This is a genomic window from Paenibacillus taichungensis (assembly GCF_013359905.1).
In the GTDB taxonomy this organism is placed as follows: Bacteria; Bacillota; Bacilli; order Paenibacillales; family Paenibacillaceae; genus Paenibacillus; species Paenibacillus taichungensis.
In genome coordinates this window covers 1-57,671 of sequence record NZ_JABMCC010000113.1, presented here as the reverse complement: position 1 = coordinate 57,671, position 57,671 = coordinate 1, and the positions used below count along the sequence as shown (strand labels likewise).

Genomic DNA, 57,671 nt, shown 5'->3' with positions numbered 1-57,671 from the left:
GAAGAGCTACGCAGAGCGGTCAGATGATGCCGGTAAACTATATTTAGTAGGAACACCAATCGGTAATCTGGACGATATGACATTTCGAGCAATTAAAACATTGCAGAGCTGTGACATCATTGCAGCGGAAGACACACGTCAGACCCGAAAGCTGCTTACCCATTTTGAGATTACACCATCGATGTTGTTCAGTTACCATGAGCATAATAAGGGAGCCAGTGGGCCTGAACTAATACGCTATATAATAGAAGGAAAAAATTTGGCACTCGTCAGTGATGCCGGTCTGCCGGCCATTTCGGACCCTGGTTCCGATCTTGTAAAACTTGCGCTTGAAGCTGGAATTACGGTCATTCCCATCCCTGGAGCGAATGCCGCGTTATCAGCTCTGATCGTATCCGGTTTACCGACGGAGCGTTTCACATTCGGCGGTTTTTTGCCGCGGGAGAAAAAAGACATGCGAAAAGTGATGGAAGCTTTTAATGAGTCCAACGGTACGTTGTTATTTTATGAGTCCCCTCACCGTATTCGCAAAACGTTGGCCTATCTCGAAGAGATTTTGGGTGATCGCTCGATCGTACTGGCACGTGAGCTGACGAAACGTCATGAGGAGTTCGCAAGAGGCAGTATCCAAGAATGCATAGAATGGCTTGAGGAACATCCGCCCCTTGGAGAATATTGTTTGCTTGTAGAAGGTATCAGGGAAGAGGAGCGTAAGGCGGAGCGGGAAGCCTGGTGGCAGCTGCTGTCTTTGGAGGATCATGTGAGCCATTATGAGAATGAAGGACTTAGTCGAAAAGATGCGATGAAGAAAACGGCAACAGATCGGGGTTTGACTAAACGAGATGTATATAACGCGTTAATCTAATAACGAATCAATAAATAGAGAACATACACTTAAAGGAACCTTAGGTCCAACCTTAATGGAATATGAAAACGAGTAGAGCGGAGAAAAAATATATTACGAACGTCACCGCTCTTCTTTTTGGAGTTGTATAGACTCGTAGCTCTATTTTTGGGGTAATGAAAACCAATAATAAAGCAAAAAAATACCTTCCAGCGGTGGGGTTCACACCGGGAAGGCGATCAAGGAATATAAAAAGGTTAGAAATAACAATTTAATAAGACTATTATAGCGGATATTTCTTATTTTGTCACAGGTGCAGGGATTTCGGAAATACATTCGTTACAAACAATTTTACCTTTGAAATAAGTAACGTTCTCTGCATTGCCACAGAAGATACAAGCTGGTTCGTATTTTTTCAACATGATGCGCTCGCCGTCAACATAGATCTCAAGAGCATCTTTTTCACCAATACCGAGCGTACGGCGCAATTCGATTGGAATAACTACCCGTCCCAGTTCATCCACTTTTCTTACAATACCTGTTGATTTCATCATTATAATCAGTGCTCCTCTCAGCTAACGATCATTGTCATTATTCGACATTATTTTATGTTTTATGATACTCATCATACCAACGATTCCCAAAACAGTCAACCTTAAAATTAGCTTAAAATAAAGGCTGTTTTTGATAAGATTACGAGTGGTAAGGGATTGGAAGCCATTTTTCGTATTTAAACATCAATGTCAGCTTTGTCGATTTGGAAAACGACAAAACTACCTTATTCGACAAGATTCGTCAAAGCGTGTCGAATCCTTGGTGGTATTATACTGAAAAGCGACAAATACAAACGATACTTAAAGGAGTGAATAGACATGGAACAGCGTTTAACGGAAGAAAAAGTGTTTAAAGATCCGGTACATAATTATATCCATGTGCAAGATCCGATTATATGGCAGTTGATTAACACGCCCGAGTTTCAACGTTTACGCCGAATCCGTCAGTTGGGAACATCGTTTCTTACTTTCCATGGTGCAGAGCACAGCCGCTTCTCACATTCCTTGGGCGTTTACGAAATTACGCGTAAGATTATTTCCCAATTCGAAAGAAGTCACTATTCAGATTGGCCAAAGGAGGAAAAGACGGTAGCCCTTTGCGCAGCATTGCTCCATGATCTTGGACATGGGCCATTCTCTCACTCTATAGAAGAAGCTTTCAATATGAATCATGAGGATTGGACTTGTCGGATCATTACAGGTGATACCGAAGTAGGGGCGATCTTAAGACGGTATGCTCCTGATTTTCCCGAGAAGGTGGCTTCTGTTATTCAAAAAACGTATGAGCAACCTATTGTTGTTAATTTGGTTACCAGTCCGCTCGATGCGGACCGCATGGATTACTTGCTTCGGGATGCCTACTTTACAGGTGTAAATTATGGGACGATTGACCTTGACCGTATCCTGCGTATGCTTCGTCCATATCACGGACGAATTGTGGTCAAGGAGTCTGGCATGCACGCCGTGGAGGATTACTTGATGTCCAGGTACCAGATGTACTGGCAAATTTACTTTCATCCGGTTACCCGGAGTTCGGAAATTATATTGCGGCAAATATTTAAGCGGGCAAAAAGTCTCATACAGCAAGGTTTTCAATTCCGCTTCATGATTGATCCACTGCCCCAGTTATTCAATGGAGATTTATCAGTGGAAGAATATTTGCAACTGGACGAAGCTTTGATTCAGACGGCATTTATGCAGTGGCGCAAAGAGGACGATACTGTTCTAAGTGAGTTATGCGAACGATTTATAGATCGCAAATTATATAAGTATGTAGAGATTGAACAGATCGACGTAAACATGATTGAAGAGATTCGGGAAGCCTTCACTGTAGCCGGTCTCAATCCCGAGTATGATCTAGAAATTGATTTTCCAACGGATAATCCGTATGATGTGTTTCGTCCGGATGAATCCACGGACAAGCAGATTTTACTGCTTGATCGGCAAGACAAGTTACATGAGTTGTCAGAGGTGTCCGACATTGTCCGTTCAATCAGTGGTCTTCATCGCGGAAAACATCATTTGTATTATCCGCAGAATAAGGTGGATGCGATTGTTCATGAATTACCGTCCCATATTCGCCCCTATTTCTCACATTAAATGATGTGCAATGCTGTTCAAGAATCATGATGTAAAAAAGCTTTCGAAAAGAGCTATTTTTCATGATACAGTAATCTGCTTTAATGGAGAGTACATGTAGATCGACATAATTTTGTAATCTGAGCAATTAGAATACAACCCGAGTTGCTAAAAATAAGCACATATAGATATGAAGGAACTTGTTTGTTCTACATGTTGTGTTCAATAAACTAATGGAATGAAATATAAAAAAACATGAACCAATTTAGTAATATTTATGTTCTGGTTAAGATGTACAGGATGCATTAAAAAGAGATAGTCGTTTATTCGACATGAAGGGAGAAATACAGCATGATGTTGTTCGACACACACACACACCTGGATGCACCACAATTCGACGAGGACCGCGAGGAAATGATTCAGCGTGCCGTGGATGCAGGCGTTGGTCGCATGATTAACGTGGGCTTTAATCGGGAAACCATTCCGTCCACGATGAAGCTGGCTGAAACCTATGATTTTATCTATGCTGCGGTAGGTTGGCACCCAGTGGATGCAATCACGATGCAGGAGGGTGATCTGGAATGGATTGCATCTTTATGCAAGCATGAAAAAGTGGTAGCCATTGGTGAAATTGGTCTAGACTATTACTGGGACACTTCACCGAAAGAGGTTCAACATCGCGTATTACGACAACAGATTGGTCTTGCCCGTGAGTTAAATATGCCAATTGTCATTCACAACCGGGATGCGCATGAGGATATTGTAAAGATTCTGCGTGAAGAGAAGGCGGGGGAAGTAGGCGGTGTTATGCATTCCTTCTCTGGCAGCTGGGAAACAGCGAAAATGTGCCTGGATTTGGGCTTTCATCTTTCCTTCGGAGGGCCAATCACGTTCAAAAATGCGAAGCAGCCCAAAGAGGTTCTTGAGAAGGTTCCTATGGACCGATTTTTCATCGAAACGGACGCCCCTTATTTGACACCGCACCCTTATCGTGGAAAACGAAATGAGACAGCGCATGTACGTCTGGTTGCAGAAGCAGCTGCGGAAATTAAAGGCATTTCGGTAGAGGAAATCGCAGCAATAACGACCAAAAATGCCATGGAACGATTTGGGATTCGTTAAAATATCGAGCAAAACAGGTGAAAAAGTGAGTTAGGCGGAGTTAATTTGCTTTTTGATCCAAATAAATCAAGAATATTACAATATTTTAACCAAATATTTAGAAAAACGTACTTGAACAACGCTTTACAACATGCATAGAAACAGGATATCATCTTTTCAGTGAATTGTTGTGCGGAAAATTGGACAGATGTTCGGGGGATGAACAAAGGGACACTTTCCGATGAAACAACATTACTTTCATGAATCAGTCTCGCTGAGTCTCCGTTAACGGAGAGCGGGGGAACCAATAGGGCTTAAACATCGGTGTTTGCAGCCGATGCGCAACATGCGCTGACCCAAAAGCAGCGTATGAATCTGCGAAGCCGTATTTGATTTCTTCTTTGGGTCTCGGGGTGAATTCAAGGGCGTCCGCCATGAGCGGATGACCGGAGATAGGGCGGCTCTCTTTCGCCCGAACCCGACAGCTAACCTCGCAAGCGGAAAAAGAGAGGCAACCTCGTGCATGAATTTCCGATATTCAGAATCATTCGGAAGCCACGAAAGAGTTCCTCTTAAACTCTTTCTTTGGCTTTTTTGTTTTTGAATAAAAGAAATACTGTCATCATACGGTAAGTATTCAGGAGGATGACATCATGTTGCGAAGATTGATTCATGGTGCAGAACCGGATTATGTTGGTCCGATCTGTGTTCTGTAGAAAATTTGGTATAGTCGCGTCAAAGACATCATGCATTACTTTAGACGGCGAGGCTATGAAGGAGGACGGAGAAGTGGGCACATTCCAACCAGAAGAGACCCATGAGTCACGATCATCCAGTAAGTCTTTCGCGTTGCGGTGGAAGCATGAGAACATGCGTCAAATGGCATTGATCGCGATTTTCTCAATTGCGCTTACAATCATGATCTTGTTAGTCGTTTACGGTCAGGCCGGGAAACAAATTTCACTGGTTATTGATGGCAAGGCTCAAGCGGTAGAGACTCGTACAGGAATGCTTCAGGAAATGCTGGAGGAGCAGTCAATCACAGTCAGCCCTCACGATCAGGTATCCATGCCCTTGAATGGGGCGATTACAGATGGAGACCGCATCGTTATTGAGCGGGCCGTTCCAGTTAAGATTACGGCAGACGGAGACACCAAGACTCTGTATACAACCGATTCATCGGTAAAAGATGCGATTAAAAAATCAGGTATTCAGATTGCAAGTGAAGACAAAGTGTATCCGGCGCTTGGAACCACTATCGAAGCGGATATGAAAATTCGTGTAGTGCGGGTAACAAAGCGTACGGTGGAAGTGGAACAGCCGATTGCTTATAAAGTGATCAAAACGGCTGACCCTACCTTGTACAAAGGCGACAATCGTGTCATTGTGAGCGGTAAAGAAGGCACGCTTGTACAGCATATTGAAAAGGTGTTCCAGGATGGAGAATTGGTCTCCAAAAAAATGGTGGGTAAATCGGTCGCAACGAATCGCGTTGATAAAGTGATTGCCGTTGGTACCAAAGCCAAACCTGTTGTGAAAGAGCCAGTGATTCAGACGGTATCAGCGCAGACTTCCACGACAAAAACAGCAACAACCACGAACTCGAAGAAAACCGCTGCCTCGGGCAGCAAAGTAATTACCGTCTCAGGAAGTTCTTTTAAATATTCTAAAGTGTTAAAAAATGTATCCATGACGGCTTACTCTTCTGAAGAGCCCGGTATCGGCACAAAAACAGCATCAGGTACTCGGGTAACCGAGGGACGTACCATTGCAGTTGATCCCAAAGTCATTCCAATTGGCTGGTGGGTGTATATCGAGGGCCTTGGCTTCCGTCGTGCGGAAGACACAGGTGGTGCCATTAAAGGCAACAAAATTGATGTGTATTATGATAGTGTGAAGCATGCCCTGAACTTCGGACGGAAGAAAGGCAAGACGGTATATGTGATTGGTCCGGTGAAGCCGGAAGCGAACTAAAATCGTTTTACTTTGAAATGGGAATGCTATAAAATATAAGCATGAATGATTCATGCGGAATATGCGGCGGAGGGGTCTGAATTCAGTCTCCCCCGCCGTTTGGCAGAGAAGAGGATATTCCTCTTCTTTTTGCGTTAGAAAGGAAGAAATGGAACATGATAAAAGAAGTGATCGTGGTAGAAGGTCGTGATGACACCGTAGCCATTCGACGTGCGGTTCAGGCAGATACGATCGAGACTGGTGGATCTGCCATCAACCAGCGCATTCTAAAGCGTATTGCACTTGCTCAAGAGAGACGTGGTGTCATTGTACTGACAGATCCGGATCATGCTGGTGAACGTATTCGTAAAATCATCGCCAATAAGGTACCTGGTTGCAAGCATGCTTTCATTCCGGAGGCAGATGCTACGCGCAAGGGCGATATCGGAGTGGAGAACGCATCACCGGAGGCGATTCGTCATGCACTGGCTCGTGTACACACGTCATATGAAGGCGCCCCAAGTCTGATCGATTGGGAAGATCTGATTGCGGCGGGACTGATTGTGCACCCACAGGCTGCTGCACGTCGTATGGAGATGGGCAATCTGCTGGGTATAGGTTATTGCAACGGCAAGCAGTTCCACAAGCGGTTGAGTGTATTCCAGATTACCCGGGAAGAATTCTCCGAAGCATTATCGCAAATTGAACGTGAAGGATTGTGAGCGTATGAAAGGCATGGAAGAAACCGTAGAGATTGCAACACCCAAACGAACCAAAGAAATTATTCAAAGACACGGATTTTCATTCAAGAAGAGCCTGGGTCAGAACTTTCTGATCGATCAAAATATATTAAACAAAATTGTAAATGCAGCTGATCTGGACGAGTCTAAGGGCGCACTTGAGATCGGACCAGGTATTGGCGCACTCACAGAACGTCTGGCTCGTGTAGCTGGTCCTGTAACGGCTGTAGAGATTGATCAGAGATTGATTCCGATTCTGGGTGAAGTGATGCAGCCTTATCCGAACGTTCGTGTGCATCACGGGGATGTGCTGAAGCTAGATCTAGCCGAGTTGTTCCGCACCGATTTTGGAACGGTAGATAAAGTGAGTGTTGTGGCCAATCTGCCTTACTATGTAACGACACCAATCATGATGAAGCTGCTCGAAGAGAAGCTGCCTGTAGACAGTATTGTAGTCATGATCCAGAAGGAAGTGGCTGAACGTATGGCTGCTGCACCGGGATCAAAGGACTATGGCAGTCTGAGCATTGCGGTTCAGTACTACAGTATGCCGGAATTGGTCTGTATTGTTCCGCCCACGGTTTTCATTCCGCAGCCTAATGTGGAATCGGCAGTAATCAAGTTAAAGGTGCGTAAGCAACCACCGGTTGAAGTTCCCGACGAAGCACATTTCTTCGAAGTGGTACAGGCTTCCTTCGCGCAGCGTAGAAAAACAATCTCAAATAATTTGAAAGCTCGTTTCTTCACAAAGGAGAACAGAGAACAGGCTGATCAGCTGTTGGAGCAGGCCGGTATTCAACCTTCAAGACGGGGAGAAACATTGAGCCTGCAGGAGTATGCAACACTCTGTACCGTAATGTGGGAAGCTGGAGTACGTGCAGCTCTGTAAAATTCGGATGAACCAATCCGGGTTTTTGCCCATACGATGGGGTAGAGGTGATTATGTTGATGAATATCGGAGACTTGGTCGTTCGAAAGTCATACGGTGGAGATGTGACTTTTCGGGTGCAAGGCCTCCAGTCGGACGGTGCCATCATTAAAGGGACCGAGTTCCGGCTGTTAGCCGATTCCCCTGTGGACGATTTGATACAGGTTCCTTATGAACCGCAGAGTGCGAAGACGAGGCAGGCTCACGTGAAGGCACATCAGACGCTCTCACGCCTGCAGCAGAATCGAATGGAACAGGCTGAGCGCAATCGTGAAGGAATAGTTCAGGAATGGTCTGTGCAACAAGAACCGGCTTATTTCGAGATGCCTGGCAAAGTGCTGCACTTGGATGGTGACCCCAATTATCTAAAAAAAAGCATGAACCTTTATGAGCAGCTTCGTGTTCCCGCAGAGGGCCAATATGTACATGAGTCTGCCATGGCTGACACGTTATATCGTCTGCTGCCGAAAGTGCGTCCGGATATTGTTGTGATTACTGGCCATGACGGCGTACTCAAGACTCGTCAGCCCTACGACTTATATAGTCTGGGCAGCTACAAGAATTCGCAGAACTTCGTGTCCGCTATTCAAGTGGCTAGGCAGTATGAACGTCATCTCGATGCGCTCACGATTGTAGCTGGCGCGTGTCAGTCCCACTTTGAGGCCTTGCTGCGGGCTGGAGCGAACTTTGCCAGTTCACCAGGCCGAATTCTCATTCATGCTCTGGATCCAGTCTATGTGGCAGCCAAGGCAGCCTTCACGTCGGTGCGGGAAACCGTGAACATGAATGACATTTTGCATAACACGATTAGTGGTAGCCAGGGTGTGGGCGGCGTAGAGACAAGGGGAAGTTATCGCGTAGGTCTGCCCGGATTGAATGATTTATCCACGTTAAAAGTGAATCCATCAGCCGTCTGAAGATGGCAGAAGAAAGTCCCATTTAGGGGCTTTTTTTGTTTGCAAAAAAATTCATTGACAACAACTTTTTGATACTGATATAATAATTAGTTTTGATTTGACAATGACTGTAAAATCCGGTATAATGGACAAGAAAAGAGGTGGTCGTCGACAATGGCTAAAAATACGCTATTGGATATCAAACGCAATCTCGATGCACATATCGGTCAGAAAATTATGCTGCGGGCTAATGGTGGCCGCCGTAAGACCATTGAGCGTACGGGTGTATTGGAAGAAACGTACCCTTCTGTTTTTATTGTCAAGCTTGATGAGGAGCAAGAAACTTTCAAGCGAGTATCCTACAGTTATGCTGATATACTTACGGAATCGGTGGAAGTCATGGTATTTGATCCAGGCAGCCAGACGCATAGCTCCTACATGGAGACGTAAGTATCGATTTACGGCGATTCTGCCCCCTTGGGCAGGTCGCTTTTTTTATTTTTGCAATAAGCCCGCTCGATTCATCGGAGAGGCATAGTTGATCAGGAATGAGTCTGGAGAAGAAGCGGCATACTATTTGGACAGGTTCAAGGCATTTTTCTTGGCCTGAGGGCAAATAGTCCCGGATACGAATGGACTTATTATGAATGAACTATTTCGAGGAGGATGACCCATGAGCCGGAGAAGAAGAAGTGTAATGTCGGATGAACTCAAGAATGAACTGGCAAAAGACCTAGGGTTCTATGATACCGTCCAGCAGGAAGGTTGGGGCGGGATCAAAGCGAAGGATGCGGGCAATATGGTGAAACGGGCCATTCAACTTGCGGAAGAAGCGGCACGCAAATCGTAATCCGGTTCAATCGGTTTGGAGAGCGGGGCAATCCGGCAGGAATGACCTCGCTTTTTCCCCATGGATGCGGAATAGAAATGACTTGACAGCCCCATTTTGATATAATATGTTAAGTTGTCTTAGGGAAAAGGTGAGGACGGGTGAACGCCTTGAAAATTTACGAAAAAGCGCCTGCTAAAATCAATTTGATGCTAGACGTTCTACATAAAAGAAGAGATGGATTTCACGAAGTTGAGATGATTATGACGATGGTGGATCTTGCCGATCGACTGGAAATGTCTGAGCTTCCTCGTGACACGATCTTTATCTCCAGTCAGGCGGGATATATCCCCCTGGATGAGAAGAACCTGGCATTTCAGGCAGCCAGGCTTATCAAAGAGCGTTATGATGTGAAAACTGGAGTTCATATTCATCTAGACAAAAAAATACCGGTGGCCGCCGGACTTGCTGGTGGCAGCAGTGATGCAGCAGCAACGCTGCGTGGATTGAATCGCCTCTGGCGTCTCAACATTCCGGATCAAGAGCTTCAGGAGCTCGGAGCCGAACTGGGGTCTGATGTGCCTTTCTGCATTACAGGTGGAACAGCACTCGCTACAGGCCGTGGTGAGAAGTTGACACCGATGCCGAATCCCCCGCAATGTTGGGTGATCTTGGCCAAGCCGCCGATTAATGTGTCCACAGCCGACGTCTATGGACGTTTCCGCAGCGACAAGATTGTTCGTCATCCAAGTGCTGCCAAAATGGAGCAGGCCATTCGCAATCAATCCTTTGCCGAAGTGTGCGGGCAGATGGGGAATGTGCTTGAGGACGTAACGTTGAAGCTGTATCCGGAAGTTCAGCATCTGAAAGATGCCATGATTCGGCTTGGAGCAGACGGAGTATTAATGTCAGGCAGTGGTCCAACCGTGTTTGGGCTTGTCTCCAAAGAGTCCAAGGTTGCCCGAGTCTACAATGGACTGCGAGGCTTCTGTAAAGAAGTGTATGCCGTACGTATGCTAACTTAATATTCGCTTTTATAATGTACAAACACGTATAAAGGTGGTATATTTTTAAATAATTATTCGGATTTGGATGTTTTCCGTGATCGTGAGGATGGATCTCTGTGAAGAAATTAAAACGAAGCGCAAGGCTGGTTGAAATGACGCAGTACTTATTGTCTAGACCGCATACGGTTATTCCGTTGACCACATTTGCCGAACGCTATGGAGCTGCGAAGTCGTCGATCAGTGAAGATTTGGCGATTATCAAGGAAGTGTTCGAAGAAGGTGGTTCGGGAGAACTGCATACACTGGCTGGAGCAGCCGGGGGAGTAAAGTGGATTCCAAAGGTGTCCAGAGAACTGGCACTGGCTTTTGCAGAACGACTTTCTACCCAGCTCGCGCAGCCGGATCGGATACTCCCTGGTGAATATCTGTACATGTCCGACCTGCTTGGACAGCCCGCATTGATGAATGAAGCCGGCAAGATTTTTGCAACGGCCTTTGGCAACATGGATATTGATGTGGTGATGACGGTCGAGACTAAAGGGATTCCGCTAGCTTATGCTACCGGGGCCCAGCTCAATCTGCCTGTAGTGCTCGTGCGCAGGGACCATCAGGCTACGGAAGGATCGGCCGTAAGTATCAATTATGTATCCGGGTCCCATAAAAGCCTACATACCATGTCCCTATCTCGCAGGGCAATGCGTGAGCACTCCAGAGTGCTCATTGTAGATGATTTTATGAAAGCCGGGGGAACCGTCCAAGGGATGATCGACCTATTGGCCGAGTTTAATGCCACGGTAGCCGGGGTAGGCGTATTAGTAGAATCTGGATCGGTTGATTCAGAAGAACGACTGCTGACGGACTACATATCTCTGGCGAAGCTGACGGCGGTTGATGCGAAGAGCAGACACATTTCCGTTAAGCCTGGCAACTATTTTGACCTGTAGAATCATGACGAATTACATGTCGGGAAAGGTTCTTTTCCATCGACCTGGCACTAACATTGTCGAATTGTGTATTAAATAAAAAAATTCCTGAAATTAGGACATTTTTGTGGTTATAAAAAGAAGGAGTTCGCATGTGCTGTGTGGAATTATACACCAAGTTCTGATGGAAAAAGGTGGTGAACACACACATGCAAATTACGGATGTCAGACTCCGCCGTGTTAACTCTGAGGGGAGAATGAAGGCTATCGCATCCATTACCATCGATAACGAATTCGTCGTTCATGACATTCGCGTCATCGATGGCAATAACGGAATGTTTGTTGCTATGCCGAGCAAGCGGACTCCTGACGGAGAATTCCGTGATATCGCCCACCCGATCTCTTCCGGTACTCGCGAGAAGATTCAAGCAGCTGTTTTGACTGAGTATGATCGCGCAGCAACTGAGGAAGAAGTCATTGAAGAAGGTGCCTGAGAACATTATTGGGGTTCGAAGGAAAAGAGAGCCATGTCTTATGGCTCTCTTTTCTTTTTGACCGGAATAAGATATATTCAGTATTGAGTTTATTCACAGAAGAGCATTTTCGCAGCTTAAATGTTGCAAAATGTTGAAAGAACAAAAAGCGCAGCGTGCGCTTGGTAACAGGGCGGCATCTTAGGAATCATGGGAATCGGTTAAGCTCGCAGGTACACGGCGTATACATATAGGTCACGATTTGTTGGTGTCCGCGTTGTTACGCGTGATTACAGAGACAGCAGGCGATGAACAAGACCGGCGCAGGGCCGGCTGAACGTTACTCATCGGATATATACAGGTAAGGTCAAACGATGGGTTTTTCAGAACAGGAGGTCGTAAATTTTGAAAAGAATGGCAATCGTTCTTGCGGCAGGGCAAGGAAAACGGATGAAATCGAAATTGTACAAGGTACTGCATCCCGTATGCGGTAAACCGATGGTGGGTCACGTGCTGGATGCAGCTCTTCGCGCAGGCGTTGAACGCAGCGTCGTTGTGGTCGGTCATGGTGCCGAAGCGGTGCAGTCATTTTTGGGTTCCAGAGCAGAGTACGTGCTTCAGGCTGAACAATTGGGAACAGGACATGCGGTGAAACAGGTTAAATCTCTGCTCGGTAGTGAAGCAGGGTCAACCATTGTTGTCTGTGGAGACACACCACTTGTGACCAGCGAGACGCTGGAAGGACTAATGAAGCTCCATGAGAGCCGTGGAGCAGCAGCAACGGTTCTCACAGCTGAACTGGACAATCCTAAAGGGTACGGCCGCGTTATTCGCGGAGAAGATGGTTCTGTACAACGTATTGTGGAGCAGAAAGATTGCACGGAGCAGGAAGATGCTGTGAACGAAATCAACACAGGCACGTACTGCTTCGATAATGCCAAGTTGTTTGCTGCGTTGGAGAAAGTGACGAACCAGAATGCTCAGGGAGAGTATTATCTCACTGACGTGGTTGGCATATTCCGTAATGATGGAGAAGTGGTAGAAGCTTACATGTCAGATGACATCGCGGAATCCATCGGAGTTAATGATCGACTTGCCCTTTCACAAGCAGAAGCGTTCATGCGTGAACGTTTGGCGGTAAAACATATGTTGAACGGTGTTACGATCATCGATCCGGCATCGACATATATCGGGGCGGATGTTACCATTGGATCAGATACAGTATTGTATCCGGGTACCATACTCAAAGGTACAACTACCATTGGCGAAGCATGCCATATTGGTCCTCAGGCAGATGTGGAAGACAGTATCATTCAGGATGGGGTTACAATCAAGCATTCTGTATTGTCACAAGCCGAGGTTGGATCAGAAGCAACTGTAGGTCCATTTGCTTATTTGCGTCCAGGCACCAAACTGGGCCGCAAAGTAAAAATTGGTGACTTTGTTGAAGTGAAAAATGCTACAATTGATGAAGGCTCCAAAGTATCTCATCTCAGTTATATTGGGGATGCTAAAGTAGGGAAAAACGTAAATGTTGGATGTGGGGCAATAACGGTGAATTATGATGGATATAATAAAGCTGTAACGACGATTGAAGATGATGCGTTCGTAGGCAGCAATGTCAATCTGATTGCACCTGTCACGGTAGGAAAAGGCGCATATGTTGTTGCGGGCTCTACCGTTACCCATTCTGTTCCCGAAAACGATCTTGCGATTGCCCGCCCACGCCAGGAGAACAAACCTGGATATGCGGAGAAAATTCGTGGTCGTGCCAAAGCTAAGAAACAAAATGCCAAACCCGAATAAGGGGTATTGATATTAAGAATTGCCTCCCGAACATCGGGGGGTGCCGACATGTCGCAGACGCTTATAGATTCCAATGAACCAGCACGGAGGGTTTTTATTTTATGACTTATTTTGATTCGAAATTAAAAATATTTACTTGCAATTCTAACCCCAAGCTTGCCCATCAAATTGCTGATTATATCGGAATTCCTATGGGTGAATCTCACACAACCAGCTTCAGTGATGGTGAGATCCAAGTGAAACTCTCTGAGAGTGTTCGGGGCTGCCACGTTTATATTGTGCAGTCTACTTGCTTGCCGGTTAATGACAACCTGATGGAAATGCTCGTTATGATTGATGCACTTAAACGGGCATCTGCCAAGACGATTAACGTCGTTATTCCGTACTATGGCTATGCTAGACAGGACCGTAAGGCCCGTTCGCGTGACCCGATTACAGCCAAACTGGTTGCCAATCTGATCGAAAAAGCGGGTGCAACCCGTGTAATTGCGATGGACTTGCATGCAATGCAGATTCAAGGATTCTTCGATATTCCGGTCGATCATCTACTCGGCGTGCCGATTTTGGCTCAATATTTCCGCTCGAAACAGATCGAAAATCCGGTTGTTGTATCGCCTGACCACGGCGGCGTAGTGCGCGCTCGGAAACTGGCGGACTTCCTGAATGCACCTCTCGCAATTATCGACAAACGTCGTCCAGAGCCGAACGTCAGCGAAGTGATGAACATTATCGGTAACATCGAAGGTAAAACAGCAATTCTGATCGATGACATCATTGATACAGCGGGAACGATTGTACTGGGAGCGAATGCTCTGATGGAAGGTGGCGTGAAGGAAGTATACGCTTGCTGTACTCATCCAGTATTGTCCGGACCTGCGATGGAACGCTTGGAGAATGCACCACTGAAGGAAGTCATCGTAACGGATACCATTCCGATTACGCATGCTAACCCGACAAGCAAACTTAAAGTGTTGTCTGTAGCACCTTTGCTCGGAGAAGCCATTATCCGGGTTCATGAGGAATTGTCAATCAGCAAGCTGTTTGAAATTGAATAAGGATGTCTGCATAAAGTAGTAGAGGGGTTACGTTTTCCGGATCAATGGAAAATGTAACCCCTGTCGGCGTGCCGTTATATTGGAAGTGAAACAGTGCCTGCCGAATTTCTAGTATCCGGGGCGGGAGATAAAACGGAACCGGCGCCGATGAAAAAGAGTGTCGGCAATTTCGACAAATTGATTATCGAAACGAGTGATTAGTCCGATCTCAATATGGGTGTCGCGGTCATATACCTGTACAGGTACGTGATATTCCAGATGATAGATAAAATCGCTATGTTGAGTCAGTTGTCCGTTGTCTTCGCGCAAAACCCGCTCACCTTCCTGGGTTGATGAAATAATAAATGTAAACACTATATAAGATCAACTAAACATTTACACGATAACGGAGAGGACAGAAATAACTTGAAGAAGCGAAGCGTGCGCCTGAAAGCTTTCTGCAAGAAAGCTACATCGGAAGCATAAGCTATCCCCGGATTTTCACCTTTTCATAAAGAAATCAAAAAAATCTGGGGATAACAGCGATCGGAAAGTTGTTCTGTCATCGGAGTGCCAGTGTAAATACTCTTTAGTTCAAATTATATAACCAATTCGAATCTCACTTTGTTGATATTATATGAAATATAACATTCGAAGTCTATGCTTCACCTTAGGCTGATCCGAAGGAGGGAACAAGATGAAGTGGATTGTCGGCCTCGGAAATCCAGGCCCGAACTACGCTAAAACCCGTCATAATATCGGTTTTATGGCACTTGATCGACTTGCAGAGCGGCATAATATCTCCATAACGCAGAGTAAATGCAAGGCGCTGATTGGAGAAGGTGTAATTGGTGGCGTCAAAACGGTGCTGATTAAACCAATGACGTTTATGAACCTGTCCGGTGAGTCGGTAAGGGCTTATATGGATTTTTATAAAGTTAGTCTGGAGGACCTGATTGTCGTCTATGACGACATGGACACGGAAACAGGCAAAGTCAGATTGCGTTACCAGGGCAGTGCAGGTGGTCACAATGGAATCAAATCCATTATCCAGCATACCGGTACACAGCAGTTTAACCGGGTGCGGATGGGAATATCCCGACCAGAACCGGGACATGCCATTGTAGACTACGTACTGTCCAAGTTTATGAAGAACGAAAAGGAAGCACTCGATCAAACGATCGAACAGACCTGTGATGCATTGGAGTATAGTCTGGATCATACGTTTGAGCAGACAATGGCCAAGTTCAACGGGTGAACCGCTGCAACTGACACTGGAAAAATGATCAAGATTCGGGTTCGATTCAGTCTTAATGGGCATACTGGACGTATAAACCATGTTCAGGAGGCATAAACATGTCAGTGAATTATGTGTGTAGGCATTGCCGTACTTTTATTGGACGAATCGATTCTGCCCGGATAACGGAAGCGCAATTGGGCTTTCATTTCTTGACCCCCGACGAGCGGAGGGATATAATAGCGTATAATTCCGGTGGCGATATAACCGTTCGGATTACATGTGATTATTGCAAAGAAGCTCTGGAGTTCAATCCTGAGCTGAGCCTGCTTGCGAGTCCGCTTCAGTAATTAACTCGCCCGCAGCTAGAACTTATGACAGATGATGGTGGCTGAGGAATACCGCTCCACCTTTATAGCCTTGGCAGCCTGCTGAGGCTTCTTTTCAGTTGGGATGAAACCAGACTATATGTGAAATTACCCTTCAGTTACATCAAACGGATGTGGCAAAGAAGCGACTTATCCTTTATGATGAAACAGGACAAAAAGGAATTTGTATCCAATTTCTAATGTGGTGAACCTGCGCGCAGGCGTGAGATACTCAAGTAAGTTATAAGAGAGGTGCCCCTTTTGTTACAAGCACTTATACAGGCTTTTTCCAAAGATCCGGACTTCGGGTCCATTACGGCCGGGATTACATCCGGTATGAAGGAGCAATTGGTTTCGGGCTTATCCGGTTCGGCACGTCAGATTATGCTGGCTGCCTTACATCAGGAAATGAACAGACCCCTGCTCGTTGTGACACACAATATGTTTTCCGCTCAAAAAATCGCAGAAGATTTACAGGAAGCGCTTTCACCGGATCAGGTGCTGCTCTATCCTGCCAACGAACTTGTTGCCGCTGAAGCTGCTGTTTCCAGTCCGGAAACATTGGGTCAGCGTATTGACGTGTTGGTCCGTTGCGCCCAGGGATTCAGGGGCGTTGTTGTTATCCCGTTTTCCGGGGTACGGCGCTATGTTCCACTTCCAGAAGTGATGGCTAATGCTCAGATTACAATTAAACAAGGTAATACACTGGAGCTGGATTCATTCCTGTTGGAGATGGTGAAGCTCGGATATGAACGTGTAGAGCGCGTAGAATCACGCGGCGAGATGAGCGTGCGTGGTGGAATTATTGACTTCTATCCAGTCACATCGTCCATTGCGTATCGTGTGGAATTATTCGATGATGAGATCGATTCCATTCGTACATTTGATCCTGCAGACCAGCGTTCCATTGAACGAATTGATGAAGTGACGGTTCTGCCGTGCAAAGAGTTAATTGCAGATCGCGAACGTATGGAGAAGGCTGCCGATGCAGCTGTTATTTTGCTTGACCAACAGTTGGAAAAAATGACGGACCGGCAGGCGAAGCTGCGTCTGCGAGAAGAAATTCATCGCGAGATCGAACTTCTGCGGGAGCATGTGTATTTCTCCGAAATGTATAAATATATTTCACCGCTCTATCCGGAGAACAAGACGATCTACGACTACATGCCAGAAGATACGTTGCTTGTACTCGACGAGCCAGCAAGGCTCGCGGAGACGTCGAAACAGCTTGACCGAGATGAGTCGGAGTGGAATCTGCATTTGATGCAAAACGGGAAGACCCTTCCAGACCTGCATCTGTCGGCCGATGGGGATGATCTGATATATGAACGTCCATTCCAGACGCTGTTTATGTCCATCTTTTTGCGTCAGGTTCCTCATACCCAGCCGCAAAACATCCTTAACTTTATCAGCCGTGGAATGCAGGACTTCCATGGACAGATGAACGTGCTCAAAGCAGAGATGGAGCGCTGGCAGAAAGCCGGAGTTCAGGTGCTCATGCTGGCTAACGGTGAGGAAAGACTCGATCGCATGCGCCGGGTACTCATGGATTATGATATCCCTGAGCCGGAGATGCTTATTGGCAACTTGCAAACCGGATTTGAAATGCCTTCTATTCATCTGGCTGTCGTTACCGAAGGTGAGATGTTCTCACAGAAGCAGCGCAAAGTGCGCAAACCGATTCGCAATGTGGACAACGCTGAACGCATTAAATCCTATAGTGAGCTGAAAGTGGGCGATTATGTCGTTCACCAGAATCACGGGATTGGTAAGTATCTCGGGATCGGCACACTTGAGGTTGGCGGTATTCACAAGGATTACATGCATATTCTATATGCAGGTGGAGACAAACTGTCTGTACCGATTGAGCAGATTGATCTGATTCAGAAATATGTCGGTTCGGAAGAGAAAGAGCCGAAAATATATAAGCTGGGCGGTAATGAGTGGACACGGGTTAAAAACAAAGTCCGCACATCTGTACAGGATATTGCTGATGATCTAATCAAGCTTTATGCGGAACGCCAGACGTCAAAAGGCTTCGGCTTCGACAAAGACTCTGCGGAACAGCAGGAGTTCGAAGACATGTTCCCTTATGATGAGACACGTGATCAGGTGCGTGCAATTGAAGAAATCAAGAAGGATATGGAACAAAATCGTCCGATGGACCGTTTATTGTGTGGGGATGTCGGTTACGGCAAAACCGAGGTTGCGATCCGTGCTGCATTTAAGGCTGCCATTGAGGGGAAACAAGTTGCTGTATTAGTACCTACAACCATTTTGGCACAGCAGCATTATGAAACGTTCCGTGAGCGTTTCTCGGGTTATCCATTCAACATTCATGTACTTAGTCGATTCCGTTCACGTAAAGAACAGAATGAGACGGCCAAAGGCATCAAGGCAGGCACCGTCGATATCGTCATTGGTACTCATCGGTTATTGTCACAGGATCTAGTCTTCAAGGATCTTGGCCTGTTAATTGTAGATGAAGAGCAGCGCTTTGGTGTAACTCACAAGGAAAAACTGAAAAAGCTGAAAACAAACGTGGACGTGCTGACACTGACAGCGACGCCGATTCCGCGTACCCTTCACATGTCCATGCTGGGCGTTCGGGATCTGTCGGTTATCGAGACACCGCCGGAAAACCGTTTTCCGGTACAGACATATGTCGTTGAACACAGTCAGGCGCTTGTTCGTGAAGCGATTGAACGTGAGTTAGCTCGTGGTGGTCAGGTCTACTACTTGTATAACCGTGTGCAGGGAATTCAGGAGATGGCTGCCGAAATTTCCGAATTGGTCCCTGAAGCCAAGGTGGGTGTGGGGCATGGCCAGATGTCGGAAACGGAGCTGGAGAAAACTATTCTGGACTTCCTGGATGGTGAATATGACGTGCTCGTCAGCACAAGCATCATTGAGACCGGGGTGGATATTCCTAACGTAAATACGCTGATCGTGCATGACGCGGACAAAATGGGTCTCTCACAGCTTTACCAGCTGCGTGGACGGGTGGGACGTTCCAATCGGATTGCGTATGCCTATTTCACGTACCAACGGGACAAAGTGCTGACCGAAGTTGCTGAGAAACGTCTGCAATCGATCAAGGAATTCACCGAACTGGGTTCGGGATTCAAGATCGCGATGCGTGATTTGTCGATCCGCGGCGCGGGTAATCTGCTCGGAGCTGAACAGCACGGCTTTATTGCGTCTGTCGGATTCGATCTGTATTCTCAGATGCTTGCAGAGGAAATTAACAAACGCAAAGTTACGATGCTTGGCGAAGAGCCGGTGCCATCCGATCAGTGGAACACAACGCTGGATCTCAGTATCGATGCGTACTTGCCGTCGGATTATATTTATGACAGTATTCAGAAGATTGAAATTTATAAAAAAGTGGCGGTTATTGCCTCCTTCGACGATGCAATGGAACTGGAAGACGAATTGGTTGACCGATTCGGAGATCTGCCGGAAGCCGTGATCAATCTGCTGGCGGTGGCCAGAATGAAAGTCTATGGCAAGATCTACGGTATTGAATCCATCTCCCAACGCGGAGATGATCTTACAGTGAAGTTCTATGAAGGCCGAGAACATGCATTTGAGCTCTCAAAAATCGCACACATTGGAAATCAGTTCGAAAGACGTGTACAATTTGAACAAGGACCCCATATGCTTATTCATGTCAAGGGCAAAGGGCTTGGGGACAAGCAACTGATGGAGCTGGTAGAGAAATTTCTGGAGTCCATGAAAAGTGCTTTTAAATCAAAGGGGGAACTAAAGGATGTTAGCAAAGTATAAAAAAGTAGGGAAAGTACTGTCTGTGAGTATGGTAGCAGTACTGTCCCTATCACTGCTTGCTGCTTGTGGCAAGAAGGAAGAAGCGACAACGGAACCAAAGGATACAAGTGCTGTAGTCGCTACGTATGAAGGTGGTACAATTACAGCCAATGAATTTGACATGGAGCAACGGGTCATGAAATTCCTCTATCCGGAATATGCACAAATGATGGATATGGATGATTTCAAGGAGTACCTGGTAAAACAGGAAGTTGCATATGAATATTTGAGTGGAAAAGCAAGTGATGCAGCCAAAACCGAAGGTGAAAAAACAGCGACAGAGCAATTCGACAAAATGAAAGCTTCTGTTCAAGCTGACCAATGGACTGAGATGCTGAAAGCTCAGAATCTGACAGACCAGAACATTAAGGATTACATGACTCGCATTATGACGGTAATTAAGGACAAAGAAACGGGCGTTACTGAAGATGCGATTAAAGCTGAATTTGAGAAAAATAAAGATCAGTTCACAACGGCGTCTGTTCGTCATGTACTGATTAACTTTACTGATCCAAAAACGCAAAAAGAGCGTAAAAAGGAAGATGCTCTGAAACTTGCAAAAGAAGTGAAAGCCAAATTGGACGGCGGAGCAGACTTTGCTGAAATTGCGAAGAAATACTCTGAAGACACAGGTTCTGCAGAAAAAGGCGGATTGTATGAAGATACACCTGTAGCTAGCTGGGTAGATGCGTTCAAGGAAGCAGCAAAAACGCTGCCATTGAACAAAATCAGTGATCCTGTAGAGACTGAATATGGTTATCACATCATGAAAGTAGAAAAACGTACAGAAGCGGACTACGCGAAATTGACTGCTGAACAAAAAGAAACACTCAAAAGCCAATTGGCCGCTGCTGAGATCGATACATTCATGACCAGCGAACTGGACAAAATCGTAAAAGAAGTAAAACTGCCGAAAACAGACAAGGCTGAAGAAGGTACGACTGAAGGTACAACTGAAGGCACAACCGGTACAGGAACTGGTACTGAGGGTGAAAAAACCGATGCGGGTACCGATACCAAAACGGATCAAGGAACAACTGAAACCGACAAGGATACAAAAACAGATGAAAGTACAGATACAAGCGGTAAGTAAGATAGCGAATGCGTACATCCAGCTAGTACGTTTGTCTGGGTGATACACTGAACGCTTCAAATATGGACAATCATACAGAAAAGCAAGAGGGGGACTTAAGGCCTCCCTCTTGCTTTTCCTTGTATCTATGGAGCAAAGTGGGTACATGGTCGCCTTCTGTGGAAGTTTACACAACTATATTCTCCAAAGTATGTATAAGGAAATGGGAACAGATGAATACTATGGTCAAGATATCACACTAAACGTTCTGGGACTTTCCTCTACCCATTAAGGAACAGTAGTTGAAAAATCTTCTCGAGAAAGTGGGGCAACATGTGAAATGAAAGCTACTGGTATTGTCCGCCGTATAGATGACCTCGGTCGAGTGGTCATTCCGAAAGAAATCCGCCGTACGTTACGTATCCGTGAAGGCGATCCACTTGAGATTTTTGTGGACCGCGATGGAGAAGTTATTCTTAAAAAATACTCGCCGATTGGCGAACTTGGTGATTTTGCCAAAGAATATGCAGAATCGCTGTATGAAAGTACAGGCCATGTAACGATGATCTCTGACCGCGATACGATTATTACGGTCGCAGGCGGTTCCAAGAAAGAGTATCTGGACAAGCAGGTAGGTCAACTGGTGGAGAGTTGTATGGAAAACCGGAAGACGATTTTGGAGACCAACAATGGTTCTTATGAGCTTAGCAAAGATCATGACGAGACGTTATCGTCTTTTGTTATCGCCCCAATCATTTCGGGTGGTGACCCCATCGGAACGGTTATCCTTTTCAACAAGGATGAGTCGGTGAAGATGTCTCAGATGGAAATCAAAATGTCTGAAACGGCTGCCGGATTCCTTGGCAAACAGATGGAGCAATAAAAAAAGCAGATTAACTCCTGGTGCCCTGAGGGCAACCAGGAGTTTTTGCATTTTAGGGAAGCTGTAGACCGTGTGGATGATGTCCTGAAGGACAGAATACCTGGAAGGGTTAGTCTGTGCGCCTTTGGACAGGTATAATAACTAGGTATACTTTGGAGAAAGAACGCATGGACATACGCAGGAGGGACATATGAAACAGTTGTCTACAGGCTCAAGATTGCTTCAGGGCGCATTTGTACTTGGGCTTGCCGCCATTATATCCAAAATCATTGGTGCTTTTCAGAAGATTCCGCTACAGAATCTGGGGGGAGACGGTGTTTTTGGCATCTACAACACGGTGTACCCGTTCTATATGCTCATCATTACCATTGCTGCTGCAGGGCTGCCTGTGGCTGTATCCAAATTCGTAGCCGAGCAGAATGCACTTGGTCGACCGGAAGAAGGCAGGAGGGTTATACGCTTGTCCTCGATGCTGCTCGGTGGAATTGGACTGGCGCTGGCTTTGTTAATGTATATCGGTGCACCGCTTATTGGAAACCTGATTGGTAACGGAAGTGTCGTACCGTCCATTCGGGCAGCTTCGATGGCATTGTTGTTTGTACCGGTGATGACAGGCTTGCGCGGATATTTCCAAGGGTTGCAGCAAATGGTGCCTACAGCGGTATCCCAGGTGGTAGAGCAGACTGTACGGGTCACGGTGATGATTGTTCTGTTGTTGTGGCTCATGGGACGGGACGCTTCATTGGAGACTATAGCAGCTGGAGCTATGATTGGCTCAGTGGCAGGAGGGCTTGCCGGATTAGTTACGATGCTTGGATATGTGTACCATCATCGACGGAAAAATGGGGAAAGGCTCGCTGTTATGAAAAGTACTGAGGCAGCTGGGCAAATGGAGAAAAACAAAGAACACCGAAGCGTGGGGAGCAGCCTTCTGCCTGAGGAGCGGCGATCCAACGGTGAGTGGATGCGGACGCTACTGATCTATGCCATTCCGGTCTGTCTTGGATCATTGGCTGTGCCATTGATGAATCTGGTGGATACCTTTACGGTACCCCGCTTGTTAAGACGAGAAGGGCTGGATGAGCTTCAATCCATGGTGTCCTTCGGAATTTACAACCGGGGATTTCCGCTGGTTCAGTTAGTCACGATGCTTGCCACGTCACTGTCTGTGCTCTTTATTCCGGCGATGGCCGAAGCCCGACTGAAAGGCGGGCCAGAAGCCGTGAGGCAGCAAGCAGGCCTTGCGCTGCGTTGGTTCTGGTTAATTGGCCTGGCGGCATGCGCAGGTTTGGCGGTGCTGGCAGAGCCGATTAACCGCATGCTGTACGGGGATGCCGCAGGCACCGAAGCCCTGCGGTACATGGCGCTGACGGCTGCGGGCAGCACCGTCAGCATTATCGCGGCGGCGCTGCTGCAAGGTCTTGGCGCCGTGCGCGCTCCTGCGTTCAGCATGCTGGCCGCCGCAGGCGTCAAGGCGCTGCTGAACGTCATGCTTGTGCCGGCGCTGGGCATCAGCGGCGCGGCCCTGGCAGGCGCAGTCGCCTACATGCTGGCGGCTGGCCTGAATGTGGCGCTGCTGGCGCGACTTGTCGCCCTGCGCCCCGCTCCCGGCGCCGTCTTGGCGAAGCCGGCGCTGGTTATCGCCGCCATGAGCGTGGCGGCGGCAGGCACGGCCTGGGCCGCCGAAGCTCTGCTCGGCGGCATCGGTATCGCGGCCGACCGCAGGCTAGCCGCGATGGGCGTGAGCCTGCTTGGCATAGCTGCAGGCTCGGCCGTGTTCTTGCTGGTAGCGGCCCGAACGGGACTGCTGACCGCCGCAGAGCTGGCGGCCGTGCCCAAGCTGGGGCCGCTGCTAGCCAAGCTGCTGCGCAGACTGCGTGTGCTGCGCTAACCCTCACGTTGCGCTGCTACACGTAGCGCCACGCCGTCCATTCACCCCGGCTCTCGCATTCTAAAGCGGAGCACCGGAGGTTGAATGAGTCACACCGTGTCATATGCAAATGCAATTATAGGATAACGTCTAATTCTGGTATAATACGTGTAATTATAGAGCCCTGTCCTGTACTATTATGACGCATCCTCGAGTTGGTTTTGATCAAGGATGGAAAGTCGGGACAGGATAGTTCGGATGGAGGCTTATAAAGATGAGTGCAGCTTTGACAGTAGTCGGTCTTGGATCTGGAGATGCAGATCAGCTGACGGTAGGAATCATCAAAAAAATGAAGCATGCAGCGATGCTGTATGTACGCACACTGGATCATCCCGTATTGAATGATCTCAAGCAGGAAGGATTGGAGATGACATCCTTTGATGCCATCTATGAGGCGAAGGATTCTTTTCCGGAAGTGTACGACGAAATTGCAGACCGGCTGATTGAGGCCGCACGTAAGGGCGAGCCGGGTACCGAGATCGTTTATGCCGTGCCAGGGCATCCCATGGTCGCTGAAGCGAGTGTACGCCTGTTGAAGGAGCGCTGCCCACAAATGGGCATTTCGCTGCGCGTTATGGGCGGGGAAAGCTTTCTGGATGAGGCGTTTATTCGTCTTGGATTCGATCCTATTGAAGGGTTTCAGCTTCTCGATGCCAGCAGTCTGAATACGGAACTGGTGCAGCCGCAGCTTCATACCTTGATTGGACAAGTATATGATGTGTTTACCGCTTCCGACGTTAAACTGTGCCTGATGGACGTTTATCCTGACGATTATCCGGTATTTGTCGGACATGCCTTGGGTGTACAGGGACAGGAAATCATACACAAGGTACCGCTGCATGATCTGGACCGGATTGAAGGGTACGGTAATCTCTCATTGATATATGTGCCCAAAAATACGGATGACGCGCTTCGTCGGCGCTCCTTCGCACGACTTCATGAAATCGTGAATATTCTTCGCAGTCCAGGCGGCTGTCCATGGGATCAGGAGCAGACCCACCAGTCGATCCGCAAAAACCTGATTGAGGAAACCTATGAAGTTATTGAAACGATTGATGAAGATGATCCTGATCACATGAAGGAAGAGCTAGGTGATCTCCTGTTGCAGATTTTGCTGCACTCCCAGATGGAAGAAGAGGTTGGCACGTTTAACGTGTACGATGTTATTGAAGGATTGAACGACAAGCTAATTTTCCGTCATCCGCACGTATTCGGTGAACAACAGGCAGGGAATGCGAATGAAGCGTTGCAAAACTGGGAACAGATGAAGGCAGAGGAGAAAAAGCGCAAGGGACAGGATCTACAGCAGACTTCTGTGCTGGACGGCATTCCCCGTGACTTGCCCGCCTTGATGAAAGGGTACAAATTACAGAAAAAAGCGGCCAAAGTTGGCTTCGATTGGGATGACGTGGAAGGTGTCTTTGCCAAGATCGAGGAAGAACTGGCAGAGCTAAAAGAAGCGGTACAGCATAACCAATCTGCTGAAGAGCGGAAGTTGGAACTGGGCGATTTATTGTTTGCAGCGGCCAATGTTGCGAGATTTATTGATACAGATCCGGAGGAGGCGCTTGCCGCCACCAATCGGAAATTCATTCAGCGTTTCCAGTATATCGAGGAGCGTCTACGTGAACAGGGAAGAACTCCTTCAGACAGCAATGTCGATGAAATGGAGAAATACTGGCAGGCAGCGAAAAAGGCTGGATTGTAAAGGGTTCTGGCATTTTGGGCGCTGATCCGATATCATTAGTTGCATCATGCGTATCGTTGTCGAAGCATCTCGAGCGAATTGCACAAGAAAGCGTGTGATTAACGGAGAGGTGTTTCGGGTACTGGACTTAGACTGTTCTTGGGCAGGACCGACAAAAAGTGAAAAAAAGTCGAAGACCGAGGCAGGATTTCAGATGCCAAGCCAGAATACATGTGTAGTAACCTTGCGCGGAGCCAGCAGCAGCAGATCTGTTGTCACGGATTCGCAGATACTTTTTTTTCAATTTGGGAGGCTTTTAAAAATGAACAAAACAGATCTGATTAACAACATTTCCACCAAAAGCGGTTTGACTAAAAAAGACGTTGAGTCCGTATTGAACGGCTTTTTGGGAGAAATTACAGATGCACTTGCCAGCGGAGACAAAGTACAACTGATCGGCTTTGGCACTTTTGAGACCCGCAAACGTTCCGGTCGTACCGGACGTAACCCACAAACAGGGAATGAAATCGTGATTCCTGAGTCCACCGTTCCTGCGTTCAAAGCAGGCAACAAACTTAAAGAAGCCGTAAAATAATGCGTCTTGATAAATTCCTGAAGGTCTCTCGGCTGATCAAACGCCGCACCGTAGCCAAGGACGTTTCCGAACAGGGACGTGTGCTGGTGAACGGACGTGAAGCGAAGCCAAGCGCCGCTGTCAAAGTGGGCGATGAGCTTACGGTTCAGTTCGGTCAAAAGCTGGTCACCGTGAAGGTGGAGCGTCTTGCAGAGAGTACCAAGAAGGATGAGGCGAGCAGCCTCTACACCTTGGTTAAGGAAGAGCCGATCGCCAAGGATAACGGTCTGAACTGGTAACAGGGATGCCTGATATACTTTTCTACAACATTCATTGCAAAATGAAGAGAAACGCCTTTCCCGTGCAGGGAAGGGCGTTTTTGTGTTCCACTGTTATCCGGACAATTGCTTTCATCCAACCTTGGTTCTATTCTGCACTTCTGATCCATAAGCTAGGGTTAAGAAGGAGGGGTACATGCCATGGTTGAGCAAAGTAAGACGAAACAGCATCATCTGAGCATGCAGAATCGGAAACTGCTGGATCTGACGGGTGTCTCCAATGTGGAGAGCTTCGACAGTGAGGAATTTTTGCTGCAAACTGAACTTGGGCATCTGACCATCCGGGGGCACAATTTACATATCAAAAACCTGAGCCTGGAGGACGGTTTGTTATCCATCGAGGGCACTGTCAGTTCTCTTCAATATCTGGACCCCGGTTCTCAGTCCAAAAACGGTAAAGGCCTGTTCGGCAAGATGTTCCGATGAGTCCGGATACTCAATGGATCACATTGATGTGGATGCTGATGTCGGGAGCCGTGATGGGGATGGCCTACGACAGTTACCGGGTACTGTCCGGTCAGCTGCGGTTCCCGAGATGGAGCGTCCACACGCTAGATCTGTTGTATTGGGTCGCTTCCGCGCTGTTTGTCTTCCGGATGCTGTACGCCGGGAACCACGGACAGCTGCGGTTTTATGTCTTTTTGGGGCTGATTATAGGGGTTTGCTTCTATTTTTGGCTTTTAAGTGTTACAACCCAGCGTTTTGTGGTAATGTTAATTAAACTCGCAAGAACGCTGATTCATTGGTGTGGACATATCCTTAACATCCTGATCGTTATGCCCGCTAAAGGACTATACAAGCTAGTGCGCGTATTATTTGGTTTTGTACTCGCCATACTGTTATTCCTGGGTAAGCTGGTGCTGCAATGTTTGGTACCTTTCGGCAAGTTGTTCCGCTGGATGTTTAGGCCAATCCTGAAACATTGGGTTACGCCACGCTTCCTGATCCGTGCGGGTTCAAGTATCGCAGCGATGTGGAAACGCTGGTTTTAAGGAGGTCCGATAATGGGTAAAACACCTATGAACAAATCAAAAGCTCCAGCAGGCCAAGGAAAATCTGCAGGTGCCAAAAGGCGTCTCATGCTATGGATGACCTTTATGGTTGTGTTTATCATTTGGGCAGGATATACGTTCCTTGTGCAGACTGCGCAAATTTCGGACAAGAGTTCTCATCTGGCTGCCCAGCAATCTTCAAAGGAAGAGACGTTGAAGAAGCTGGCTCAATTGAAGTACGAAGTCAGTCGGTTGAAGGATCCCGAATACATAGGACAGCTGGCTCGGAAAAAAGGATACTATCTGCCTGAGGAAACACCAATTCAGGTTGAAGAGTCAGGGAACTGATGTAATTTGGCTCATTATTGAGCAAGGATTGTTATCTATATGTCTGAAGCCGTTATACCGGAAAAAATAGGCTACCTTAAGGGGTAGTGCTCAGTTGACCTTGGTTTGCGGCATAAGGTATAATTAAATTAGCACAGCATTGATTTTGGCATTCAAAAAATCGGGTTGTATATTTTTAAGGGAGGATCATTTTATTCTATGGCAATTGAAGTGGGCACCAAGTTAGAGGGCAAGGTGACAGGCATCACGCATTTTGGAGCATTTGTGGATCTGTCAGGAGGTGTCACGGGTCTCGTTCACATCTCGGAAATCGCCGACAATTATGTCAAAGATGTCAACGACCACCTGAAGCTTAATGACCTCGTTACCGTTAAGGTCATCAACGTTGACAAGGATGGCAAGATTGGGCTTTCCATTAAGCAAGCTGTTGACAAACCGGTTGAGCAACAAACACAGTCCAGACCCCCGAGAGCTCCTAGACCGGAACGCAGTGGAGGAGATCGCGAACGATTCAGCGGCGGAGGCCCAAGTGGTGGCCAAGGTCGTGGTGGCGGCGGTGGATTTAACCGTGGTGACCGCGGAGGCCGTTCTTTCAAGCCCGCAGCAGGCAAACCTTCATTTGAGGATAAAATGTCACGCTTCCTGAAAGATAGTGAAGAGCGGATCTCTTCGCTGAAAAAGAACACAGAAGGCAAACGTGGTGGCCGTGGAGCCAAACGCGTGTAATCTGGTTCAACCTGATTTAAAATATAAGAAAAACCGTTAGCCTTGGGGCTGACGGTTTTTTTGCGTTTGTTTTTAATGTTGGGGTTTAACCGTTCAGATATAGACATTTAACCGGATTCATAGCCGTTTTTGTAAAGTGAAGCTCCATATCCCCAGTTTTTCTGCGCAGGAAAAAAAGTACATAAGAACATTTGTCGTCTACCATTTTTTACCGACAGGTTTCCGTGGCATTCCACAGGTATCCTGCTCAAATCGTGGCGATGACGAACCGCGTCCGGTTCAAAATCAGACAAGTGCCTTGTCGGCAAGGGTCTGGGCAAATGGATGAAACCACAATAAGGCCGGGGGTTTCGCACCACCGCGCCGCGTCTGTTTCTTTTGTCGTAAAGTTTTTGGACCCTACCCACCAATTGTGACAAACTACGTCTTCTATTCTATCTATAATCAGAACCATCGAGAACGAAACACGAAAATTAAATTAATCGAATGGGGTGCCTTGAGGATGATGGAAAAGTGGAATGTCATTCAATTTCCGGGAATGAAAGCTGGTAAAGGAGGTACAGAAGCTCGGGAGGAGCTTTCGGTACGCCTAAAACAGTGGATTAGCTCCCGCAAGGCCGTCCAGATCGTTGCTGCACGTAAATGGGTGCTGCTTCTTACCTTTATGGGATTTTTGCTGGGCAAGGCCATGATTCTGAATGAATTATCGCCCTTTGCGATTGCTTACTTTGCGGTTATCGCCTTCATGCGTAGGGATTACATTATTCCGGTAGGGGCTGCGTTGCTGGCAGGAAGTCTCTTCGCTCCGTTTCCGGTACCTCTGATTGTTGCTTCGGAGCTCGCCATCTTCTATCTGTTGTTCAGAGGACTGGAGTCTTATGACCGCGCTGAATTATCTTATGCGCCAACGATGGTGTTTACGACTACTTTTATGGTCAAGTTATTCGCCGTCGTTATTGGGCCGTCTTTCAGCTGGTACGCCATGCTAATGCTCACGATGGATTCCGTACTCAGCTTTGTGCTTACCCTGGTTTTCATACAGGCCATACCGATCTTCACGTATCGCAAAAAAAAATTCAACCTAAAGAACGAGGAGATCCTCTGTCTGATCATCTTGCTGGCTTCCGTGATGACAGGGGCGGTGGGCTGGACGATCCAGTCCCTGTCTGTAGAGCATATGCTCTCCCGGTATCTCATTCTGATCTTCGCGCTGGTGGGCGGAGCCCCCCTCGGAGCCTCGGTTGGGGTTATTACTGGCCTCATTCTGAGTTTGGCCGATATGTCGGCGGTATATCAGATGAGTCTGCTTGCTTTTGCTGGCATGCTGGCAGGTATGCTCCGGGAAGGAAAACGTGCGGCTGTTGCTCTGGGCATGCTGCTGGGTTCCTCTATTCTATCCATATATCTGGGTGGACCGGGAGATGTCATGAATTCTTTATGGGAGACATGTGCAGCCATTGTTTTGTTTATGTTAACGCCAAAAAGTATGCTGACGGCCATATCCAAATATGTTCCTGGCACGCAGGATCATACGAAGTCGCAGCATGAATATGCGAAGAGAATACGTGATGTCACCGCAGAACGGGTTACCCGCTTCTCGCAGGTATTCCGTCAGTTGTCACGCAGCTTCGATCAGATGTCTGGCGCGGGGGAGCCGGTACAGAACGAAGGCGGGATGGAGCACTTCATGAATGCCGTAGCCGAAGGCACATGTTCGGGTTGCTTTAAGAAGGCCCAATGCTGGGATGCGAAGTTTATTCAGACCTATAAATATATGACAGATGTGATGAGTTCCATTGAAGCCAACCCGGAGATGTCAGGCAAGCAAATTCCGGTGGAATGGAACAGGGTATGTGCGAAACCGGAGGAGGTACTTGAAGTGATGCGCGCCCAGTATGGTCTGCATCAACATAACATGCAATGGAAACGTCAGATTATAGATAGTCGACAGCTGGTTGCAGAGCAATTATCAGGGGTATCCCAGGTAATGGAGGACCTGGCGAAAGAAATTCAACGGGAAAGTGAGGAGATGGTACAACAAGAGGAGCAGATTCGAGATGCGCTTGAATCGTTAGGTCTGTCCATACATTCTATTGAAATTATTAATCTGGAAGCGGGGAATGTGGAAATTGAGATTGTTCATGCCTATACACGCGGATTTGACGAGTGCCGGAAAATGATCGCTCCGCTGATCTCAGATGTACTGGACGAGCATATTGCCGTCTTGAATGAGACGATGCTTGACCCTCGCCAAGGGCTGGCGACAGTTACCTTTGGCTCTGCCAAAACTTTTGAGATAACAACGGGTGTTGCCGCCGCCGCCAAAGGGGGAGATGTGATGTCCGGGGACAGTTTCAGTACAGTTGAACTGGGTAACGGGACCTTTGCAGTTGCGCTTAGCGATGGCATGGGCAATGGGGAACGGGCACGCATGGAGAGCAGTGCTGCACTAAATATACTGGAGCAGTTGTTACAGTCGGGCATGGATGAGAAGTTGGCGATCAAATCGGTGAATTCCGTTCTGATGCTGCGTTCTCCTGAAGAAATGTATGCAACGGTGGATATGGCTCTGATCGATGAATATACGGCAGAGACCACGTTTATGAAAATCGGATCGACTCCAAGTTTTATTAAACGAGGGCAGGAGGTTATTCAGGTTTCGGCAAGCAATCTGCCGATTGGTATTATCAAAGATATTGAGGTGGATCTGGTAACCGTACAGCTTCAGCCAGGGGACGTTTTAATTATGATGACAGATGGTATCTATGATGCGCCGGGGTATGCCGTCAACAAAGAACTATGGATGAAGCGGCTCATTCAGGAAATTGATAGTGACGATCCTCAGGAATTAGCAGACTGTCTGCTTGAAAGTGTTATTCGTTATCAGCAACATGAGATCTATGATGACATGACTGTAATTGTAGGCAAAATAGAACATTATCGCCCGGAGTGGGCGACATTAAGAGTCCCCGGAATAAGCCGGATGGAACGTCCACGTACCGTTAGTTAATTGGATATTCCTCTGTTTGAAGTCTCTTCATTCTGGCAATGCTAGTCATAGAGTTGGAGAGTAACCCAAAACGGAGGGATATCGGATGAAACAAATCTTGTTGATCACCGACGGTTGTTCCAATGTAGGTGCAAGCCCGGTGCTGGCTGCGGCGGAAGCGCGGGAAGAGGGAATTACGGTCAACGTGGTCGGTGTTATTGATTATGGAACCATTGGTGAGTTAGGTAGTCGAGAGATCGAGGATATTGCCAAAGCCGGGGGTGGAATCAGTCAGATCGTAGGTACCAGGCAGCTTGCCCATACGATGCAGATGATGACAAGAAAAACAGTGGTTCAGACCATTCAACAGGCGGTTAATAGAGAGTTAACACAAATTCTGGGAGAGCACGAGCCCAAAACGGTAACCGACCTTGAACCGGCTAAACGTGCACAGGTGGTTGAAGTGATGGAGGATATGGCGGAGACAACACCGCTTCAAGTCGTTCTTCTCATTGATGTAAGTGCCAGTATGAAGCCGAAGCTTGCTGCTGTGGAGGAAGGGATTCGGGATTTAATGCTTAGCTTGCAGGCACGTATGGGTCAGAGCCATCTTTCCGTCTTTCATTTTCCTGGACGACATAGCGGAGAAGAAGCTGTCATGGACATCGACTGGACAGTTGACCCGAGCCGTGTTCGTTCGCTGTTTGGACGTTTGCAAATGAAGGGAGCGACGCCGACAGGTCCTGCGATTCAAAGGGTGATTGATTTTTACCGTTATGGTACACTGGAGGGACAGCAGGAAATAGAAGGGAACTATCGCATTGAAAGAGAAGGGATGCTCGGTGACAACGTTGTCTGACGCCTCTTTCCCGCCAGGAACAGTCATCACAGGGAAATGGAATCGCAGCCGCTATACGATTCGGAAGCTGCTGGGCAAAGGAGCCAACGGCATCGTTTTTCTTGTCCAGCGGGGTGAGAATGGCAAACATTATGCGCTTAAAATGGGATTTGACCCAGTAGATCTGCAATCGGAAATTAATGTGCTCAAATCTTTTCAATTACAGCGTAATCATGAGGCCCTTCGACAGAGTGGCATTCCTTCTTATCTGAAAGATGTGGATGACTACGCCATTCGTGGTCGTGATATTCCCTTTTATGTGATGCGTTACGTTCGGGGGGAATCTCTGCACCACTTCATTCGGCGTCAGGGAACGGATTGGACACTTCTGGTTGGACTCAGACTATTGCAGAAGCTGGCTCAATTGCATCAGGCTGGATGGGTGTTTGGCGATCTCAAACCCCAAAATGTACTGGTATCGGATTATGGGCAGGTAGAACTTATCGACTATGGCGGAGTGACTTCTATCGGCCGGAGCGTCAAGCAGTTTACTGAATGGTATGATCGCGGATTCTGGAATGCGGGTAGCCGAACAGCAGATGGTACCTATGATGTGTTTGCTTTTGCGCTATTATTGATTCATGTACTTGAAGCTGATGCACTCAAAGCGCTGGCTGCAGAAGGATTACCCCAACTGCGAAGTGTAAACCAGCTTACAGCCCTTGTGGAGCGCAGCGAACGTCTTCGCCCCTTTCGAAACTGGACTATTCAGGCATTACGAGGTCAGTTTCAGGATGCCGGACACGCGGCTAAGGTCTGGAAAGAGATGATGGCACGCCCTTCTCCTCTTCGCCGACGTTCCAAAAGTACAACACCGCGTTGGCTCAAAAATGCATTTGCTGTATCCGTTATATTACTTATCGGGGTACTCATCTATGCACTGCGATTCTGACCTGTGAGAGTGCATATACATAACGTAAGGAATGAGGAACAGGTATGGAGGCTTTACGCTGGAACAAGCTGGTGAATAACGTGCTGGATGCAGCGGAAGAGCATCAGTTATGGGTTCCCGGGGATCGGATTGTCGTCGCAATATCGGGCGGATCGGACTCGGTAGCTTTTTTGCATATCATGCATGAGATCAGTACCAGGCATGTCCCGCTGGAGTTGATCTGCGCCCATGTACATCATGGTTTTCGGATTGAATCCGATCATGAAGCCGAGATGATGAAAGAACTTGCGCACCGGCTTGGCATAGCATTTGAATGGGTAAAGGCCGATGTACCTTCTTATATGAAGCTTACCGGTCAAGGTCCTCAGGAGGCCGCGCGCAACAAACGATATGAATTTCTGCATGAAGTGGCTGCCAAATACGATGCGGCGAGCATTGCACTGGCCCATCATGCCGATGATCAAGCAGAGACGGTTATGCTTCATTTGCTGCGTGGGAGTGGTCTTTCCGGACTCGCAGGAATGAAGTTTAAAAGACGAGAAAAAAATGTGGAACTTATTCGTCCATGCCTTCGTATAAACAAGACAGACCTTGTAGAAGCTTGTAATACCCAGGGTTTTCTGTATTTTAATGATGAAAGCAATTCCCTGCGTAAATATCGGCGTAATGCCATTCGCTTGGATGTGCTCCCATTTTTGGGGCAATATAATGGACAGTTGACGCCGTCTTTGAATCGACTTGCCGAAATCGTGGGCGATGAAGACGATTTCATGGAACAAGGTGCATATGACGCATACAGGTGTCTAGTGCAGGCGAACGGCGGAAGGCAAACCTTTGAGGTGCCTTCCTTTTTGAAGTTACATGTCGCTTTACAACGAAGGTTGATTAAACTAATATTGAATTATCTGCCTTTGGACAGTGATTTTGTCGACTTTACCCGTATTGAGACCATTCGCCGCAAGGTTATTCAGCCTGAAGCGACGACCTGGAGCCTGGATATAGGACAGACACTCGCCTGCACCCGGGAGTATGATCTGATCTCTTTCGGCGTACGGACTGACGTACAGGGTCAATCTTACGAATATCGTCTTGCTCAATCGAGCGGAACCTATGAGCTTTCTCTCACGGAAATCGACCGGCATGTTCGGATCGTTCCGATGAGTCCCGAGGACTATCATGTACCAGAATCGGCGGATCATGCCGCATTTGATGCAGATCAACTGCTTATGCCGCTGGTTGTGCGTTCACGGTTACCTGGAGATACCATGAAAGTGATGGGATTAAACGGAAGCAAAAAGGTGAAAAATATTTTCATCGATGAGAAAATCCCCCCTTCTGTCCGTTCACGGGTTCCCGTGGTATGTGATGGAGCAGGCAATATCATCTGGTTACCGGGTGTTCGCCGGTCTAGTGTAGCTCCTGTCAGGGAGGATACTTCCGCAATCCTGTACATGACTGTAGGCGATTCAGCGATTCAGGGGTAGTGGTTATGGTTCAGGTAAGGCTTTCATATGTATAACTTAGGAGGTTCGCACAGTTGCAGAACGACATTCAGGAAGTATTGATCAGTGAAGAAGAGATTCAGAGTAAAATCAAGGAATTAGGCGCAACAATAAGTGCCGAATATGCAAATCGCAATCCTTTGGTCATTTGTGTGCTTAAGGGTGCGTTTATATTTATGGCTGATTTGGTTAAGAACATTACGGTACCTGTTGAGATGGATTTCATGGCAGTATCGAGTTATGGCGCTTCCACCAAATCATCCGGCGTGGTTAAAATCATTAAGGATCTGGATGAATCCGTTGAGGGACGCGAGGTTCTGATTGTAGAGGACATTATTGATAGTGGACTCACGCTCAGTTATCTGATCGAACTCTTGCAGAACCGCGGTGCTGAATCCGTCCGCGTGGTTACGCTATTTGACAAGCCTTCAGGTCGCAAAGTCGAACTTGAAGCCCATTACACTGGCTTTGACATTCCGGACGCATTCATCGTTGGCTATGGCCTGGATTATGCCGAGAAGTACCGGAACCTCCCTTACATCGGGATTCTGAAACCGGAAGTTTACAGCAACTAATGCTTAAGCTAGTTCCAAGCCCATATCTGTTGGTGGCTTCTGTTGAGAAGCCATGTTGGGCTATGTTAAAATAATTAAAGTGTCTCGAGAGGAGGTAGGGGATGAATCGGTTCATCCGGAATTCTGCTTTTTATTTGATTCTTTTTTTAGTTGTGGTGGGGATAGTCCAGTTCGTCAGCAATGGCGGCGAAGCCACCGATAATCCTAGATATGATCAGTTGCGCGCGGCGATCAAGACCAATAATGTCTCTGAATTGACGGTTCAATTCAACGGTCAGACGTACCTCGTGACCGGTCAATACAGGAAGACGCCTGACGGAGCCAAATCAGAAAATTTCTCAACGTATATTCCTCCTACGGATGAGGCAATTAGTGAGCTTGTAGCTGCAAGCGAAACGAACAATTTCGAATATCATCAGGAACCTATGAAAGGTGACAGCATCTGGTTGACGTTGCTGACTTCCTTTATTCCTTTGATCATTATGTTCCTGCTGTTCTTCTTCCTGTTTAATCAGGCTCAAGGCGGCGGCGGTAAAGTAATGAACTTTGGTAAAAGCCGTGCTCGTCTCTATAACGAAGAGAAGAAACGGGTTACGTTTGAAGATGTTGCGGGTGCTGACGAAGAGAAACAGGAGCTTGTTGAAGTCGTGGACTTCCTCAAAGACCCTCGTAAATTCGCAGCAGTAGGTGCACGGATTCCTAAAGGCGTACTGCTTGTAGGTCCTCCGGGTACAGGTAAAACCTTGCTCGCTCGTGCTGTTGCCGGTGAAGCGGGTGTGCCATTCTTCAGTATTTCCGGTTCTGACTTCGTTGAGATGTTCGTCGGTGTCGGTGCATCTCGTGTACGTGACTTGTTTGAAAATGCGAAGAAAAACGCCCCATGTATCATCTTTATCGATGAGATTGATGCTGTAGGACGTCAGCGTGGTGCTGGTCTTGGTGGTGGTCACGACGAACGTGAACAAACACTCAACCAGTTGCTCGTTGAAATGGACGGATTCGGAGCCAATGAAGGTATTATCATCGTTGCTGCAACGAACCGTGCTGATATTCTGGACCCTGCCTTGCTGCGTCCAGGACGTTTTGACCGTCAAATCACGGTTGATCGCCCTGACGTGAGAGGTCGTGAAGCGGTTCTGAAAGTACACTCACGCAACAAACCACTCACCAAAGATGTGAAGCTGGACATTATTGCGAAGCGTACTACCGGATTCTCTGGTGCAGATTTGGAAAATCTCTTGAATGAAGCGGCATTGCTTGCGGCACGTCGTAATCGCAGAGATATCTCCATGCGTGAAGTAGACGAAGCGATTGACCGTGTCATTGTTGGTACGGAGAAGAAAAGCCGTGTTATCAGTGACCGTGAAAAACGTATTGTTGCTTATCACGAAGCAGGTCATACCATTGTAGGCTACTTCCTGGAACATGCCGATATGGTACATAAAGTTACCATTATTCCGCGCGGACGTGCGGGTGGATATGTAATCATGTTGCCAAAAGAAGATCGTATGCTTGTTACTAAGCAAGAATTGCTGGACAAAATTACTGGACTCCTTGGTGGCCGCGTTTCCGAAGAACTGTTTATCGGTGAAATCGGTACGGGTGCATACAGTGACTTCCAACAAGCGACGGGTATCGTCCGTAGCATGGTTATGGAGTACGGTATGAGTGAGAAGCTGGGACCTATGCAGTTCGGTAGTTCGCAGGGACAGGTATTCCTGGGTCGTGATATCGGTCACGAACAGAATTACTCAGATTCCATTGCTTACGAGATCGATCAGGAGATGCAACGCTTCATCAACGAATGCTATGAGAAGTGTAAAGACTTACTCGTTAAACATTCTAAAGAAGTGCATCTGATCGCGAACACGTTGCTGGAAGTGGAGACATTGGAAATGGATCAGATCAAGCAATTGATCGAGACAGGTGCCCTGACTCCAAAAGATGAGAACAGCAACGATGGAGAAGGCACGCCTAGCGAAGGCGGAGAAGCGATCATCGACAACATCGGTGATGTACGCGTCCGTATCCAAGGCAAAGATGAAACGCCTGAACCACCAGCGGGAGATATTCCTAACGAAGCTCCGAATCTGGACAAAGGAAATAGCAATGACCCGGATGATGGTGGAACGAAGCCAACGTCTTAATTTATAACACCATCTGTCTATAGTGGCAGATGACAAGGAGAGCCTTCGGGCTCTCTTTTTTTATGTATTCCTTCAAATTGTATAGATAATGATAACCGGGAGCTATAGGGCGAACTACGTAGGAAATGGGTGGTTATGCCCTTGTTCTGGGGCGATTTCATTTATTGACAGAGTCGTGAACGTTGTGTACATTAGGTGTTAAACCGCTTGTGATTCGTTTCTCAAGCGAAAATAACGACTTGGATTTGCCATATGAAACAGCGTATAAGGCTGTCCCGATAAGGAGAGGATCACAGGTGGAAGCTCTGGCTTTAGAGCGCAAGGCTGAGATGAACCGGGAGCTGCGCGAGCGGCTGATGGAGTTGAAGAAGGAACGGAATGCCATTATTCTTGCCCATTATTATCAACGTGACGAGGTACAGGAAGTCGCTGATTTCCGGGGAGATTCGTTTTTGCTGGCTCAGAAGGCGGCACAAACCGATGCGGATGTTATCGTTTTCTGCGGGGTTCATTTTATGGGTGAAAGCGCTAAAATTCTTGCCCCTAACAAAACGGTTATCATCCCCGACGAGCGTGCAGGCTGCCCAATGGCGGACATGGTGAACGTTGAAGGCTTACGTAAATTGAAAGCACAGCACCCGAATGCCAAAGTTGTAACGTACATCAATTCCTCAGCTGAGATCAAGGCAGAGACCGACATCTGTTGTACATCGGCCAATGCTGTCAGAGTCATTCAATCTGTTGATTCCGATGAAATCATCTGGGTACCGGATAAAAATCTGGGACATTATGTGCAACAACATACAGACAAGAAAATGATTATCTGGGAAGGTTACTGCAATACCCATGATATGCTGACTGTCAAAGACGTGGTAGAGATGAGAGCGAAGCATCCAAATGCCGAGTTCGTTGTTCACCCGGAATGTCGTCCTGAGGTTGTAGAGATGGGTGATTTCGTAGGTAGCACAACCGCCATTCTGGAATATTGTAAGAATTCGTCCGCTAAAGAATTTATCGTAGGTACCGAGGACGGTACAGGATACCAACTGCGTCTCGATAGCCCGGACAAACAATTCCACTTTGCTACCAAGTTCCTCGTATGTCCGAACATGAAAGTCAATAACTTGAAAAAGCTGGTTAAATGCTTGGAAACGATGAAGCCGCAAATTTACGTGCCTCCAGCCGTTGCCGACAAAGCCAGAGAATCACTAGAGCGCATGTTACTGGTGAAGTAGCATGCGTTACTCTTGCTCCAAGACAGGTGAAATAACATGATACCGCAATATTTAGTGGATTTTGATCTGTCCGCGCTGCCGATGGTGGAGACGGATGTGCTGGTTATTGGTTCGGGCATTGCTGGTTTGTTTACTGCGATCAAGGCGAGTGAACAACGCAGTGTGTTGATGATCACGAAGAAGTCGTTACTGGAAAGTAACACCCGGTATGCGCAGGGGGGAATCGCTGCGGTTATCGCTGAGGATGATTCACCTGCCTACCATTTGCAGGATACACTTGTTGCAGGAGCGGGATTATGCCGCTCCGAAGCAGTAGAAGCATTGGTGAACGAGGGCCCGGATGGAGTAAAAGAACTGATTCGACTGGGTACTTTGTTTGATCTGGAGAACGGCGAGTTGGCGTTGACGCAGGAAGGTGCGCACAGCCACCGCCGTATTTTGCATGCCAATGGGGATGCAACGGGATATGAGATTGTGCGTGCACTGGCTGTACAGGCGAATGAACATCCGGGGATTAAAGTGTGGGATGAGCATTTTGTCATTGACCTGATTACAGAGCAGGGAGAATGTGTAGGTGCGCTAGTACAGAAGGCTGACGGTTCGCAAGTATTTGTGAAGGCAGAGGCAACCGTTCTCTGCTCTGGTGGGGCTGGACAGTTGTATCGATATACGACCAATCCGGAAGTGGCTACAGCAGATGGCGTGGCGATGGCCTATCGTGCCGGAGCAGTTGTCCGGGACATGGAGTTTATCCAATTCCACCCGACCTCCCTTTGTTATCCGGGAGCACCACGTTTCCTGGTGTCCGAGGCTGTACGTGGCGAAGGAGCTTATTTGCGCAATGTGAAAGGCGAGCGCTTCATGGAACGGTATCATGCACAACTTGAACTGGCACCACGGGATATCGTTGCGCGGGCCATTGTCAGTGAGATGGAATCGACAAACAGTACCTTTGTATATTTGGATATCACTCATGAACCAGCAGAGATGATTAAACATCGGTTTCCTACCATTTATGAGACCTGTATGCGATACGGACTGGATATGACCACAGACTGGATTCCAGTTGCTCCTGCTGCACATTACATGATGGGCGGAGTGAAGACGGATCTCAGTGGGGAGAGCAGCATTAGCCGGTTATTTGCCTGTGGTGAGGTATCTTCTACTGGAGTACACGGAGCCAATCGTCTGGCGAGCAACTCTCTGTCTGAAGCAATCGTATTTGGCCGGAGAATCGTGGATCGAATTCAATCCCTTCCTCCGCTTGCTTCAATCCAGACAAAGGTTCCCACATTAACAAGTATTCGCAGGATCATAAAGGAAGAGCAGAAGCCGGTGTCCGAAAGACGTTTGCGTCTGCAAAAAATGATGGTGCGTCAAGTGGGGCTGCGCCGGAATGGCGCTAACCTGCAAGCAGCAATAGAGAAACTGCAACATGAACTGCAATTTTTTGATCAGAAGTTTACTCACAAAGAAGAGATGGAATATGCCAACCTTTTGACCTGTGCCTGGTTGGTTACCACTGGAGCATTACACCGCGAGGAAAGTCGGGGAGCACACTACCGTGAGGATTTCCCGCAGCGTGACGATGCCGTATGGCAGAAGCATAGTCTGCAGCAGCGAGAACAAGCGATTGTGGAGGAATTGATGTCATGATACTGAACGGATATAATGAAGGACTCATCGAATCAATTAAAAACTGGCTTCGTGAGGATGTTGGTGCAGGGGATGTCACAACAACTGTGACGATTCCCGCCGGCAGTCAGTCCAAGGCCGTGATACATGCCAAAGACAATGGAATCATTGCAGGAATTACGGTAGCAGAACTCGTCTTTCAGGTAGTGGATCCTGGCCTTGCGTTCACACCGATGGTAAAAGACGGTGATGCAGTTACGCATGGTACGATTCTGGCTGAGGTAGAAGGAAGCACACATAGCTTGCTGACAGGAGAGCGTCTGGCCCTTAACCTGCTTCAGCGCATGTCTGGTATCGCTACCCTCACACGTACTTATGTTGATGCGTTGGAAGGCCTTTCTACACGTCTGGTCGATACTCGTAAAACAACACCGGGACACCGCTTGCTTGAAAAATATGCAGTGCGGGTTGGTGGCGGAGCAAATCATCGGTTCGGCCTCTATGATGCCGTCATGATTAAGGATAACCACATCAAGGGCGCAGGCGGGATTACTGAAGCTGTACAGCGTGCGCGATCTGTCATTCCGCATACAATGACCATTGAAGTAGAGACCGAAAACATGGAACAGGTCAGAGAAGCCTTGCAGGCTGGGGCAGATATCATTATGCTGGATAACATGCACCCAGACCGGATGCGTGAGGCCGTTGCTCTTATTCGTGAGCAGGCTCCGCATGTGAAAGTTGAGGCATCGGGCAACGTCTCGCTAAATACCATTCGTGGTATTGCAGAGAGCGGAGTGGATGTAATTTCAGTTGGCAGGTTAACCTACTCTTTTGAGAGCCTGGATATTAGCCTGGATTTAAACGAAAAGAAAGAGGGGTGAACCTCTTTGATTCTTGTGGTAGACGTGGGCAACAGTAATATCGTACTCGGCGTGTATCAAGGCCGGGAGTTGCTCCACCATTTTCGCCTGAGTACATCCCGGCAGTCGACAGTGGATGAATACGGCGTATTGATTTATAATTTATTTCATATGTCGGGTATTTCAACACGCGACATTGAAGGTGTGATCATCTCATCCGTGGTTCCACCGCTGGTGAATGTGATTGAAGCCATGTGTGAGAAATACGTAGGCAAAAAACCGTTACTTGTTGGGCCTGGTATCCGAACCGGCCTGAACCTGCGGTATGAGAATCCTCGTGAAGTTGGCGCGGATCGCATTGTTAATGCAGTAGCAGCCGTTGAGAAGTATGGCGGCCCTCTCGTTGTGGTCGATTTCGGTACAGCGACTACATTTGACTGTATTGACGAGAAAGGAAATTATCTGGGCGGGGCTATCGTACCCGGCATCCATATTGCAACCGAAGCACTCTATGAACGAGCGTCCAAGCTACCTCGTATTGAATTGGAGAAGCCCAAGAAAGTCATTGGTCGCAACACCATTCATGCGATGCAGGCCGGCATTATTTATGGTTATGCAGGACAGGTGGACGGTATCGTGGAGCGTATTCGGGAGGAAATGGGAGCCAAGCCTAGAGTTATTGCAACCGGAGGCCTTGCCAAGCTGATTGCAGAAGAAACACGCAGCATCGATGAAGTGGATCCGCTGCTTACGCTTGAAGGGCTGCGTATCGTTTATGAGCGGAACCGGGAAAGGTAAGAACAGAGACGGCAAACAGCGGGCTGAGATTACAGTCTTATATGTTATGCCGTTTTTTCTATAACTGGCGATTACGCCAAAGGAGGCTGAATGACTTGGAAAACAACAACAAACAAGACCGGTTAATTCGCGGTACAGCAATGAACGGACGGGTTAGGGCCTTTGCTGTTCAAACGACAGAACTGGTTGAGGAACTGCGCAGAAGACATGATACGTTTCCCACGGCTACAGCAGCTATGGGGCGTACGGTTACAGCAGCATCCATTATGGGTGCTATGCTTAAAGGAGAAGAGAAGCTCACAATTCAAGTCAAAGGTGACGGTCCGATTGGACAGATTGTTGCCGATGCTAATGCGAAGGGTGAAGTTCGTGGTTATGTAAGCAATCCGCATGTACATCTGCCGAGCAACAGTATGGGTAAACTGGACGTTGCTGGCGCAGTTGGAACCGAAGGATTCGTGAACGTAACGAAGGATTTGGGGCTGAAAGAGCCTTACCGCGGCAGTGTGCCAATTATTTCAGGAGAACTTGGTGAAGACTTTACGTACTATTTTGCTAAATCGGAGCAGACGCCTTCTGCTGTAGGCGTTGGTGTACTGGTGGATACCGATAATTCGGTTATTGTAGCCGGTGGATTCATTGTACAGTTGCTTCCAGGTTTGACGGATGATGAAATTACTGTGATTGAAAATGCCATTGGTACAATGCCGCCAGTGACATCACTGCTGGCTGAGGGGCTTGAACTAGAAGCGCTGCTTCGTCGTGTACTGCCTGATGTACAGGTCATGGACGAAATGGATATTCATTTCCACTGTGAGTGTTCACGTGAGCGGGTAGAGAAAACGTTGATCAGTCTGGGTCAATCCGAAATGGAACAATTGATTGAGGAAGAAGGCCAGGCTGAAGTGGTCTGCCAATTTTGCAATGAGGCTTACGATTTCAACAAGGAACAACTTGAGACCATCCTAGAGCAAGCCAAGAACTGATTTTATGCGGGGACGGGACGCGGAATGACAAGACAGGAAAAAGGGTTATGGACGGCTGTAATTGTCTTGACGCTTGGAATGCTGGTGATGGGTTCAGTTATGGTTGTGCAAGGCTTACGAAATGGACGTGAAGGAGCAGATTCGCCTCAGGATACCAATCAGGAAGAGGGAAATGCGGTAGCAACGATCAATGGGGAGGTCATCACCAACAAGGAATGGACCGAGGCATTGAAACGGCGTTATGGCAGTGAATTGCTGCTCCAGATGCTCAATCGCAAAGCCGTATATGCGGAAGCACTCGATCGTAATCTGACGGTGACTCCCAAAGAAATTGCGAAGGAACTTGCCGCGGCCATGGATGGATATGATTCGGAGAAGGCTTATTTTGACGAAATGCAGTCTCAACTGGGTTTATCCAGGCAGGACCTTGAGTTGGAGGCGGGATACCGACTTCTGCTTGAGAAAATCGCAACGAGCGGTATACAGATCAAGGATGCAGATATCGAGCATTATTGGAACGAACACCATGAAGACTATGTTTCCCCAGAGAAATATGATCTGTCTATCATTGTATTGAAGGAAGAGGACCAGGCAAAATCAGTTCTGGATGCGCTCGACAAGGGAGCAGACTTTGAAGAAACCGCACGTAATGAATCGACGGACAGTTACTCCCGTGATTCGGGCGGTCGTCTGGGATGGATTGAGCAGAACGATCCGTTTCAGTCCGAAGCAATTCTCAAACTTGCAGCTCAACTGGACGTGGGTGATATTGCGGGGCCAGTGAAGATGGAAGAAGGTTACGCCATCATTAAAATGAATGACAAACAAGAGCGTCAAGTGCAATCTGCAGAAGAGGTTCGTGAAGAAATTCGGATGCAGCTTGCTCTAAGCCAGGCTGATCCCCTGCCCCAGGTGGAGGAAAGGTTACGCAACAAGTATGAAGCTGTCATCATCGCTGAAATTCCGGCATCCTGATTATCCTGCAAACGAATGTCCTACTGCATCTTGATAAAAATACTCTGTCTACGGCCTTAGGGCCCAAGGCGGAGTATTTTTTTGAGTACTCATATTGACAATAGGGTGTAACGTTGATAAGATAAAAATAATCAAAAACCTACTCATTTACTCGGAATAAAACCATTTATATGAACAAAGAAATCTTCGGAAACCCAGTTTCTGTCCGGTTTATTGCAGACGGAATGAACTCAGACGGATTTCCGTAGTTCTTCTATAACATCTAGAGGCTGCTCGGCCACACATGTATATGGCAACAGGACTTAAGTAGTATTCATCCCACTAAGGAGGGCATTCATATGGCTAAAGTAGTTAATAACGTAACAGAACTTATCGGAGGTACTCCGCTTGTTCGTCTGAACCGTATCGTACCTGAAGGCAGTGCTGAAGTATTCGTGAAACTGGAATACCAGAATCCAGGTTCAAGCGTCAAAGACCGTATCGCGATTAGCATCGTGGAAGAAGCGGAAAAAGAAGGCAAGCTGAAACCGGGTGATACCATCATCGAAGCAACAAGTGGTAACACAGGAATTGGACTGGCTATGGTGGCTGCAGCCAAAGGCTATAAGTCTGTTATTGTTATGCCGGAAACGATGAGTATGGAGCGTCGTAACCTGCTTCGTGCCTACGGAGCTGAGCTTGTGCTCACACCGGGAGCCGAAGGTATGAATGGTGCAGTTAAAAAAGCTGAGGAATTGCTTAAGGAAAATCCATCTTATTTCATGGCTGAGCAATTTAAAAATAAAGCCAACGTGAAGATCCACCGTGAAACGACTGGCCCTGAGATTGTTGAAGCTATTCAATCTGTAGGCGGTACGTTGGATGCTTTCGTTGCAGGAATCGGTACAGGCGGAACGATTACAGGTACAGGCGAAGTGTTGAAGGAATCCTACCCTGGGATTAAAATCGTTGCCGTTGAACCAGCAGCTTCGCCAATCTTGGCAGGTGGCAAACCGGGTCCTCACAAAATTCAGGGGATCGGTGCTAACTTTATTCCTGAGATTCTTGATCAGGAAATTTATGACGAGATCATTCACATCGAGAACGATGATGCGTTCGAGACGGCTCGTCAGGTAGCGAAGGAAGAGGGCATTTTGTCCGGTATTTCTTCTGGTGCAGCCATCCGTGCAGGTCTGCAAGTGGCTAAACAGTTGGGTGCAGGCAAACGCGTTGTCGTGATCGTACCAAGTAACGGCGAACGTTACCTCAGTACGCCACTTTACAACTTCGAAGCTTAAGCCTAACAAGTGATGAAACAAATCCTCCTTGCCCGTATGCCGGGTGTGGAGGATTTTTTGCTGAATGCTTTTAAAAGCAGCGGCGCTTTAGTATACTATCAGACAATAGAACTAGCGACAGATGGAGGGCGGCAAACCGCAATGACACACCTGATGACAACATACGCCGACTGGACAGAGTGGGCCGGAGAAGGTTGGACCATGATGCCGTATATGATCAAGTCGGATAAGGGACCGTATCATGGCGGTTTACCGTTAACGTGGGAAGCAGCCTGGCAGCAGGCGTCACCCTATGCAATGGTGTTGGAGAATGGTAAAGGCGGAAGGTATACCTTTTTGGGATTAAACCCAGTATCCGTTATCTCCGGCAAGGGCAACGAAGCTGTTATTCATGATCTTATTCAAGGCAGTACCCGGACAGACTGTGGTAAACCGCTTGAAGTATTAAAAAGATGGGCTGCGCCGTACAGCGCACCAAAGGTGAGCGGGGCTCCAGACTTTGGTGGTGGATGTGCAGGTTATCTAAGCTATGACGTAGCCAGATCTTTGGAAAAGCTGCCAACCTTGGCAGAAGACAACCCGGCTCTCCCGGATTATTGGTGGATGCGGTTTGAAGAAATATGGGCGTATGACCATGAGCAGCAGGCACTGTTCTGCATGGTTCATCTGGCTGTACGGCCGAATCAGGATGAAGCTCAGCTCCGTATGCTGTACGCAGAAGCAGAAGAGCGGGCAGCAGCCATGCAGCAGCGATGGTTGCATATTCTGGGATTTGCCCAGGCGGAAGAGCAGCAGCAGGCATTGGAGCATCGCCATAGCCACATTCATCTCACTGCGCAATCAGCGGATGCGGAGCGGGAAACGGAAGGGTGGCATACTTCCTTTCCTCAAGAGGACTTTGAGCAGGCGGTACGCACAGTGCAGGAATATATCCGGCAAGGGGATGTGTTTCAAGTGAACCTATCCCTACGGCAAGAAAAACGTCTGAAGTCCAGTGCAGAGCACATCTACGAATGGCTTCGTCTCGTGAATCCCTCTCCTTACATGGGGATGCTGCGTAGTCCTGATTTCCAACTGGTGAGCGGATCACCTGAATTGCTCGTCAAAGTGGATCATGGCAAGGTGAGCGCTCGTCCGATCGCAGGAACACGGAGAAGAGGACGGGATGAAGCCGAAGATGAGTTGATGGCCGCTGAGCTGCTGAACAGTGAGAAGGAACGGGCAGAGCATATAATGCTGGTCGATCTGGAGCGGAATGATATCGGGCGAATTGCAGCTTATGGATCAGTGCATGTGCCTGAACTGATGACGATCGAGAAGTATTCGCATGTCATGCATCTGGTGTCTCAAGTCGAGGGGACGCTGGCAGACGGACTATCCGCATTTGATGTGATTGCAGCGACGTTCCCAGGTGGAACGATTACAGGTGCACCCAAAGTTCGCACCATGGAAATCATTGAAGAACTGGAGCCTATGCGTCGTGGACCGTATACAGGTTCGATTGGGTGGATGGACTACAGTGGCAATATGGAGTTGAACATCGTCATTCGTACACTTTCCATTAAAGATGGAGTGGGATATGTGCAGGCAGGAGCGGGCATCGTAATCGACTCCGATCCATATCGGGAATACAAGGAGTGCCGCAACAAGGCAAGAGCCATGATGAGGGCTGTCAATTACAGTGAGGAAGCAGAAACCGTTAAATTAAAATAATTAAGCAGCCGTCCCTGTGTGGACGGAAGAATAGGAGGAACAGAGACATGATACTGGTTATCGACAATTATGATTCCTTCACATACAACCTGGTTCAATATCTGGGTGAACTGGGGGAGACGGTGGAAGTTCGCCGTAATGATGAAATTGATCTGGCAGGCATTGAGGCGTTGGCACCTGATCATATTTTGATCTCACCGGGTCCTTGTACTCCAAATGAGGCAGGTATTAGTCTGGCGGTCATTGATCACTTCAAGGGCAGTATTCCGATCTTCGGCGTTTGTCTGGGACATCAGGCGATTGGACAGGCTTTTGGAGGCAATGTTATTCGCGCGGACCGTATGATGCATGGCAAAACATCGGAGATGCATCATAACGGAACGTCCGTATTTACCGGATTGCCATCTCCCTTTACGGCAACGCGGTATCACTCTTTGATCGTGGAGCGCAGCAGTCTGCCAGATTGTCTGGAGATTACGGCCGAGACGGCGGAAGGCGAGATTATGGGCTTGCGTCACAAGGAATATGCGATTGAAGGTGTTCAGTTCCATCCCGAATCCATCATTACGGATCACGGTCATCAAATGCTGCGTAACTTCCTGTCTCAGCAGGTAAAGGTATAGAGATGAAATATGCCGCGATAAACGGAGAATTGGTCAATATGGCGGCAGCCGTGGTTCCGGTGACGGATCACGGCTTTTTGTACGGACTTGGATTGTTCGAGACGTTTCGGACGTATCAAGGAGTTCCTTTTCTGTTGGAGCGTCATTTGGAGCGGATGGCTTCAGGGTGTCGTGAACTAGGCATTCCTTTCACAGTAACAGCAGCGGAGGTAACGGGCTGGATCAAAAACCTGTTGCTTGCTAACGAACTTCAGGATGCCTATGTACGCTATACGGTATCTGCGGGCGAGGCTCCCCTCGGGCTACCTTCAGGAGATTATGTGAAACCCAATCATATCGTATTGGCAAAAGCACTACCTGAATCCTCTCCCTCCCTTTACGAAAATGGAAAAATGCTTCAACGACTGTCGACGCCTCGTAATACGCCTGAAGGAGAAGTGCGGTTCAAATCGCTGCATTACATGAACAGCATTCTGGCGAAACGTGAACTGAACGGATACGGGCAGCATGTACAAGGAGCGGAAGGTCTGCAACTCACCCGAGAGGGCTACATAGCTGAGGGAATTGTCAGCAATGTGTTCTGGGTGAGACAAGGCGTAGTCTATACGCCAGCACTTGCGACTGGCATCTTACCGGGAATCACCAGAGCCGTTGTACTGGAGCTTGCAGCTCACCGAGGAATACCTTACGAGGAAGGATTCTTCCCTTGGGAGGAGCTGTTACAGGCAGATGAGATCTTTTTGACAGGCTCTGTTGCTGAACTTGCTCCAGTTACTACGTTGAGGGATCAGGATGGAACAGAAACAGTAATCAGCAGCGGACATATCGGCCCGGTTACAGAAGCGATTCTGGGTATGTACCGGCAGAAAGCGGGGTATACTTCATGACACTTACACCAGTCATTTATGAACGGAATTATGCGTGGGGGCCAGCAGAGCTAAAACTTGGCACACGTACACTTATTATGGGCATTCTGAATGTCACACCGGACTCCTTCTCGGATGGGGGACGTTATACCAGTGTGGAGCGAGCGGTGGCTCACGCCATTCAGATGATGGAAGACGGCGCGGATCTCATTGATATTGGCGGGGAATCCACACGTCCGGGTTCAGATATCGTTGGCGCTGATGAAGAGCTCAGCCGAATCATTCCGGTCATTGAAGCACTGCGGCAGCAGGCTCCGCATATTCCGATATCGGTAGATACCTATAAAGCGGATGTTGCTCGGCAGGCTATTCAGGCTGGAGCGCACATCATCAATGATGTGTGGGGTGCCAAGGCTGACCCGGAGATGGCACGTACTGCGGCAGAACTGGGATGTCCTCTGATTCTAATGCACAACCGGCAAGAACGAGACTATACCAACTATTTGGTTGATGTAGTCAGTGATCTTCAAGAGAGTATACAGATTGCGTTAGAGGCTGGAGTACATCCCGATCAAATTATTCTGGACCCGGGCATTGGCTTTGTGAAGGATCTGAATGAAAATCTGGCGCTCATGTCATCGCTTGGGTTGCTCAATGAGATGGGGTATCCCGTTCTGCTTGCCACCTCGCGTAAAAGGTTTATTCAGAGCACCTTACAGGTACAAGCGGATGATGCGCTGGAGGGTACAGCCGCTACGGTTGCTTTCGGCATAGCCCAAGGATGCCAGATGGTCCGGGTCCATGATGTGAAGCCGATTCGGCGCACAGTGGATATGTGTGATGCCATGTTGTATGCATCTCCAGGCTTGCGGAGGAAATGATACTGGCGGGTCCGGTGACCCGTTCAGCGGAAGCGTAGCGTTTGGCAATAGGAACAAACATCGAACCGTGAATTCATTATATATAGAGGGCAGGCGGAACTTATGGATAGAATGGTAATGCATCGAATGGAGTATTACGGATATCACGGCGTATTTGCCGAGGAGCGGAAGCTAGGGGCGCGTTATTATATTGATCTGGAGATCGATATGGATCTGGGTGAAGCTGGGCGTAACGATGATTTGACCAAAACTATCAATTATGCGGAGATCCATGAGCTGGTAAAACAGATCGTTGAAAATAAATCATTCCAGTTAATTGAAGCTTTGGGCGAACATATTGCATCTTCTTTACTAGACACTTATACTATTATCAATGCATTGACAGTCAAGGTGACGAAGCCACATCCGCCTTTCGATATTCATTTTGGGGGCGTAACTGTAGAGCTTCGCCGCACAAGAAAGTGAGAACCGATCATGATTGCACATTCGACCTCTGAATCTTCAGAGGCTTATATTGCTTTAGGGGCTAATTTGGGTGACCGGGAACAGACCCTGCTTGAGGCGTTAACGTTACTGGATGCACATCCTCATATATCCGTCCTGCGCTGTTCTGCGCTGTATGAGACGGAGCCGGTAGGTTATGTGGACCAGCCAGCGTTTCTGAATATGGCTACTGCGGTACAGACTACACTTTTGCCGGAGCAGCTGCTCACGGAACTGCTGGATATTGAAACACGGCTTGGGCGGGTTCGTGATATCCGTTGGGGCCCTCGTACAGTCGATTTGGATTTGCTTTGGATGGATGGAGAGACGAGTGATACCGAACGGCTGCAACTGCCGCATCCACGGATGGGTGAACGGGCGTTTGTATTGGTGCCACTGGCTGACATCGTAACCGAAGATGAGCATTCAGGTTTGTATACCTTTGTACAATCATCGTTGTCTGTACTGGATGGAAAGGATGGAATACAGCTTTGGAAAACGTGCAATTGGCCAATCGAATCCGGGCTTTCCGGAAGCTGAAAGGTTTAACACAACAGGAACTCGCTGCTGAGACGGGCATATCGCTGGCCATTCTGGGTATGATTGAACGAGGCAACCGCAAAGTCGCTGAACGGGAGCTGAATCTAATTGCCGGGGTACTTTCGATCAGCATTGAGGAGTTACAGGGGAACTAAGGTCGCTTTTTACTAACAAGAAGATATCGTCATTATTCGTTTATTTTATACAAACTAGAACACATCCAGGATTCATGCAAGAGTCGGATTTAAAAAGGAGTGGAACGACTACCATGCTTAAAATTGGTGACATTGAAATGAAAAACCAGGTTGTACTTGCGCCGATGGCTGGCGTGTGTAATCCGGCTTTTCGTCTGATCGCAAAAGAATTCGGAACAGGCCTCGTATGTGCGGAGATGGTGAGTGGCAAAGCCATCGTGCATGGTAATAAGCGCACACGTGAAATGTTGTTTGTAGATGAGCGTGAGAAACCGTTGAGCCTGCAAATTTGGGGGGGAGACCGTCAAGCCCTCGTAGAAGCAGCCAAAATTGTGGACAAAGAAACCAATGCTGACATCATCGACATCAACATGGGATGCCCTGTGCCAAAAGTAACGAGCTGTGATGCAGGTGCACGCTGGTTGCTTGATCCAAACAAAATTTATGAAATGGTATCCGCTGTTGTGGATGCGGTAGATAAGCCAGTTACAGTCAAGATGCGGATCGGTTGGGATAACGAGCATATCTACGTGGTTGAGAATGCACTTGCGGTTGAACGTGCTGGCGGACAGGCGGTAAGTGTACACGGTCGTACACGTGAGCAGCTCTATACTGGTACAGCGGACTGGTCACACATCAAAAATGTAAAAGAGGCTGTCTCCATCCCAGTTATCGGGAACGGAGATGTATCTTCACCAGAAGATGCCCGTCGCATGTTGGATGAAACGGGTTGTGACGGAGTTATGATTGGTCGTGCCGCCCTGGGCAACCCATGGATGTTGTATCGGACCATTCAATACTTGAGTTCCGGCGAACTGCTTCCTGACCCGAATGGGGAAGAGAAGATTCGGGTTGCCATTTTGCATATGGACCGTCTGATTGCACTGAAGGGTGAGGCTGTTGCTGTTCGTGAGATGCGTAAACACCTGGCTTGGTATCTGAAAGGTCTCAAAGGATCTGCCCGCATCAAGGACGTTATTATGGAAGAAACCAAACGTGATGAGATGGTGCACATTCTGGAGAACTTTGTAGGCCAGCTGCATATCGAAGGCAATCTGGAGTCAGAACCGGCAGTAGCCGAAAATGCATCCTGATCTGCTGCTGTAAAACGTTTACAGCTATAGGGGGCGTAACATTGACTTTTCGAGACCGTTACCCTATAATTTCACAGTATAAATTCGCCATGTGCGTCATAAGGCTAGTGCATCAGGAGGAACGTTCTGTTTCTCTGGAGAACTTCATATAGTTTTGAAGATGTATGCGGGCGGAGCTCTGTAAACAGCACTGGTTCCGTTGCCGTGCAATCAAATTATTCCCATGACAGGAGAATCGGTTGAGATGAGCGATAAGGAAGTTATCCTTACACCAGAGGGACTTAAGAAGCTTGAAGAAGAACTGGAAATGCTGAAATCAGTGAAGCGCCGCGAAGTGGCTGAACGGATTAAGGTAGCCATCGGGTATGGAGATATTAGTGAAAACTCCGAATACGAAGACGCGAAGAACGAACAGGCTTTCATTGAAGGCCGCGTTATTACGTTGGAGAAATTGCTTCGGAACGCACGGATTATCAACAGCGACGAGATCGATACCGAAGCTGTAAGTGTGGGTGCAACAGTCACTGTAGAAGATCTGGAATTCGGTGATATCACGGAATATACGATTGTAGGTACTGCGGAGTCCAATCCGCTGCAAAACAAAATATCGAACGAAAGCCCTGTTGGTAAAGCCATCCTGGGTAAGAAAAAAGGTACGGTTGTTGATGTAAGTGTGCCTGCTGGCGTAATTCAATATAAAATTGTAGACATCAAAAAGTAATTAAGCAATGAAGCAGTCGGGTACGGAGACAAAAGCTTCCTTAGGGAAGCTTTTTTCAACATTTGAGGCAGAACACCTCTGAAGATGCCTGCAATGTAAATAAGGAGATGAATATAGATCATGACGGATGAAGTCTTGAATCAGGAAACCGAAACCGAACTAAGTGAGCTTTTACAAATTCGCCGCGACAAATTGGACGAGCTCCGCAAATTGGGGATCGACCCTTTTGGCCAAAAATACGTACGTACGGAAGAAGCCGGCTCCATTCTGAAGAAGTATGAAGAACTGACCAAGGAAGAGCTGGAAGAGAAGCACATCGAAGTCAGTATTGCCGGACGGATTATGGCGAAGCGGGGAATGGGTAAAGCGAGCTTTGCACATATTCAGGACCTGAGCGGCAGAATCCAGATCTATGTTCGTCAGGATACTGTACCGGAAGACAAATATGCCGCGTTCAGCCTGCTCGATCTCGGGGATATTGTAGGTGTATCTGGCGTAATCTTCAAAACCAAGACAGGCGAAACTTCGGTTAAGGTTCAGAATCTCGAAGTATTGTCCAAGTCACTTTACCCACTTCCGGATAAATATCATGGACTCGCGGATGTAGAGCTGCGTTACCGCCAGCGCTATGTTGACCTGATTATGAATCGTGAAGTGCAACAGACCTTCATTACTCGTTCCAAAATCATTCAATCCATGCGTCGTTACCTGGATTCATTGGGCTATCTGGAAGTGGAAACACCGACGCTGCACACCATCGCTGGTGGAGCTGCTGCGCGTCCATTCATCACGCATCATAATGCGCTTGATATGGAATTGTACATGCGGATTGCGATCGAGCTTCACTTGAAACGTCTGATTGTAGGCGGTCTGGAGAAGGTATATGAGATCGGCCGTGTATACCGTAATGAAGGGATGTCGACACGTCATAATCCTGAGTTCACGATGATTGAACTTTATGAGGCATATGCCGATTATCAGGATATTATGCGTTTGACTGAGAATCTTGTTGCTCACATCGCACAGGAAGTGCTTGGTACGCAAGTTATCCAATATGCAGACTATCAAGTGGATCTTACACCACAATGGCGCCGTGTAACGATGGTAGACGCGGTTAAGGAAGTTGTAGGCGTGGACTTCTCCGTGCATATGACGGACGAGGAAGCTCATCGTTTGGCGAAAGAACATAAGGTTACGGTTGAAAAGCATATGACATTTGGTCATATTCTGAATGCATTCTTCGAACATTTTGTAGAAGAGACGTTGATTCAACCAACCTTTATCATGGGGCATCCGGTTGAGATTTCTCCGTTGGCGAAGAAGAGCGATGTAGATCCACGTTTCACGGACCGCTTCGAGCTGTTTATCGTTGGACGTGAGCATGCAAATGCATTTACGGAGCTGAATGATCCAATTGATCAACGTCAGCGTTTTGAGGCACAATTGCTGGAGAAAGAACACGGGAACGACGAAGCACACGAAATGGATGATGATTTCATCCGTGCGCTCGAATATGGTATGCCACCAACAGGTGGACTGGGGATCGGTATCGACCGTCTGATCATGTTGTTGACCAACTCGCCGTCCATTCGTGACGTACTTCTCTTCCCACATATGCGTCCTCGTACACAGGATTAAATAAGGAACGTTTAACTCGTTCGTAATAGAAGAGGAACCTGCCGTTCAGTATGATGCTGGTGGCAAGTTCCTCTTTAGGTTTACATAGGCATCGAAGTGACAAATCACTCGAAACAACATGCCTGCCATGAATATATGACAGATCTTCTTCGCCTACCTGTATGTATTATGTTAAAAGAGGTGCCCTTCATGAAGTTTAGGCTTCACATTGCTAAATTCCTATCACCCCCACTGATTCTGGTTGGTGGTTTTATGCTTATTATCACGATCGGTACGATTCTGCTCATGCTCCCCATCTCCAATCAAAGCGGTGAGCATTTGGCGTTCATTGATGCGCTATTTACGTCTACCTCTGCCGCATGTGTGACCGGGCTGGTTGTTGTGGATGTAGGGACGACCTTCAACCTGTTTGGTCAAATCGTGATTATGGTGCTTATGCAGCTAGGTGGACTTGGCTTCATGACCATCGCAACGTTGTTTGCGTTAGTATTGGGTAAGAGAATCTCGCTTAAGGACAGGCTGCTGCTGAAAGAGGCTATCAACGCTGACAGTATGGAAGGCATTGTTCGCATTATCCGCAAGGTGCTAATTTTTTCGTTTACCATTGAAGGGGTGGCTGCTGTTATATTGGCACTACGCTGGGCAACGGAGATGCCTTTTTGGCAGGCGGTATACTATGGTGCTTTTCACTCGGTTTCATTATTTAACAATGGTGGTTTCGATCTGTTCGGCAACAGTTTTCAGTATTATACAGGGGACTGGTTGTTTAACCTGACAGCTTCCGTGCTGGTTGTATCGGGTGGACTCGGCTTTGTGGTGCTGAATGATTTGTTTGAGTTCCGCAAGCGCCGTCGCTTATCGTTGCAGTCCAAACTGGTATTGTCCGTATCAGGTGCACTGATTGGTATTGGAGCAATTGTACTGTTTGTATTTGAGTTCACCAATGGACACACACTGGCATCTCTAAGTTGGAGTGAAAAGATATACGCCTCGTTCTTCCAATCTGTCTCTACACGTTCGTCGGGTACGAGCACCATTGATATCACCCAGATGAGGCAGGCTACCCAGTTCTTCTTCATTCTGTTGATGTTCATTGGGGCATCTCCGGGATCAACCGGGGGTGGGATCAAGACGACAACGTTCCTGATCATGATTGGAGCGGTGTATGCCATGATTCGTGGCAATAAAGATATTGTATTTTTCCGTCAGCGTGTTCCGAAAGATTTGCTGATGAGAGCATTGACGATTATTATGGTTTCCTTGATCATATTCATGGTTGTGGTAATGCTATTACTTACAACAGAGGATGCACCGTTCCTTTCACTTATGTTTGAAGCGGCATCGGCAATTGGGACAGTAGGTCTGTCGGTGGGAGTAACGCATGAATTAACGGTATGGGGAAAAGTGATTATCGCCTTCACGATGTTTATCGGACGTATTGGACCACTCACCATTGCATATGCGCTTCGTCCACGTAAAGAGAAGAAGCTGTATCGCCATCCGGAGGGTCGGATTATTATTGGATAAAAAGAAAAACCGTCACGTATCTAGGATTAACCCTATTATGGAATAGGTTAGTCCCAATTGATGCATGACGGTTTTTTTGTTTCATAGAAGCAATTACTCGTTTCTTGCTGGTACGAAGGATAGAGCTGTATTTAATTTTGTGACCGAATGTTATTCTGCATCCCGGCATAACGTTGCAAGATGCGTGGTAAGGATATTCTCCATAATCTTGGTGTTCATCTGGTCAGGACGAAGAATTGCATGAATTCCCAAACCGTCGACCAGTGCGTATAGGCGTTCAATTTCCAACTCTTTATCGAGGTCTGTACGGGAGAGATTGAGCTCCATCAGGTAGGTGATAACTGTAGCCATCGCGTGTCTGAGTTCATCATAGACTTTGTCAGCATGCACTTTGAGAACGGGCTCATTCTTGGACTTGGCTGTAAAAGCGTACCAAACCTCCATTTCGGCCCTTTTTTCATCCGTACTTGGCAAGAGTTCTAACAACAGAAGCTTCATATTCTCCAAAGGAGACGCATCAAACGACATCTGTGTGATTCGATTCGATACCCGTTCGGACACCAGATTCATTGCGTATAGGAGTAGTTCTGATTGGGTTGAAAAGTAGTGGCGCATAGACCCGGCCGATATTCCTGCTTCTAACGCAATATTTCGAACGGAGGCCTGCTCCATGCCATCTCTTCGGATGACACGCCAAGCCGCTTCGGCTACGAGCAGACGTTGTTTATCATGATCAACTATTTTAGGCATAAAAGGATTATATCATTGTTGATTATTATAATACAAACGTGTTAAATTGAATTTAATACATTTGTGTTATAAAAGGAGTGGATCATTTGATTGCCTATTTTATTATTGGATGTGAGATTGCCTTTTGGGTATTTGTCGCTGCAGGTCTGAGTGTGCGTTATCTGCTTGGCATGAAACGGACAGGGATCGCGCTGTTAATGGCAACGCCCATTGTGGATGTTCTTCTTATGGTAGCGACGGTGATGGATCTTCAACGGGGTGCTACGGCAAGTATGGTTCATGGCATTGCAGCTATATATATAGGTGTAAGTATTGCCTATGGTCATCAGATGATCGCTTGGGCTGATCGTTATTTTCTGTATTGGTTTAAGGGTGGCGATAATCCTCGGAGCAGCAAGGCTTACGGCAGTGAGCATGCAAGTCGTGAAAGATTGGGATGGCTTAGACATCTATTGGCTTGGGGCATAGGTAGCTTGTTCTTGCTCGCGATGATCTGGTGGATTGGGGATGCGGAGCGTACTGCGGCATTTTCTAATCTCATAAGAGTATGGGGAATCATACTGGGGATCGATTTTATAATCAGCTTCAGTTATAGCTTATGGCCGCGAAAGATGCCTGTGGAGAAAGTGAAGTAACATATAGTGGATAGGGCGGGAGGATCATGCGGATTATCTATGGAGGACAGGTGATCCGTTTGTTCTGGGAAGAGAGTGTTTAATAATAATTGATGCAACCTTAAATAAGCCAGGCTTTAGGTGAATAGCTATACGAGAGAAAAAATATAATTTATTGAAAAAAAGCTTGCATTCCAAATCTGTACATGGTATATTCTAATTCCGGCCAAGAAAACACGAGAAACACGGTGAGGCAAGCGAAACAAATAAGCTTCGAAAGAAACTTAAAAAAAAGCTTGCAAAGTTGGTTCGGATGTGATAAGATATAAAAGTTGCTGAGGTGAACAACACACGGCAATGAAACAAGTTTGATCTTTGAAAACTGAACAACGAGTGAGTAAACATTCTGCTTGCAGAATGAACGTGAAAGTTAGAGACAAGCCTTGGCTTGGATCGACTGGAGCACAAATGAGATTTTTAATCTCGTCAGTTTCAAAATGAGCTTATCGCTCTTTTCAATACTTTATTGGAGAGTTTGATCCTGGCTCAGGACGAACGCTGGCGGCATGCCTAATACATGCAAGTCGAGCGGACTTGAAGAGAAGC

The 57,671-nt window shown here is 47.5% G+C and carries 55 protein-coding genes, 1 rRNA gene and 1 riboswitch (1 of these 57 running past the window's edge); of the genes, 53 read left to right on the top strand and 3 right to left on the bottom strand.

Features of this window, described 5'->3' with window-relative positions:
- On the top strand, positions 1–865 hold the 3' portion of the coding sequence (rsmI, locus tag HP548_RS19030) for a 16S rRNA (cytidine(1402)-2'-O)-methyltransferase (RefSeq protein ID WP_175382526.1). 17 nt of this gene lie to the left of the window's left edge; only the last 865 of its 882 coding nucleotides appear in the window; its start codon lies beyond the left edge, outside the window; the stop codon is at positions 863–865.
- 278 nt (positions 866–1,143) lie between these two features.
- Here rsmI and HP548_RS19025 read toward each other — a convergent pair whose 3' ends face one another.
- The gene (locus HP548_RS19025) at positions 1,144–1,398 is read right to left on the bottom strand and encodes an AbrB/MazE/SpoVT family DNA-binding domain-containing protein (protein ID WP_024633700.1); all 255 of its coding nucleotides are present in this window, start codon (positions 1,396–1,398) and stop codon (positions 1,144–1,146) included.
- Positions 1,399–1,716: 318 nt separating this feature from the next.
- Between HP548_RS19025 and HP548_RS19020 the strand changes: the two genes are divergently transcribed.
- From HP548_RS19020 to HP548_RS18960, 13 genes are all read left to right on the top strand, one after another.
- The gene (locus HP548_RS19020; protein WP_076292112.1) at positions 1,717–2,997 is read left to right on the top strand and encodes an HD domain-containing protein; all 1,281 of its coding nucleotides are present in this window, start codon (positions 1,717–1,719) and stop codon (positions 2,995–2,997) included.
- A gap of 330 nt (positions 2,998–3,327) precedes the next feature.
- Positions 3,328–4,098, top strand: a complete 771-nt coding sequence (locus HP548_RS19015; protein ID WP_175382525.1) for a TatD family hydrolase — start codon at positions 3,328–3,330, stop codon at positions 4,096–4,098.
- A 241-nt stretch (positions 4,099–4,339) separates the two neighbouring features.
- Positions 4,340–4,593: riboswitch (cyclic di-AMP (ydaO/yuaA leader) on the top strand.
- Positions 4,594–4,866: 273 nt separating this feature from the next.
- The gene (locus tag HP548_RS19010) at positions 4,867–6,051 is read left to right on the top strand and encodes a ubiquitin-like domain-containing protein (RefSeq protein ID WP_175382524.1); all 1,185 of its coding nucleotides are present in this window, start codon (positions 4,867–4,869) and stop codon (positions 6,049–6,051) included.
- Between the two features lie 155 nt (positions 6,052–6,206).
- Positions 6,207–6,752: a ribonuclease M5 gene (gene rnmV, locus HP548_RS19005; RefSeq protein ID WP_024633704.1), complete on the top strand. Its 546-nt coding sequence runs from the start codon at positions 6,207–6,209 to the stop codon at positions 6,750–6,752.
- Between the two features lie 4 nt (positions 6,753–6,756).
- On the top strand, positions 6,757–7,659 hold the full coding sequence (gene rsmA / locus HP548_RS19000; protein ID WP_175382523.1) for a 16S rRNA (adenine(1518)-N(6)/adenine(1519)-N(6))-dimethyltransferase RsmA: 903 nt from the start codon (positions 6,757–6,759) through the stop codon (positions 7,657–7,659).
- Between the two features lie 59 nt (positions 7,660–7,718).
- Entirely contained in the window at positions 7,719–8,615 is an 897-nt protein-coding gene (yabG, locus tag HP548_RS18995; RefSeq protein ID WP_099859195.1) for a sporulation peptidase YabG, read from the top strand.
- Positions 8,616–8,768: 153 nt separating this feature from the next.
- Positions 8,769–9,044: a biofilm formation stimulator Veg gene (veg, locus tag HP548_RS18990; protein ID WP_053778931.1), complete on the top strand. Its 276-nt coding sequence runs from the start codon at positions 8,769–8,771 to the stop codon at positions 9,042–9,044.
- A 223-nt stretch (positions 9,045–9,267) separates the two neighbouring features.
- A complete protein-coding gene (locus HP548_RS18985; RefSeq protein WP_053778930.1) occupies positions 9,268–9,444 on the top strand; it encodes a small, acid-soluble spore protein, alpha/beta type in 177 nt (58 codons plus the stop codon).
- Between the two features lie 149 nt (positions 9,445–9,593).
- Complete coding sequence (gene ispE / locus HP548_RS18980) at positions 9,594–10,448, top strand: 4-(cytidine 5'-diphospho)-2-C-methyl-D-erythritol kinase (protein WP_076292144.1); 855 nt, start codon at positions 9,594–9,596, stop codon at positions 10,446–10,448.
- 98 nt (positions 10,449–10,546) lie between these two features.
- Positions 10,547–11,374 (top strand): pur operon repressor, encoded by an 828-nt coding sequence (purR, locus tag HP548_RS18975; RefSeq protein WP_053778929.1) that lies wholly within the window; start codon positions 10,547–10,549, stop codon positions 11,372–11,374.
- A 188-nt stretch (positions 11,375–11,562) separates the two neighbouring features.
- Entirely contained in the window at positions 11,563–11,847 is a 285-nt protein-coding gene (spoVG, locus tag HP548_RS18970) for a septation regulator SpoVG (protein ID WP_017691372.1), read from the top strand.
- Positions 11,848–12,240: 393 nt separating this feature from the next.
- Entirely contained in the window at positions 12,241–13,632 is a 1,392-nt protein-coding gene (glmU, locus tag HP548_RS18965) for a bifunctional UDP-N-acetylglucosamine diphosphorylase/glucosamine-1-phosphate N-acetyltransferase GlmU (RefSeq protein ID WP_205525115.1), read from the top strand.
- Between the two features lie 101 nt (positions 13,633–13,733).
- Positions 13,734–14,687 carry a ribose-phosphate diphosphokinase gene (locus tag HP548_RS18960; protein ID WP_017691370.1) on the top strand — a complete coding sequence of 318 codons (954 nt, stop codon included), beginning with the start codon at positions 13,734–13,736 and terminating at the stop codon, positions 14,685–14,687.
- A gap of 108 nt (positions 14,688–14,795) precedes the next feature.
- On the opposite strand, the gene HP548_RS18955 is transcribed toward HP548_RS18960, so the two are convergent.
- On the bottom strand, positions 14,796–15,041 hold the full coding sequence (locus HP548_RS18955) for a hypothetical protein (protein WP_343054887.1): 246 nt from the start codon (positions 15,039–15,041) through the stop codon (positions 14,796–14,798).
- A gap of 322 nt (positions 15,042–15,363) precedes the next feature.
- Here HP548_RS18955 and pth point away from each other — a divergent pair, with 322 nt between their 5' ends.
- The 37 genes from pth (at position 15,364) to HP548_RS18770 (ending at position 55,701) form a co-directional block, all read left to right on the top strand.
- Entirely contained in the window at positions 15,364–15,924 is a 561-nt protein-coding gene (pth, locus tag HP548_RS18950) for an aminoacyl-tRNA hydrolase (RefSeq protein WP_063567548.1), read from the top strand.
- A 98-nt stretch (positions 15,925–16,022) separates the two neighbouring features.
- The gene (locus HP548_RS18945) at positions 16,023–16,253 is read left to right on the top strand and encodes an anti-sigma-F factor Fin family protein (RefSeq protein WP_024633714.1); all 231 of its coding nucleotides are present in this window, start codon (positions 16,023–16,025) and stop codon (positions 16,251–16,253) included.
- Between the two features lie 279 nt (positions 16,254–16,532).
- Positions 16,533–20,060, top strand: coding sequence for a transcription-repair coupling factor (gene mfd, locus HP548_RS18940; RefSeq protein WP_076292118.1), 3,528 nt, complete (start codon positions 16,533–16,535; stop codon positions 20,058–20,060).
- Positions 20,044–21,192 (top strand): peptidylprolyl isomerase, encoded by a 1,149-nt coding sequence (locus HP548_RS18935; RefSeq protein WP_175382522.1) that lies wholly within the window; start codon positions 20,044–20,046, stop codon positions 21,190–21,192. The genes mfd and HP548_RS18935 overlap by 17 nt, the downstream gene beginning before the upstream one ends.
- Positions 21,193–21,511: 319 nt before the next feature.
- Positions 21,512–22,054 (top strand): stage V sporulation protein T, encoded by a 543-nt coding sequence (gene spoVT / locus HP548_RS18930; RefSeq protein ID WP_076292120.1) that lies wholly within the window; start codon positions 21,512–21,514, stop codon positions 22,052–22,054.
- 190 nt (positions 22,055–22,244) lie between these two features.
- The gene (locus HP548_RS18925) at positions 22,245–23,945 is read left to right on the top strand and encodes a putative polysaccharide biosynthesis protein (RefSeq protein ID WP_175382521.1); all 1,701 of its coding nucleotides are present in this window, start codon (positions 22,245–22,247) and stop codon (positions 23,943–23,945) included.
- A gap of 253 nt (positions 23,946–24,198) precedes the next feature.
- Positions 24,199–25,692 (top strand): bifunctional methyltransferase/pyrophosphohydrolase YabN, encoded by a 1,494-nt coding sequence (gene yabN / locus HP548_RS18920; protein ID WP_175382520.1) that lies wholly within the window; start codon positions 24,199–24,201, stop codon positions 25,690–25,692.
- Positions 25,693–25,993: 301 nt separating this feature from the next.
- On the top strand, positions 25,994–26,266 hold the full coding sequence (locus tag HP548_RS18915; protein WP_017691362.1) for an HU family DNA-binding protein: 273 nt from the start codon (positions 25,994–25,996) through the stop codon (positions 26,264–26,266).
- Positions 26,266–26,544 carry an RNA-binding S4 domain-containing protein gene (locus HP548_RS18910; protein ID WP_024633720.1) on the top strand — a complete coding sequence of 93 codons (279 nt, stop codon included), beginning with the start codon at positions 26,266–26,268 and terminating at the stop codon, positions 26,542–26,544. Before HP548_RS18915 ends, HP548_RS18910 begins: the two co-directional genes overlap by 1 nt.
- A gap of 180 nt (positions 26,545–26,724) precedes the next feature.
- Complete coding sequence (gene yabP / locus HP548_RS18905) at positions 26,725–27,009, top strand: sporulation protein YabP (protein ID WP_053778920.1); 285 nt, start codon at positions 26,725–26,727, stop codon at positions 27,007–27,009.
- Positions 27,006–27,575, top strand: coding sequence for a spore cortex biosynthesis protein YabQ (gene yabQ / locus HP548_RS18900; protein ID WP_024633722.1), 570 nt, complete (start codon positions 27,006–27,008; stop codon positions 27,573–27,575). The genes yabP and yabQ overlap by 4 nt, the downstream gene beginning before the upstream one ends.
- A gap of 12 nt (positions 27,576–27,587) precedes the next feature.
- On the top strand, positions 27,588–27,923 hold the full coding sequence (locus HP548_RS18895; RefSeq protein WP_076292123.1) for an FtsB family cell division protein: 336 nt from the start codon (positions 27,588–27,590) through the stop codon (positions 27,921–27,923).
- A 198-nt stretch (positions 27,924–28,121) separates the two neighbouring features.
- A complete protein-coding gene (locus HP548_RS18890; protein ID WP_076292124.1) occupies positions 28,122–28,649 on the top strand; it encodes a S1 domain-containing RNA-binding protein in 528 nt (175 codons plus the stop codon).
- A 502-nt stretch (positions 28,650–29,151) separates the two neighbouring features.
- On the top strand, positions 29,152–31,659 hold the full coding sequence (gene spoIIE, locus HP548_RS18885; RefSeq protein WP_175382519.1) for a stage II sporulation protein E: 2,508 nt from the start codon (positions 29,152–29,154) through the stop codon (positions 31,657–31,659).
- A gap of 85 nt (positions 31,660–31,744) precedes the next feature.
- Positions 31,745–32,497 carry a vWA domain-containing protein gene (locus tag HP548_RS18880; RefSeq protein WP_076292125.1) on the top strand — a complete coding sequence of 251 codons (753 nt, stop codon included), beginning with the start codon at positions 31,745–31,747 and terminating at the stop codon, positions 32,495–32,497.
- Positions 32,481–33,428 carry a serine/threonine protein kinase gene (locus HP548_RS18875; protein WP_024633727.1) on the top strand — a complete coding sequence of 316 codons (948 nt, stop codon included), beginning with the start codon at positions 32,481–32,483 and terminating at the stop codon, positions 33,426–33,428. The genes HP548_RS18880 and HP548_RS18875 overlap by 17 nt, the downstream gene beginning before the upstream one ends.
- A 44-nt stretch (positions 33,429–33,472) precedes the next feature.
- Positions 33,473–34,912: a tRNA lysidine(34) synthetase TilS gene (tilS, locus tag HP548_RS18870; protein ID WP_175382518.1), complete on the top strand. Its 1,440-nt coding sequence runs from the start codon at positions 33,473–33,475 to the stop codon at positions 34,910–34,912.
- A 53-nt stretch (positions 34,913–34,965) separates the two neighbouring features.
- On the top strand, positions 34,966–35,505 hold the full coding sequence (gene hpt / locus HP548_RS18865; protein ID WP_024633729.1) for a hypoxanthine phosphoribosyltransferase: 540 nt from the start codon (positions 34,966–34,968) through the stop codon (positions 35,503–35,505).
- A gap of 101 nt (positions 35,506–35,606) precedes the next feature.
- Positions 35,607–37,652: an ATP-dependent zinc metalloprotease FtsH gene (gene ftsH, locus HP548_RS18860; RefSeq protein WP_076292128.1), complete on the top strand. Its 2,046-nt coding sequence runs from the start codon at positions 35,607–35,609 to the stop codon at positions 37,650–37,652.
- A 296-nt stretch (positions 37,653–37,948) separates the two neighbouring features.
- Positions 37,949–38,887, top strand: coding sequence for a quinolinate synthase NadA (gene nadA / locus HP548_RS18855; protein WP_024633731.1), 939 nt, complete (start codon positions 37,949–37,951; stop codon positions 38,885–38,887).
- 36 nt (positions 38,888–38,923) lie between these two features.
- Positions 38,924–40,543 (top strand): L-aspartate oxidase, encoded by a 1,620-nt coding sequence (gene nadB, locus HP548_RS18850; RefSeq protein ID WP_099859201.1) that lies wholly within the window; start codon positions 38,924–38,926, stop codon positions 40,541–40,543.
- Positions 40,540–41,406: a carboxylating nicotinate-nucleotide diphosphorylase gene (gene nadC, locus HP548_RS18845; protein WP_175382517.1), complete on the top strand. Its 867-nt coding sequence runs from the start codon at positions 40,540–40,542 to the stop codon at positions 41,404–41,406. Before nadB ends, nadC begins: the two co-directional genes overlap by 4 nt.
- A gap of 6 nt (positions 41,407–41,412) precedes the next feature.
- On the top strand, positions 41,413–42,183 hold the full coding sequence (locus HP548_RS18840; protein WP_024633734.1) for a type III pantothenate kinase: 771 nt from the start codon (positions 41,413–41,415) through the stop codon (positions 42,181–42,183).
- 95 nt (positions 42,184–42,278) lie between these two features.
- A complete protein-coding gene (hslO, locus tag HP548_RS18835; RefSeq protein ID WP_076292131.1) occupies positions 42,279–43,169 on the top strand; it encodes an Hsp33 family molecular chaperone HslO in 891 nt (296 codons plus the stop codon).
- 24 nt (positions 43,170–43,193) lie between these two features.
- Complete coding sequence (locus tag HP548_RS18830; RefSeq protein WP_076292132.1) at positions 43,194–44,144, top strand: peptidyl-prolyl cis-trans isomerase; 951 nt, start codon at positions 43,194–43,196, stop codon at positions 44,142–44,144.
- A gap of 338 nt (positions 44,145–44,482) precedes the next feature.
- Positions 44,483–45,421, top strand: coding sequence for a cysteine synthase A (cysK, locus tag HP548_RS18825; protein ID WP_063567563.1), 939 nt, complete (start codon positions 44,483–44,485; stop codon positions 45,419–45,421).
- A gap of 141 nt (positions 45,422–45,562) precedes the next feature.
- Positions 45,563–47,134, top strand: coding sequence for an anthranilate synthase component I family protein (locus tag HP548_RS18820; RefSeq protein WP_175382530.1), 1,572 nt, complete (start codon positions 45,563–45,565; stop codon positions 47,132–47,134).
- Between the two features lie 47 nt (positions 47,135–47,181).
- Positions 47,182–47,757 carry an aminodeoxychorismate/anthranilate synthase component II gene (gene pabA, locus HP548_RS18815; protein WP_079347471.1) on the top strand — a complete coding sequence of 192 codons (576 nt, stop codon included), beginning with the start codon at positions 47,182–47,184 and terminating at the stop codon, positions 47,755–47,757.
- 2 nt (positions 47,758–47,759) lie between these two features.
- A complete protein-coding gene (locus HP548_RS18810) occupies positions 47,760–48,644 on the top strand; it encodes an aminotransferase class IV (protein WP_175382516.1) in 885 nt (294 codons plus the stop codon).
- Positions 48,641–49,504 carry a dihydropteroate synthase gene (gene folP / locus HP548_RS18805; RefSeq protein WP_175382515.1) on the top strand — a complete coding sequence of 288 codons (864 nt, stop codon included), beginning with the start codon at positions 48,641–48,643 and terminating at the stop codon, positions 49,502–49,504. Before HP548_RS18810 ends, folP begins: the two co-directional genes overlap by 4 nt.
- 102 nt (positions 49,505–49,606) lie before the next feature.
- The gene (folB, locus tag HP548_RS18800) at positions 49,607–49,969 is read left to right on the top strand and encodes a dihydroneopterin aldolase (RefSeq protein ID WP_053778905.1); all 363 of its coding nucleotides are present in this window, start codon (positions 49,607–49,609) and stop codon (positions 49,967–49,969) included.
- Between the two features lie 9 nt (positions 49,970–49,978).
- The gene (gene folK, locus HP548_RS18795) at positions 49,979–50,527 is read left to right on the top strand and encodes a 2-amino-4-hydroxy-6-hydroxymethyldihydropteridine diphosphokinase (RefSeq protein WP_024633743.1); all 549 of its coding nucleotides are present in this window, start codon (positions 49,979–49,981) and stop codon (positions 50,525–50,527) included.
- Positions 50,479–50,682, top strand: coding sequence for a helix-turn-helix domain-containing protein (locus HP548_RS18790; protein ID WP_053778903.1), 204 nt, complete (start codon positions 50,479–50,481; stop codon positions 50,680–50,682). Before folK ends, HP548_RS18790 begins: the two co-directional genes overlap by 49 nt.
- A 113-nt stretch (positions 50,683–50,795) precedes the next feature.
- Positions 50,796–51,815 (top strand): tRNA dihydrouridine synthase DusB, encoded by a 1,020-nt coding sequence (dusB, locus tag HP548_RS18785; protein ID WP_076292136.1) that lies wholly within the window; start codon positions 50,796–50,798, stop codon positions 51,813–51,815.
- A 244-nt stretch (positions 51,816–52,059) separates the two neighbouring features.
- The gene (gene greA, locus HP548_RS18780; protein WP_076292137.1) at positions 52,060–52,536 is read left to right on the top strand and encodes a transcription elongation factor GreA; all 477 of its coding nucleotides are present in this window, start codon (positions 52,060–52,062) and stop codon (positions 52,534–52,536) included.
- A 120-nt stretch (positions 52,537–52,656) separates the two neighbouring features.
- Positions 52,657–54,174 carry a lysine--tRNA ligase gene (gene lysS, locus HP548_RS18775; protein WP_175382514.1) on the top strand — a complete coding sequence of 506 codons (1,518 nt, stop codon included), beginning with the start codon at positions 52,657–52,659 and terminating at the stop codon, positions 54,172–54,174.
- A gap of 189 nt (positions 54,175–54,363) precedes the next feature.
- A complete protein-coding gene (locus HP548_RS18770) occupies positions 54,364–55,701 on the top strand; it encodes a TrkH family potassium uptake protein (protein ID WP_076292139.1) in 1,338 nt (445 codons plus the stop codon).
- A gap of 150 nt (positions 55,702–55,851) precedes the next feature.
- On the opposite strand, the gene HP548_RS18765 is transcribed toward HP548_RS18770, so the two are convergent.
- A complete protein-coding gene (locus tag HP548_RS18765; RefSeq protein WP_099859206.1) occupies positions 55,852–56,451 on the bottom strand; it encodes a TetR/AcrR family transcriptional regulator in 600 nt (199 codons plus the stop codon).
- A 77-nt stretch (positions 56,452–56,528) separates the two neighbouring features.
- Between HP548_RS18765 and HP548_RS18760 the strand changes: the two genes are divergently transcribed.
- Both HP548_RS18760 and HP548_RS18755 read left to right on the top strand, forming a co-directional pair.
- Positions 56,529–57,086 (top strand): hypothetical protein, encoded by a 558-nt coding sequence (locus HP548_RS18760; RefSeq protein ID WP_343054885.1) that lies wholly within the window; start codon positions 56,529–56,531, stop codon positions 57,084–57,086.
- Between the two features lie 502 nt (positions 57,087–57,588).
- Positions 57,589–57,671: ribosomal RNA gene (locus HP548_RS18755) — 16S ribosomal RNA — on the top strand; the annotation flags it as partial.

Bases quoted from the DNA above. Each gene is read 5' to 3' on its own strand.
- HP548_RS18830 (WP_076292132.1), top strand. From the start codon at position 43,194: ATGACAAGACAGGAAAAAGGGTTATGGACGGCTGTAATTGTCTTGACG.
- HP548_RS18895 (WP_076292123.1), top strand. From the start codon at position 27,588: ATGGGTAAAACACCTATGAACAAATCAAAAGCTCCAGCAGGCCAAGGA.
- ftsH (WP_076292128.1), top strand. From the start codon at position 35,607: ATGAATCGGTTCATCCGGAATTCTGCTTTTTATTTGATTCTTTTTTTA.
- HP548_RS18910 (WP_024633720.1), top strand. From the start codon at position 26,266: ATGCGTCTTGATAAATTCCTGAAGGTCTCTCGGCTGATCAAACGCCGC.
- HP548_RS18960 (WP_017691370.1), top strand. From the start codon at position 13,734: ATGACTTATTTTGATTCGAAATTAAAAATATTTACTTGCAATTCTAAC.
- yabG (WP_099859195.1), top strand. From the start codon at position 7,719: ATGAATATCGGAGACTTGGTCGTTCGAAAGTCATACGGTGGAGATGTG.
- cysK (WP_063567563.1), top strand. From the start codon at position 44,483: ATGGCTAAAGTAGTTAATAACGTAACAGAACTTATCGGAGGTACTCCG.
- folP (WP_175382515.1), top strand. From the start codon at position 48,641: ATGACACTTACACCAGTCATTTATGAACGGAATTATGCGTGGGGGCCA.
- HP548_RS18820 (WP_175382530.1), top strand. From the start codon at position 45,563: ATGACACACCTGATGACAACATACGCCGACTGGACAGAGTGGGCCGGA.
- veg (WP_053778931.1), top strand. From the start codon at position 8,769: ATGGCTAAAAATACGCTATTGGATATCAAACGCAATCTCGATGCACAT.
- HP548_RS18925 (WP_175382521.1), top strand. From the start codon at position 22,245: ATGAAACAGTTGTCTACAGGCTCAAGATTGCTTCAGGGCGCATTTGTA.
- HP548_RS19025 (WP_024633700.1), bottom strand. From the start codon at position 1,398: ATGATGAAATCAACAGGTATTGTAAGAAAAGTGGATGAACTGGGACGG.
- glmU (WP_205525115.1), top strand. From the start codon at position 12,241: ATGGCAATCGTTCTTGCGGCAGGGCAAGGAAAACGGATGAAATCGAAA.
- spoVT (WP_076292120.1), top strand. From the start codon at position 21,512: ATGAAAGCTACTGGTATTGTCCGCCGTATAGATGACCTCGGTCGAGTG.
- yabN (WP_175382520.1), top strand. From the start codon at position 24,199: ATGAGTGCAGCTTTGACAGTAGTCGGTCTTGGATCTGGAGATGCAGAT.
- lysS (WP_175382514.1), top strand. From the start codon at position 52,657: ATGACGGATGAAGTCTTGAATCAGGAAACCGAAACCGAACTAAGTGAG.
- tilS (WP_175382518.1), top strand. From the start codon at position 33,473: ATGGAGGCTTTACGCTGGAACAAGCTGGTGAATAACGTGCTGGATGCA.
- yabP (WP_053778920.1), top strand. From the start codon at position 26,725: ATGGTTGAGCAAAGTAAGACGAAACAGCATCATCTGAGCATGCAGAAT.
- pabA (WP_079347471.1), top strand. From the start codon at position 47,182: ATGATACTGGTTATCGACAATTATGATTCCTTCACATACAACCTGGTT.
- yabQ (WP_024633722.1), top strand. From the start codon at position 27,006: ATGAGTCCGGATACTCAATGGATCACATTGATGTGGATGCTGATGTCG.
- HP548_RS18915 (WP_017691362.1), top strand. From the start codon at position 25,994: ATGAACAAAACAGATCTGATTAACAACATTTCCACCAAAAGCGGTTTG.
- greA (WP_076292137.1), top strand. From the start codon at position 52,060: ATGAGCGATAAGGAAGTTATCCTTACACCAGAGGGACTTAAGAAGCTT.
- folB (WP_053778905.1), top strand. From the start codon at position 49,607: ATGGATAGAATGGTAATGCATCGAATGGAGTATTACGGATATCACGGC.
- HP548_RS18765 (WP_099859206.1), bottom strand. From the start codon at position 56,451: ATGCCTAAAATAGTTGATCATGATAAACAACGTCTGCTCGTAGCCGAA.
- HP548_RS19020 (WP_076292112.1), top strand. From the start codon at position 1,717: ATGGAACAGCGTTTAACGGAAGAAAAAGTGTTTAAAGATCCGGTACAT.
- HP548_RS18770 (WP_076292139.1), top strand. From the start codon at position 54,364: ATGAAGTTTAGGCTTCACATTGCTAAATTCCTATCACCCCCACTGATT.
- rsmA (WP_175382523.1), top strand. From the start codon at position 6,757: ATGAAAGGCATGGAAGAAACCGTAGAGATTGCAACACCCAAACGAACC.
- rnmV (WP_024633704.1), top strand. From the start codon at position 6,207: ATGATAAAAGAAGTGATCGTGGTAGAAGGTCGTGATGACACCGTAGCC.
- HP548_RS18985 (WP_053778930.1), top strand. From the start codon at position 9,268: ATGAGCCGGAGAAGAAGAAGTGTAATGTCGGATGAACTCAAGAATGAA.
- spoVG (WP_017691372.1), top strand. From the start codon at position 11,563: ATGCAAATTACGGATGTCAGACTCCGCCGTGTTAACTCTGAGGGGAGA.
- nadC (WP_175382517.1), top strand. From the start codon at position 40,540: ATGATACTGAACGGATATAATGAAGGACTCATCGAATCAATTAAAAAC.
- spoIIE (WP_175382519.1), top strand. From the start codon at position 29,152: ATGATGGAAAAGTGGAATGTCATTCAATTTCCGGGAATGAAAGCTGGT.
- HP548_RS18890 (WP_076292124.1), top strand. From the start codon at position 28,122: ATGGCAATTGAAGTGGGCACCAAGTTAGAGGGCAAGGTGACAGGCATC.
- folK (WP_024633743.1), top strand. From the start codon at position 49,979: ATGATTGCACATTCGACCTCTGAATCTTCAGAGGCTTATATTGCTTTA.
- HP548_RS19015 (WP_175382525.1), top strand. From the start codon at position 3,328: ATGATGTTGTTCGACACACACACACACCTGGATGCACCACAATTCGAC.
- HP548_RS18945 (WP_024633714.1), top strand. From the start codon at position 16,023: ATGTCAGTGAATTATGTGTGTAGGCATTGCCGTACTTTTATTGGACGA.
- HP548_RS18935 (WP_175382522.1), top strand. From the start codon at position 20,044: ATGTTAGCAAAGTATAAAAAAGTAGGGAAAGTACTGTCTGTGAGTATG.
- pth (WP_063567548.1), top strand. From the start codon at position 15,364: ATGAAGTGGATTGTCGGCCTCGGAAATCCAGGCCCGAACTACGCTAAA.
- nadB (WP_099859201.1), top strand. From the start codon at position 38,924: ATGATACCGCAATATTTAGTGGATTTTGATCTGTCCGCGCTGCCGATG.
- dusB (WP_076292136.1), top strand. From the start codon at position 50,796: ATGCTTAAAATTGGTGACATTGAAATGAAAAACCAGGTTGTACTTGCG.
- HP548_RS18810 (WP_175382516.1), top strand. From the start codon at position 47,760: ATGAAATATGCCGCGATAAACGGAGAATTGGTCAATATGGCGGCAGCC.
- HP548_RS18880 (WP_076292125.1), top strand. From the start codon at position 31,745: ATGAAACAAATCTTGTTGATCACCGACGGTTGTTCCAATGTAGGTGCA.